Raw genomic sequence first — 57,671 nt, 5'->3', positions numbered from 1 at the left:
AGAAAGTCGCCGTCATACATTAGAGAACATCCTGGAAACTAAACATTTCACCATCAACAGCATCGGTGCGGGCTTTGTTCAAAAAGCCCATCAAACTTCCGCTCGTTATCCTAAATCAATCTCAGAGTTTAACGCGGTCGGTCTCACGTCCTATTACGATGATGTGTTCCCTGCTCCGTTTGTCTTGGAAAGTCCTCTGAAAATAGGCTTGGCTTTCAAAGAACAAATCACAATTGAAAGTAACCAAACTCAAATGTTGATTGGTGAAGTTGTTACAATTCACGCGCCAAAACGTGCCGTGATGCCGGACGGCTACCTAGATTTAGAAGCGTTAGATTTAGTCACTATTTCTGGGCTAGACAGCTATCATGTCACGCAGAGGCTACATCGTTTAAGCTATGCCAAGCCAAATAAGCCGCTGTTTCCACTGACCCACGAAGGTAGCCCAACCTCATGGGAAGCTTTCGAACACAATCTAACTCATTTTGTTCGGTAATTTACTCACAAAGGTGCTAACTTTCGTTCATAAATACTATTCATAACGGTGTGGTTTAAAGAATAAAGTTCAATGGTCAGCATCCGATAAGAATGCTCCACTTAATTCTCATCTAACATCTTTATTTCCACCGAACACCTTTATTTCCACCTAACCTCTTTCTCCAAGGACCCCTTTGAAGTTAACCCACTTTAAATACAAAACGCGCAAAGGCCCAGACTACCGACATGGCGATCAGGTGTCATTCATGGACATCAAACAGACCTTCGGTATGGGCAGCATTCGTGTGGGCGCTTGGGTAACGAAAGAAGAGAAAGAGCTAGCCGCGAATCTGATATTCGACTCGTTAGCCGACTTGGCTTACATCCTGGCTTTGCCACCAGAAGCAATTGGCCTTCGCGGCACATTAGGCTTAGCTTTCGGAAGTGGCGGAAGAAAAGGCGTACAAGCACACTACGCACCAAATCAAAGAGAGTTAGCCCTTGCTAAGAATGCAGGAGCTGGTGCGCTCGCCCACGAGTTCTGGCATGCATTTGACCACTACATCGCAGAGAAAGCATTTGAGATTGGCGATACCTCCGGCCCTCGTAAGCAAATCTTGTTCGCCAGTGACTGTTGGTTACACGATAGAAAGGTGCGACCTCACCCATTAAACGAGAGTTTGATGTCTGTGTTCGATGCCACACTACTCAGCGACAACAACCTAGATAAACACGACTACGTTGCACGCAGTGTTATTGCCGACAAAGCGACGTCTACCCGCTACTTCTCACTACCCACAGAAATGATGGCGCGTGCCTTTGAAGCTACGATTGAGTCCTGCTCAGATATCGAGAATTCTTACTTAGTCGATGGCACGACCAAACCGGATATGTTCCCTCTCTATCCAGACCTCACGCATCGCAAAGAGATTTATCAAGCGCTGCAAGGTTACTTCGCGCCGTTGGGCCGATCTTTAAGTAAATAGCATTTTGAGTCAGTAACACTCTGCAGATTTACAATGAGTGACATGTACCATAAGTTGATCATGTATAATCTCTGAGATAACATGTACAACAAGCGGAACATGTACAATAGTTAATTCATGAATGATTAACTATTCTGTGTATATTGAAAGATTAAACATATCCAAAAACAACAGGGTAAATAAGTGATGAATATTGTTTCTTTTACTGAGGCAAGAAATAGCCTTAAGTCTGTGCTCGATAGAGTGGTAGACGATTCTGATGTTACGGTAATAACCAGACGAGATTCAGAAGATGCCGTGGTAATGTCTCTTGATCATTTTAATTCAATGCAAGAAACCTTGTACCTAATGAGCTCGCCTAAAAACGCTGAAAGATTGGCTGAATCTATTGCTCAACTCGAAGCCGGAAATACAACCGTTCGAGAATTGAATAATGACGAATGATCGAAAGATTGTATTTACAGATAATGCTTGGGAAGATTACCTATACTGGCAAACCCAAGACAAGAAAACGCTCAAGAAACTAAATAAGTTAATTGAAGCCGCCAAAAGAACGCCCTTTGAAGGGATTGGAAAGCCGGAGCCACTAGTCGGCAACCTGTCTAGCTTTTGGTCAAGACGAATCGATGACAAGAATCGATTAGTGTATAAAGCAGATGACGATAACTTTTATATAATTGCTTGTCGTCACCACTATTAAAAGCAGTAAGCAGCACATAGAAAGGGCAGTAATGATCAGTTGGCCATCTTTGGTAAAACTCGACGGTGATGATGAGCTTATTTACGTCGCATCCGAGAACGATTTTCAGGCAGAATGCTCAGACATGATCCTGGGTGAAGATGATTACCTCATTGATTCAGAGGGTAACAGCTACGCACTTCAATCGATATCAAATCAACTGTCTCTAGCGAAACGGCCTGAGCAATATTCAGTAGAAAGCGTGACCAAGCTGATTCGAAACCACGAGTTTCAAAAAGCTGAAGTGTGCCTGATGAAGATCCACTTCCTAACGATTGAAGAAGCAATTCAGTCGCTGGCTTTTGAGCCACGTTAATAGCTCTCCTGAAAGCTAATAAACGAAACCTGTTAAAACAAAACAGCGCCAATTTAGGCGCTGTTTTCTAGGATGCAATGAGTGGTAATAACCTCAACAACTAAGACGTCGCTTTGTGCGTAATTCCTGACTTATCAACAACCCCTTCAGCAAACTCACCACGCTCAAGTTTTTCGCGTAAAATTGCATGCTGGTCTTCAGTAAAGGTATAACGAGACATAATAAATATACGTACCAAAGCCCCTAAAGCCGGCAGTAAAGCAATACAAAAGAACATGCCATTCAATGCTGTTTCTGTTTGGTCCGCATTTGGAACATAACCAATAGTTGTCAGGATCAGACCTGTTAAACCACCGGCTACCGCAACGGATAATTTACCTGTAAATGTTTGGCCAGAGAAAGTTATCGCTGCTGTACGCTTACCACTATGGTAGTAAGAGTATTCAACGGTATCTGCAATCATCGCTGAAATAAGCGGGTTAGTCATCATAAAGAGCCCCGTTACTACTGCCAGCCACATCATCACCACCGTTGTGTTGTCATAACCTGTTAGATAAAAACCAACACGTGCGATAATTTCCAACACACATAGCGCAATAAAGATATCTCTCTTCTTGAAACGTTTAGTTAGGATTGGCGTCGCTAAACACGCGATAGCACTGACTAAAGTGATAGTACCAATCAATGAAACTAAACCTGCATCGCCCATGTTGTAGGTGAAAAAGAAAATGTATAAACCATTAACTAGATTGAAGAACACATTCATAAAGAATGCAGCCAAGATGAAGAATAATGGCTTGTTTTTACGTACCGCTTGAAAAGTATCTTTCAGTGTTACTTTTTCACAGCTCGCCGTCGAAATACGCTCTTTGGTATTGTAGAAACCGTTCAGCATAAACAGCAGACCTGCCACCATCAATACGATAACAGCAGGTAAGTAACCTTGATCAGCACGACCATCAGCAAAAAATGCGCTTAATTTAGGAAAAATAACTAGCGTTGCGCCAATACCAGCATTAACACCTAACATGGCACACGTTGCTGCTTTGGCACGCTCTTGAGGCTCATCAGTCATCACCGACGACATTGACCAAAATGGCACGTCAGAGATGGTGTAAAGGGTACCCCACAGAATATAAGTGATACCCGCATACATCACTTTAGTCGACATGTCCGCATCGATATTATAGAAGGCAGCGATGGTCACCAATACAATCAAAAACGGAGTAAACAACATGTAGGGACGGAACTTACCGAAGCGAGATTCTAACGTATCCATATAGCCAGCAATCAACGGATCATTAACAGCATCCCACACTCGTGCAATAAGAAATATGGTACTCGCAGCAATCGGCGAAATACCGAGAATATCGGTGTAGAAGTACAAGATGAACGAGCCAACCAAGCCAAAACTAAAGCATTGGCCCACGCCATAACCGAAATAAGAAATCAGCTCTCTATTGTTCAATCTATTTTTTATAGTAGTCATTGTTCACGTCTCGATTGATTTAATTCTAGTTTAGAAGCCGACCTTTTTCTCTAGGCCGGCTAAATGACAGTTATTCCACCTCTGCGAGTGTTTGAATCAACTGTACTTCGCTTGCATCATATGGCTGTCCTTGCTCATCAAGCAGATCGTGGAACCACTGACTGGCATAGTTAACGTCATTGCGTTTAATTTCAGGCCAAGGAAGGTGCGTTTGTGTTTTACCTTTCACTAATCCCCATTGATAGCAGCCAATATTCTTATCTTTAAAAATTGGCAGCTGTTCATGTAAGGAAGATTGTGCATGACGTGCTAACCACTCGGTACACATCATCGGGCGATTGTGCGCTTGCACAACTTTCAGCGCTTCATGGAACAAATCCAACGGAAGATAAGCATGGAAAGTGATAATGTCCGATAGCTCCATCGCTCGGCGATCGGTTGGATGCTCAAAAATAGGCAAACTACGGTCGAGAATACTAGGGCAATGCCATGCACCCACCGTTAGGGGCTGAGTCGGGTTCACATCGCGCGCCCACTCAAACGCTTTTTCCATCAACTCGTGGCTGAACGTCTCCATTTCTTCATCGTAAGCTAGCTCACCATTGGTGGTAAAAATCATACGGTTGGTAGGCTCGTTGTACAGATCCCAAATCGCAATACGCGGGTCGTTTTTATAAGTCGAGATAATGTCACGGATGTAAGTTTCAACGTCACCCCACTGTGACTTATCCATAACAACATTACGACCTGGGCTGGCCGCAGCTTGGCTATTATGCAGGTCAGGGACGGGGGCTTTTTGTTGACCTAGATACGGATGGTCACCGGAGAATCCACAATCATCCATTGGGGTCATCATTACCTTAATCTGGTTTCGTTCACAAATATCTAAGAAATGATCAATGCGCTCATGCAGTCCTTGGCGGTCGACTTGCCACACAATGAAAGGCAAATTGGTACGCAGCGTGTTGTAGCCAACCTCTCTCGCCCAAGCCAACTCTTGTTCCATTATTTCTGGTGAAAATGAGTCTGCTTGCCACATTTCGTTCCAGTTTACAGCCGTCCTTGGTAAGTAATTAAATCCACGTAACCATCCATGTTGTTGTTGCCATTGCCACGCTTTGTCTTCAGACCATCTTTTCATCTTACTCACCTTGAAACTAAATTATTAACTAATAATATTAGCTAATATAATGAGCTGCATTTTTATCGCTACTATCTAAGATTAAAAACGAGTGAGCAATCACAACTATCAAACTGCTCGGACAACTTTTTGTGATCCCCATCTTTAACAGGTGATCGAAAGCTGATAATTAGCTAATATCTTTAGCTAACTAAGTTGAGTTGAAATTTACGATGGCTAAAAAAATCACTATGAGTGACATTGCTGCAGCGGCAGGTGTGTCTCAATCAACGGTATCACTGGTACTTAATGGTTCAACGTCTGTAAAAATTGCAGACACCACAAAAAGTAAAGTGCTCGATACCGCCGAATCACTTGGCTACAAAAATAAGAAAGTCGCTCATGCGCTGGGTCGACCTAATAAAATAGCACTGGTTGTCAACGGGTTATCGAGTTATGACCCTTTTATTGATGCTATAAACTCAGCGCGTGAAGAGGCTTGGGCGAACGACTTTATTTTAGTGATCTTCAATTACAGCCACGATGAAGTGCTAGCGAGCAAAATTGAAGTGGAAATCAACAGCGGAGATTATGCAGGCTTGGTGTACGCATCGAGCATGACTCGTGAACTTGAACAACAACGGGTCAATACGCCTCTGCCAACCGTGCTCCTAAACTGCACAAACGAAAGCAATAGCGATGCACCAAGCATTTTACCTGCCGATATGATCGGTGCTTACAAAGCGGTCTCTCACCTTATCCAACAAGGCTATTGTCGTATTGCTATGCTCACAGGCGAAAACTGGATGCTTGCGAGCCAACAACGCAGTGAAGGCTACCGTCAGGCACTAATTGATGCCGATATTGTCCCGAACAGCAATTACTTAGCAGAGGCCAACTGGTCATTAAAAGAAGCACATCAGCAGACATTAGCTTTGTTTAAGTTAGCTCAACCACCAGAAGCTATCTTTTGTGGCAGTGATTACATGGCGATGGGGTGCTATCAAGCACTGGCTGAACTAGGGCTTAAGATCCCTCAAGATGTCGCGATCGTTGGCTACGATAACCAACAAATCGCATCGGAAAGTTTTCCTGCGTTAACATCCGTTGAATTACCTTACTCAGATATGGGCAAGCTAGCGATTGAGTCCTTAATGGCGCAAATTGAGGCTCAGCCTTTGTTATCCAGTAGACGAAAAGTGGAAGGAGAATTGATTATTCGTACATCCTCAACACCATCGGATAAGGTGGGCACATAGCCCACCAATAGTTAGGGCCTAAAACTTAAACTGATAAACCGTCTGATGTTGATAAAGCTCTCCAGACTTCAGGAGCCCGCGGTTAGGTCCCCATTCTGGCTTATTAGGACCATCTGGAAAATATTGGGTTTCTAAGCAAAGACCATCGTACAACTCATAATTTTTACTCTTACCAGGCGTCCCTGCTAGAAAGTTACCCGAATAAAACTGAATAGCAGGCTTCGTCGTTTTTACCTTCATCACGACTTCTTTTGCAGGTGCAACCAGAACCGCTGCAACCGACTCTCCATCGGTCACTTCAGGCTGAAACACAAAAGCATGATCATAACCACCAGCCATTTTCTGGTCCGACTCAGTCAGAAAATCCCGCCCAATGAGCTTTGCGTTTGAAAAATCAAAACTCGTATCCTCAACCGCCTTTATTTCTCCCGTTGGTATTAAGCCTTGATCTGTTGGTAAATAATGGCCTGAACTCAACTGCAATACATGATCCAAGCTTTTCGAACCAGAAGCCTCACCAGCCAAATTAAAGTAAGCATGATTGGTTAAGTTAACGGGGCAAGTCTTATCAGTATTGGCTTCATAAGAAATAGATACTTGGTTGTCATCCGTTAGAGAATAGGTAACTTTGACACCAAGATTACCCGGATACCCTTGATCACCATCTTTGATATGAAGAGTAAACACTACCTTTTGTGCACTTTGTTCAACAATGCTCCAACGCTTTTTATCAAAGCCCTCTACTCCACCATGTAATGAGTTTTCACCATTATTAACCCCGAGTTGGTAGCGCTTCCCTTCAAGTTCGAATTGGCCTTTAGCGATACGGTTTGCAAAACGTCCAACAATCGCACCAAAATAAGAGCTCTGCTCCATATGTTCAGCCATATTGGGTGAGCGAAGTAACACCTCTCGAGCTACTTCATTCACTGGCATAGAACAACTCAGCCAAGTAGCTCCAATATCCATGAAGGATACACTCATTCCATTGCTGTTCTTGAGGTGGACCAGTTTAGCTAACTGACCATCAAACGATGGAGTGGATGCCATATCTTGCTCTAATTGCTCAAAGTTAGTAATCATTAGTGCCTCTTCGTCTCACAAAAATAGCGTTATATCACCACTACCCCACTTGCAACTAATAATATTAGCTAATATTTTGATCTAAATTGCCTTTTACTTAATTCACATACCTTTTCAAGCGTAAGAAACAAAAACAGCGCCTCAATAGGCGCTGTTTCTCGTTTCTTATCTCGCTAGTCGATTAAGCGACAATTAAGCGATAAAAATCTGTGCCAGAGCGTAGCCTAAACAACATGCGCCCACGACACCGATTAAACCCACCGACATGAATGAGTGGTTGAAGTACCACTTACCAATCTTGGTGGTGCCAGAAACATCGAAGTTTACTGTTGCGATATCTGATGGGTAGTTCGGGATGAAGAAGTAGCCGTAAACCGCTGGCATCAAGCCGATAAGCAGTGCTGGATCTAATCCTAAGCCAAGGCCAACCGGTAGCATCATACGTGCAGTTGCTGCTTGAGAGTTCACCACAACCGATACGATGAATAGCGCTAGTGCGAACGTCCATGGGTAGTTAGTCACCATTTCCACGATGCCAGACTTGAACTGAGGCATTGCGTATTGGAAGTAGGTATCCGACATCCAAGCGATACCGAAGATCGCAATCGCCGCCACCATTCCCGATTTGAATACCACACCGTTTGGCACATCTCGCGGGTCAGTTTTAGTCGCCAGCAAAATGATACCGCCGAAGCAGAGCATCATCATTTGGATGATCACCGACATCTTGATTGGCTTGTCGCCGTCAACGATGGTTCTGATCTCAGGCACCATCGCCACGATAACAATCACGACAATTGAAAGTAGGAAAATCAATACCGCATTACGAGCCGAAGTTGGCAACACTTCATCCAAAGACGTCGCTGTGGTGCTTTCGATACGCTTTTTCCACTCTGGATCCTTTAGACGAGCTTGATATTCAGGATCGTCGTTCAGTTCTTTGCCGCGTTTCAAGCTGTACAAAGAAAGTAAAAACGTACCAAACAGCGTTGCAGGAACCGTCACCATCAAAATAGAAAGCAGAGTAATAGAGTGTTGGATATCAGAAAGTTGCGCGAGGTAATAGACCACAGCAGCAGAAATTGGTGATGCAGTGATAGCCAGTTGAGACGCAACAGACGCAGCCGCCATCGGGCGCTCAGGACGAATACCATTCTTCAACGCAACATCGCCGATGATTGGCATAATTGAGTAAACCGCGTGGCCAGTACCCAATAGGAAAGTCATCGAGTAAGTCACGAACGGTGCTATCAAGGTAACGCGTTTCGGGTTCTTTCTCAGTACCCTTTCCGCCACTTGCAGCATGTATTTCAAACCACCTGCCGCTTCGAGAATCGAAGCACAAGTAACAACGGCGAGGATGATCAGCATCACGGTGACAGGTGGAGACGTTGGTGGCATCTTGAAGACAAACACCTCGATAACCAAACCAATACCAGAAACAACACCTAAGCCAATACCGCCATACCGAGATCCGATATAAAGGACGACTAATAAAAATAGAAACTCAAAATACAACATAAGCAACCCTGCTAAAAATGTGGACTAATGTTATTTTCTCCCTAAGCTCAGCCATTTACTTATTGCTTGGTCACACTATGATTGCAGGCTCCCGGTAATTGTTTTTTATAAGATTATGGTCACGTAAACAGACCTGTAAGTTTATGAAATGTAATAATAAGCCAGACGCACAAGCTAGATTTGTTATGTATAACAGTCATAATTGTTTCTGTTAGATCTGGATGGCCTATAAAACACAAGGCTCATAACTGAACGATATTATTTCAACCACAACCAATCACATTTAAAGTCATGCAGAAGCATATTGCCGAGCCGATTGGATATATTCTTACTGAACGTTGACTCGCCTATCACTAGACACTATGTCAAAATACCCGCCCTCACGATGACAACACATTAAGAACCACGGATATGAATTTTCAAGCTGCTATTTTTGATATGGATGGGCTACTGCTCGACACCGAGCGACTTTGTATGCAGGTTTTTGAAGAAGCATGTCACGCGCAAGGTGTTCCGTTTTTGCAAGATGTCTACCTAGGCATCATTGGTTGTAACGCAAAAACCATCGAACAGATTTTTCGAAATGGTTACGGTGAAGGGTTAGATTACCCAGCGCTGAATAATGAATGGCGCACGCGCTACAGTGCAATTGTTAAAAACCAAGCAATCCCAGTAAAAGACGGCGTGATTGAGCTTCTTGAGTGGCTGAAATCAAACGACATTCCAATCGCGGTGGCGACCTCCACTCAGCTTGATATCGCAAAGAAGAAGCTTGAGCTGGCTGGCCTAGATTCGTACTTCACTTCATTAAGCACAGGCTGCGAAGTGACTCACGGCAAGCCTCACCCAGAGATTTACTTGCTGGCGGCTGAACGCCTAGGTGTTGCGCCTGAAACCTGCCTAGCGTTCGAAGATTCGAACAACGGAATTCGCGCTTCTATGGCAGCGAACATGATCAGCTTCCAAATTCCAGATTTGGTTGAGCCTTGCGAAGAAGTAAAAGCGCTTGGCCACACGATCAGCCCATCGCTGCATCATGTATTGGCGCAGCTGCAACAAGCCGCAGCTTAAAAGCCAATACAACAAATAAAGACCAATATTAAGCCGACTCACAGAGTCGGTTTTTTTGTTGATATACTTTTTATAAAAGATAAAAACTCGCGCTTGAAACTGTTACAGTCGATGTGAATAAATGCTAGATAATAAGCAACATCATTAACGGAGACAGAGACGCGTGAAGGAAAAGTTTGAAGACCAACTGCTTGAGTTTGCACAGCAAGAAATGACACAAGATGCAGCACACGACATCAGCCATATTAAGCGTGTCGTCAAAACCGCAAAAGCTTTGTGCGATCAAGAACAAGCTAAGCTTGAAGTCGTGTTACCTGCTGCTTATCTTCATGATTGCTTCACCTTTCCTAAGAACCACCCAGACAGGGCCCAAAGCTCAACAATGGCAGCAGATAAGGCGATCTCTTTCCTCAAATCTATCGAATACCCTGCGTCCTATCTTGATGAGATCCATCATGCGATTGTCACGCATAGTTACAGCGCTAACATCACACCAGAAACCTTGGAAGCTCAAATCGTCCAAGATGCTGATCGCCTAGATTCTCTCGGTGCAATTGGTATTGCTCGTTGCCTATACGTTGGTCAAAGCTTCGATGCCGAACTCTATAACCACGAAGACCCGTTCGCCAAGCAGCGTGATTTGGATGACAAGCATTACAGTGTCGACCATTTCTACGTGAAACTGTTCAAGCTCGCTGAAACCATGAATACAGAATCCGCCAAATTAGAAGCCAACAAGCGAACCGACTACATGCGCGGTTTTCTTGTTCAATTGGCGACAGAAGCTTAAGCTCCTTTTCATATAGAAATTAGTCCCCATATCATAAAGAATCGCTTTAGTTTGGAACCTTCAATGACCCAAGAAAAATTCGACACCATTTATCAACGTGCGGCTCACCGTAAAGGCGGAGCGGCCGAACTCGAAAAGATTGTCCGTGCGCCCCTTTCACAAGCCGAGTTATCACAAATCACTGATGACCGTTGGCTGGCCGCTTTTACCGAAAAGGTCTTCCAGTGTGGTATTTCGTGGAATGTGGTGAGAAAGAAGTGGCCACAATTTGAAGAAGTATTCTTTGAGTTCGATATTGAAAAGATGCTGATGCTGCCGAATGAGATGTGGGAACAGAAAGCGCAAGACCCGCGCATTATTCGCCACCTCACCAAGGTAATGACCATCCCTGCCAACGCCATGATGATCCACAATGCCAAGCGTGAAGCGGATTCCTTCTCGCAAATGGTTGCCGACTGGCCATCAGAACGTATCACCGAGCTGTGGGATTACCTGAAAAAACACGGCAAGCGATTAGGTGGTAATACTGGAGCCTACACTCTGCGCCAAATGGGTAAAGATACCTTCATCTTGTCATCAGATGTTGAAGCACACCTACGCAGCACAGACGTGGTTGATAGCGGTCGTAACACCAAGCGAGCACAACTGGCAGCGAGTAAAGCCTTCAACGAATGGCAGCAACAGTCAGGTCGTAGCCTGAGCGAAATCAGTCAGATCGTGGCATACAGTTGCGGCGATAATCGAGTATAGCTTTAAACAGAACGCGCATTTAGCTTTAATTACATACACACTTAGCTTCGACCAGATGCGCACTAAGCTTTAAACCAAAACTCACTTTTTAAAAAGTACATAGTTCAATATTGCACCGATTTGTACGAAGCTGAATGTTATAAGTCGTTAACAAATAAGCGTACATCGCACTTTCAGCCAGTGGCATTGTATAGATAAGTGTATACAATGTAAGGTAACACTCACGAATCATGCTCAACCCACCCTACTCGACTAAACAAGGGCCCTTATCTCTATGACAGCTCTCAAAAACTCTGTCTCCAAAGGTATAAATACAAAAGTATCAGGCCAGACTCAAGACGATGTTGTTTACTGCCATATCTTCGACGCGATACTAGAACAAAGGCTGCCACCAGCCACCAAATTAAGCGAAGAAGCCCTCGCAGAAATCTTTGGCGTTAGCCGTACTATTATCCGTCGTGCCTTACTACGACTCTCTTTGGAGCAAGTTGTGGTGATCCGCCCTAACCGAGGAGCTGTGATTGCGGCTCCAACAGTAGACGAAGCCAAACAGATATTTAAAGCACGTGAAGTAATGGAAATTGCTATCACCGAGCTAGCCGTTAAAAACGCGACCAAAGCTCAAATCGAAGAGTGCAGAAAATTGGTCGCGAAAGAGAACAGTGCTTTCGACCAAGGCGATTACGGCTCTGGCCTACGTTTGTCTGGTGAGTTCCACATCAAATTGGCTGAAATGGCAGAGAACGCGCCACTGCTGGCTTTCCAACGCAGCTTGGTATCGCAAACTTCACTGCTGATCGCTCAGTACGAAACGGGCAACCACTCGAACTGTTCTCTAGACGAACACTCAGGCTTACTGGATGCGATAGAGTCAGGCAATGAACAACAAGCCGTAGAGTTGATGCAAGAACACCTAAGCCATATTCGTTCGAAGCTCAACCTAGACAGCAGCACAGCTTCTAGTGATCTGCATGTCGTGTTCTCAGATCTGCTTAAGAGCAAATCATAGTTCTGCTAACTAGATAGCCCAACCTTTTGTTAACAACTTTTCGTTAACAAACAAGAGAGAAGTAAGCCTCAGCGTTTACTTCTCTTTTTTATGCGTAAAGCCCTCTTCCATCGTTAGAAAATCACCACGACTTCCCCTGTTCGCCTTGTTATTACTTGCCTGAATGAGGCTATAAAACTGAATAACACCGATGTACTCGCTTCCTTAAAATCCTACAATTTTTGTATACATCGTTAAAAACGCATTCACACCATTAAACTCATCAAAATTCCATCAACTCTTTATAAAACAAACAAATAGATAATCAAGTAAATTGTATACAATCAAACGCAGAACCTTATTGTTGCATTCTTGTAAATAAATAGTTGACCGCAGGGTCAAGATGAATAATTATTGACCTAGAAGTCAAAAAGAATACACATGGAAATATGTCGATTTACAAGGAGGTCTCTTGATTACTTTTTTGCTCAATCAGGAAATAAGACGTGAAGATAATCTGTCGCCAAATATGACAGTGCTCAACTACCTTCGTACCAAAGTTAATAAAACGGGTACAAAAGAAGGTTGTGGGTCGGGTGACTGTGGTGCATGTACGGTAGTTCTGGGTGAAGTGGTTAATGGACAGCTGCAATACCGCTCGGTGAACTCTTGCCTAACTTTCGTTTCAGCGCTGCATGGCAAGCAACTGATCACAGTAGAAGATCTACAAAACCGAGATCGCTCTTTGCACCCAGTACAGAAGGCGGTGGTAGATTTTCACGGTTCACAGTGTGGTTACTGCACACCGGGCTTCATCATGTCGATGTTTGCACTAGGCAAGAACAAACCCGATGCAAGTAAAGAAGACGTCATGGAATCACTGGCGGGTAACTTATGTCGCTGTACTGGCTACCGACCAATTGTTGATGCTGCGATGTCACTTTCAACAGACCAGCCTTTGATCGACCAATTTGCTGAGCTTGAACGCAACACCATCAAGAAGCTAGAAAGTATTCAAGACACCGAAGCCAACTTACGCCTTGGTCACCTCACCGCTTTTTCCCCGAAAAGCACCGATGAACTGGCCAAGCTTTTTCAAGCGCATCCGAACGCTAAGCTGGTTGCTGGCGGTACGGATTTAGCACTGGAAGTGACGCAATTCCATCGCGAGATTGAAACACTGATCAGCGTGAACCTTGTTGAAGACATGAAGGTATGTGAAGAGACCGACACCGATTTAATCATTGGTGCCAACCTGCCTATCAGTGATTCTTACTCACTACTGAAAAAGCACTACCCAGATTTTGGTGAACTGTTGCATCGCTTTGCTTCACTGCAAGTACGCAACCAAGGCACCATCGGCGGCAATGTAGCCAATGCTTCACCTATCGGTGACACCCCTCCTCTGCTGATTGCCCTGAACGCGAAGATCAAACTTCGTTGCGGTGACGAGTCTCGCACAATGCCGATTGAAGATTACTTCATCAGCTACAAAGTGACAGCGCAGAAAGAGAGTGAGTTCATTGAACAGATCATCATTCCTAAAACAAGCAACGACAGCTTTCGAGCTTACAAACTGTCTAAACGTTTAGACGATGACATCTCTGCGGTGTGTGGTGCGTTTGATATTCAAATCGAAGATGGCAAGGTTTCTTACGCTCGTATCGCCTTCGGTGGTATGGCTGCAACACCTAAGCGCGCGGCGCGTTGTGAAAATACGTTATTAGGTAAACCGTGGACAGACGCTAATATTAAGTTAGCGATGCAGGAACTGTATAACGACTTTGAGCCGCTATCTGATTTCCGTGCAAGCCAAGAATACCGTTCATTGTCGGCGGCCAACATGCTGCGTCGCTACTTCATTGAACGACAGAACAAAAACAACCAAATCGAAACAAGGGTAACGTCTTATGTCTAAATCAAATTCCTCTGGTCACAAGAGCAATGCGATGACCCACGAAGAGATGGTTACCATTGCAAAACAGGACCTAAAAACTGGCGTGGGTAAAAGCGTTAAACACGACAGTGCAGCCAAGCAAGTAACGGGCGAAGCGGTATACATTGATGACCGCCTAGAGTTCCCAAATCAGCTGCATGTATACGCACGCCTGAGCACGCAAGCGCACGCTAACATCACCAAAATAGACCTATCACCGTGTTACGAATTCGAAGGTGTGGCAATTGCTATTCAAGCGAAAGACGTACCGGGTGAACTGGATATTGGTGCAATTCTTCCGGGTGACCCACTGCTTGCTGATGGCAAAGTAGAATACTACGGCCAACCTGTGATTGCCGTGGCAGCTAACGATTTAGAAACGGCACGTAAAGCCGCACACGCTGCAATCATTGAATATGAAGAACTGCCTGCGATTCTTGATGTAAAAGAAGCGCTAGAGAAAGAACACTTCGTCACAGAAAGCCACACGCAACAACGTGGTGATTCAAAAGCGGCGCTGGCAAAAGCAAAACACGTGATCTCTGGTGACCTAGAGATCGGTGGACAAGAACACTTCTACCTAGAAACTCAAATCAGTAGCGTAATGCCAACCGAAGACGGCGGCATGATCGTTTACACCTCGACACAAAACCCGACCGAAGTTCAAAAATTGGTTGCGGAAGTGATTGGCGTACCGATGCACAAAGTCGTGATTGATATGCGTCGTATGGGCGGTGGTTTCGGTGGTAAAGAGACTCAAGCAGCCTCTCCAGCGTGTATGGCCGCGGTTATTGCCCACCTTACAGGCCGACCTACAAAAATGCGTTTGCTACGCAGTGAAGACATGCAGCAAACCGGTAAACGCCACCCATTCTACAATCAATATACGGTCGGTTTTGACGACAACGGTGTGATTCAAGGTGCCGACATTACCGTTGCAGGTAACTGTGGTTACTCACCAGACTTATCAAGTTCTATCGTCGATCGTGCGATGTTCCACTCAGACAACGCCTACTACCTAGGTGATGCAACTGTGGTTGGTCATCGATGCAAAACCAATACCGCATCGAACACCGCTTACCGTGGCTTTGGTGGCCCGCAAGGCATGATGACCATCGAGCACATCATGGACGAGATTGCGCGTTACCTGAAAAAAGATCCTTTGGAAGTACGTAAGGCGAACTACTACGGCGAAGAAGGCCGTAACGTGACCCATTACTACCAAACCGTTGAAGACAACTTTTTACCTGAGATAACCGAACAGCTTGAACGCAGCAGTGACTATCACGCACGTCGTAAAGAAATCGCTGAGTTCAACAAGCAGAGCCCTATCTTGAAGAAAGGCCTTGCTATCACACCGGTGAAATTCGGCATCTCGTTTACTGCGACTTTCTTGAACCAAGCAGGTGCGCTCATCCATATCTACACCGATGGCAGTATTCATTTGAATCACGGTGGTACGGAAATGGGGCAAGGCTTGAACATCAAAGTGGCACAAATCGTTGCACAGGAGTTCCAAGTCGATGTCGAACGTATCCAGATCACCGCTACAAACACAGACAAAGTTCCGAACACATCACCAACCGCAGCCTCATCGGGCGCCGACCTCAACGGTAAGGCCGCGCAAAACGCCGCAATAACCATTAAGCAGCGCCTGATCGACTTCGCTTCTTCGCACTTCAAAGTGTGGCCTGAAGAAGTGGTGTTTAAAAACGGCATGGTGCAGATCCGCGATGAGATCATGACCTTCAACTCATTTGTTGAACTGGCTTGGTTCAACCAAATCTCGCTATCAAGCACTGGCTTCTATCGCACTCCGAAGATCTATTACGATCACGAGAAGGCGCGTGGTCGTCCGTTCTACTACTACGCCTATGGTGCTTCTTGTTCAGAAGTCATCATCGATACCCTGACTGGCGAGAACAAGATTCTGCGTGTCGATATTCTGCATGACGTAGGCGCTTCATTGAACCCGGCGATTGATATCGGCCAAGTCGAAGGTGGCTTTGTACAAGGTGTCGGTTGGTTAACAACGGAAGAGTTGGTGTGGAACCAGCAAGGCCGCTTGATGACCAATGGCCCTGCAAGTTACAAGATCCCTGCGATTGCTGATATGCCAATTGATTTCAGAACGCACCTTTTAGAAAACCGTAACAACCCAGAAGACACCGTCTTCAACTCGAAAGCCGTGGGTGAACCGCCTTTCATGTTGGGTATGTCGGTATGGAGCGCACTGAAAGACGCCATTAGCTATGTCGCCGTCGATGGCGCGATTCCTAAGCTCAACACACCTGCAACGCCAGAGCGTATTTTGATGGCGATTCAGGAAGTCTCTGAAACAGCCCCGACTTCGGTCGATGCTCAATCAGAAACGGCTTAGAGCTGACAGATATGGCATAGGGCGTAATAAACAGCTTAGGAAGCACAGAAGGGATTTAGGAGGACATATGTTTAAGGATAATTGGATTCACGAACTGGCAAAGCTGGAAGAGAGCTACGAACCGTGTGTGATGGTGACGGTTCTTGAAGACAGAGGCTCAGTGCCACGTGATGCGGGCACCAAGATGCTTGTCACTCGTGACCGAATCATCGCTACGATTGGTGGTGGTCACCTTGAACATGTGGCCACTAAAATGGCTCGAGAGATGCTGATTGCCAGTGAAAAGTCGCTCAAAGTGGAACGTTTTAACCTAGGCGCTCGTTTGGGCCAGTGTTGTGGCGGAATGGCAACATTAAGCTTTGAACCGATTGGCACTCAGCAGAATCACCTTGTGCTGTTTGGCGCTGGGCACGTTGCCAAAGCGCTGCTGCACATTGTCGCGACTCTGCCCTTCCGTGTGACCTGGATTGATGAACGTGAAGAAGTGTTCCCTGAAACGCTGCCACACGGTGTTAAAAAGCTTGTCTCAGACGACCCAGTCGGTGAAGTGAAACACATGCAACCAAACAGTTATTACCTTGTGATGACCCACAACCACCAGCTCGATTTTGACCTAACCAAAGCCATTATTGACCGTGAAGACAGCCGTTACTTTGGCATGATCGGCTCGCTTACCAAGCGTAAGAAGTTCGACTTCCGCTTAGAGCAGCGCGGCTACAGCCAAGAACAAATCGAAACCATGCTTTGCCCGATTGGCATTAGCGCCGTGAATGGCAAACATCCTGCCGAAATTGCGGTATCGGTTGCGGGTGAACTGATCGCACACTATCAAGGCCAAGCGCTTGAACAAAAGCGCCCAACCAAACAATATCGAAATCAGGGTTTGACCGATCAACACAGTCAACCAAGCGACGTAGGCGAACCACCATTGGAAGAGAAGATCGCCTAACACAAGTCGCAAAGCTTCAGTGGCCATAACGTCGCTGAAGTCATTAAAAGGAAGTAAACATGACAACGCAACGCAAAGCTTATCGCGCCAGTATTTTACACAGCGTCGCCGACCCAAAAGATGTCGGTATCGATGAGTCTTACGACTATTTTGAAGACGGCGTTTTAGTGGTTGAGAACGGCCATGTCGTCGACTTAGGCCATGCCGATGAGGTATTGGCTCGCCAACCTAAAACACTCGAAGTAAAAGAATACAAAGACAAGCTGATCACCTCTGGCTTTATTGATACGCACATCCACTACCCTCAAACAGGGATGATCGCGTCTTACGGTGAGCAGCTACTAGATTGGTTAGAGAACTACACCTTCCCAGAAGAAAAACGCTTTAAAAACCCAGTCTATGCACACAAAGTAGCGAAGCTATTCCTAGACGAATTAGCAAGCAACGGTACCACCACTGCACTCGTGTTCGGTACCGTGCACAAAGAGTCGGTTAACGTGTTCTTTGAAGAAGCTGAGAAGCGCAACCTACGCATGATCGCAGGTAAGGTATTGATGGATCGCAATGCGCCTGATTACCTCACAGATACACCAGAATCTGGCTACGCAGACTCCAAGGAACTGATTGAGAAATGGCATAACCGCGGCCGACTACTTTATGCTGTGACGCCTCGTTTTGCGCCAACCAGCACACCAGAGCAACTTGCTACTGTCGGTAAACTGCTAGAAGAATATCCAGACGTGTACATGCACACTCACCTTTCTGAAAACGAGAAAGAGATCGAGTGGGTGAAATCGCTGTTCCCAGAGCGCGACAGTTACCTAGATGTCTATGACCATTACGGACTACTTCACAAACGTTCGGTATTTGCCCATGGTATTCACTTGTCTGACTGCGAATGTAAGCGCCTAGCGGATACTGAATCTGCCATCGCCTTCTGCCCAACTTCTAACCTTTTCTTAGGCTCGGGTTTGTTCCGATTACCAGAGATGGAAGAGCACGGCATTCGTGTCGGTGTCGGTACTGATGTAGGCGCAGGCACCAGCTTCTCAATTCTTCAAACCATGAGTGAAGCGTATAAGATCATGCAGTTACAGCATAAGAAGCTGCACCCGGCTAAATCGCTGTTCTTGGCAACACTAGGCGGTGCACGTTCACTGCATCTAGAAGACAAGATTGGTAACTTGGAAGTCGGAAAAGAAGCGGATTTCGTGGTGTTGGATCTACACGCAACTCAGCTGATGCGCTTTAGAATGGAACAAACCACCAAGCTTGAAGAAAAACTTTTTGTATTGATGAGCTTAGGTGACGACAGAACCGTTAGCGAGACTTACATCTACGGCGAAAAAGCTTATGACGTGAATTTCAAAGATTACAAAAAGCTCGTTAGTTAGGCTTAAAACCGAGTAACAATCGCTAGACAGCGACAAGCCGTCGTTAATTAAAAATCCGTCCAGATTTATCTAGCCTTTAAAGACCAGTTGCTGATGCCACTGGTCTTTTTTGTGCTTCATTCAAAGAAATATAAATTAACCGTTCACAAACAACGATCTTCGGTGACGCCAAGTCATTATATTGATAGGTTAATGTTTATACATATCGACTTCATACTTCACTTTAGCATCTCTCTAAAACATTCGTTTCTCAGCTAAATGGAAGCACTCAATCTAGAAAGGAATTCTATGTTCGAACAGGTCGTCAGCATTCTGTTTCCCGTTTTTGCTTTAGCCAGTGCTGGCTTTGCGGTCGGTCGTTGGCTCAAGCCCGATTTCAAACCGATCAATCGCATCAACATGGATGTGTGTATTCCTGCGCTAGTGTTTGCCTCGCTGACCACCATGCCTCTCGACACCGAACAACTGCCACTCATCACCGCCTCTTTGGTCGCGGTGTTGGTGCCCGCTTTATTGATGATACCAATCTGTAAGATCTTTAAGCTCAACTTCAAAGCTTGGGCGCCGCCACATATGTTCCGCAACAGTGGCAACCTGGCCATTCCCCTGTTCACCTATACCTTTGGTGAGAGTGCATTAGCCCCTGCGGTATTGCTGTTTGTGGTATCGGCATGCGTGCACATTAGTGTCGGTTTAGCGCTACTAAGCGAAGGTAATCCGATCAAACAGATCCTCAAGATGCCGATATTCTTAGCCGCAGCATTAGCGATGACGCTCAACCTGTCTGGAATTGCAGTCTGGAATCCAATCTATGAAGCCACATCGCTACTCGGCCAAGCAGCCGTGCCTATCATGCTGCTGTCGTTGGGCTCGCAAATGGTCAACTTGAAGCTAAGCGGACTCAAAGTAGGCTTGTTGTGCACGGCTCAATCACTATTTACTGGCGCCATCGCCTTTACCATCATCTACTTCTTTATCCCGCTGCCTACGCTGCACCTACAAATGATGGTGCTGTTCACCATGTTGCCACCTGCCGTGATGAACTACCTGTTTGCAGAACGCTTCAATGTCGAGCCGCCTAAAGTCGCATCTATGGTGTTGTTCGGCAACTTCCTGAGTGTTGTCACCTTACCTATATTGCTGTCGTTCGCGCTGTCTATGTCGAGCTAATTATTTGCGCACTTATCCAGTTTAAGCTCTGCCGTCACTTTAGTAAGGCGCAGAGCTATTGCGAAACAGACTAAGTAAGGGCTCACATACCAGAAGAGGCTTTCTAGTGGCTGCTTCACCTGTGCTTCTCTGGTTTTTATGTATTGGTTTTTCTGCTTCTCATACTGACTCAGCATACCATCCACCCACACTGCATCGCTTTCAACCAGCGACACGCTCGGCGCAGGAACCGTAAAATCCGATGCGTTCGGTAACAAGGTGAAATCGACATCTTTGAACGTGATTGCCGTATTCAAATACCACAAACACGCTTCGTGGTGCTGAGCGTGACTATCTAAAGATGGCTGACCGGTGCAGGTATCACTTCTTAATTTATCCAAAGAAAACTGCTGAACCGATTCTAAAATCGCAACTGCTCTGGTTTGTTCGGTTTCAACCCAATCACCCGCTACTTTCGCACGAATCTCAGACACTGCACCCAGCATCCCGATACCCGCCAAGAACGGCCATAGATAATCCATAAGCTTCCATTTGCGTCGGCTCAAGTTGAACCCACACCAAATCGGAAGATGAAAAAGGAGCGTTAGCCCAAGCGATAGCAAAACGAAATTCAAAGAGCTAGAGAGCATGAGTTGGCTATCAAAGAAGTTCTTCATAATGAGAGACTTGCCTGTATAACAAAGAGAAATTTGATACTAAATTCGATATTTGAAAGGAGTGTAAGGGGAAAGTAAAAACAGCACAAAAAGTAGTGTAATAAACAATAGAGCGATATTCCTCCCTATATATCTCAGATCAAACCATAAACCAAACACAATAAAACCGGAAGATTCATTAACCCAGTAAATATCAGATCACAAAACAATCAATCAAATCAAATATTTAACTAAATTCTTGACTAAAAATAAGATAGATATAGAGTGCGCGAATAACAACTAAATGCATAAGGAAGCATAATTATGAATGACGCAATTCAACAAGCTCGCATACAAAACAAAATGAAAAATCCTATGATAGCGCTACTGTTAGGTTTTGTAATACCAGGAGGCGCTCAGATGTATGCAGGGAGCGTCATGTGGGGAGTTGTTAACTTAATTCTCATCGTAGTTTGCGCGATCACCGTTATTGCTTCTCCAGTATCATTTATTTTATGGATAGTTTCGCTTTTCCTAGGTTACAAGGGCACCAAAGCTTATAACGATTCAGTTCTTGATAAAGCAGAATCTGCAGAATCATAATCAATAAATGTTGGTAGTCTAACTTCACTAGGCTATCAACATTTAAGTTCCACTCATAGTCAATAACACTGACCACTGCAAGGCCACATCATCAGCAGATGTGGATTACAACATACCAAGTTCAACACCTACGAAGATATCTAGATCGCCCTTAGACACGGCAGATGGAATCGAAGAGGCTCCTACATGCTCAACTCTCGCGTTAGGGATTAGCTTTTTGATGTCACGTTCGTATCGGACAAACAGCTCGTTGCAAGCTGCTTGGTATTGCTCCGCGGGGTAAATTTTCATATATCCTTACTCCGAATCACAAACTATTGAACACACCAATTGCTAACAGAAACAATACGATGCTAATAGCTCCAATATAAGAGATTCTGGTTCGCTCTTTTTCAGTTGGAATCAATGGGGGGAAGCGCCCTAATGTGAATACTTTACAGACTATCCAGCCAGCTCCGTAACCAATGAACTCAATCAATATCGACTGAAACATATACCTAAAGAATGAGCTCAATGCCCTAAAATACGCGACTATCAAGTCTTCCATTTTTTGTCCTAACTAAAGTCAATTTGGACTAAAAATGCCATGGGTAGAGATTCATATCAAGAACCTTATACAGGACTGCGCACGCAATGAATCAGTTTAAACGTAAGTACTTACTATCGACATGCAATGATTCACAGAGTCTTCTTTCTCACCAACAGGCGCAACATAGTGAATTGCAGCTTCGGCATGTTAGACAGCTAACATCGAAGTGTTAGCTGTCACGCATCTGAATACTAGGCTTCAGTCTCGCCTTTTAAGTCCTTTAGAGACTGCAGGTTTTCATTAATTTTGAAGATAACTATCATCAATTCACACCAAATTCTCGCACCTATAGCGCCGCCTAATATCGTAAACGCACCAAGAATAAACTTCTCAAATGTTACGCCTCCATATCCTCCAAACATGGTTGCTAGTCCTGAAACTACAGCGATTAGCAACAACAACCAATATAGGCCAGTAACTAACTTAGGAGTTAACATTGAGTCGAACGAAAAAACTGATTTCATTACTATATTTCCTTATTTTTTATGAAATTTATACTTGGGTATCTAACTAGTTCTTTGTGAATATTCGCAATCAAAAGCTTTGAATTTCAACAAGCTTTCCTTTCAGAACATACACATACCAAACATACAGCCTAAATTTCATGACCAACAACAATTTATATGCAACTAAATATGTCATGTAACGCAAATATCGAACTCACGTCGGTGGGTTCATAAAACTATTAAGGATGCATACTAATAAAGTTTCTAATATGCCTTTGTCCAAAAACAACAAAAAGCCCCGGTTATAGGAACCGGGGAAACAGGGTAGGATGAGTTTGGCGCGTGCCCGTAAACCAAACTCTCCCCAAGCCTCACCTAAGACTCATGCTCTTAGGTAAAGGATGCTGAGTACTTTTATTACAAAGTATGATTATTGAAGCGTAGCGCCTTGCTCTACCCAAGTACCGATGAGTGCGCGTTCTGCATCGGTCATTTGAGTCATGTTGCCAAGCGGCATCACCTTGGTTGTTACGGTTTGAGCAACAATTCTTGGTACGTTGGCTTTAATCTCTTCTGGGGTATCAAACATCACACCGGCTGGCGCAGCAGCAAAAGCGGCGTGGCTCGGGGTTGAGGAGTGACACACAGAACAGCGCTCTTGAATGACTTTGTTGATGGTTTCAAAGCTGACACCTGCGCTAGCCGTTTGCATTGCGTGGTCTGCAGGTACAGCTTGAGAACTAGTCGTCGTTGACGCTGTGTCGTTTCCAGCAAGCTCTTCTGTCGCTGATTCAGTCGCGCTGACTTGCACTTCTTGAACCACAGGTGCTTGCACAACCGGAGTCATCTGTTTTTTCGCGTAAGGTGAAGTCACAAACGCAAGCGTGATCATACCCAATGCCGCTACTGGTACTGTCCATGCAAACTTCTGGCTACCATGACGGGTATTGAAGTAGTGGCGCACCAAGATACTGAAAATCGCTAGCCCAGCAAGGATCAGCCAGTTGTATTCCGAGCCATAAGTGCTTGGGAAGTGGTTACTGATCATGATGAACAGCACTGGCAGGGTCATGTAGTTGTTGTGACGAGAACGCAGTAGACCTTTCGCTGGCAATGCCGGATCCGGTTCGCGCTTCTCTTCAATCGCTTTCACCAAGTTACGTTGTGCAGGCATGATAACGCGGAATACGTTACCCACCATGATGGTACCAATGATTGCACCCACATGAATGTAAGCACCACGGCCACTGAACACTTGAGTTAGGCCGTACGTCGCAGCGACGAGCAGCAAAAACAGCACAACGCCAAGCAACACGGGGGTTTTACCTAATGGTGAGTCACACAGTAAGTCATAGATAAACCAACCGGCAACGAATGAACCAATACCAATCGCGATTGCCGTTGTTGAATCAAGGCCAGAGCCCGGTGCAATCAGGTAAATCTCAGCGTTGAGGTAGTAAACCACACCCAGCAGACACACACCGGTGATCCACGTGAAGTAAGCTTCCCATTTAAACCAGTGCAGGTGCTCTGGCATCTCTGGTGGCGCAAGTTTGTACTTCTCTAGGTGATAAATACCACCGCCGTGAATTGCCCATAAGTCGCCTGAAAGGCCAGTTTTAGGGTTAACTCGGTTAAGGTTGTTCTCTAACCAAACAAAGTAAAATGATGCGCCTATCCACGCAACACCAACAATCATGTGAATCCAGCGAATCGCTAAATTCAACCACTCTGTAATATGCGGATCCATAATAAACTCCTGTATCACAACGCTTTAGCTAAGCGTTGCTCTTCCTTGTTGTCTTCCGTTGGCAAGTCTTCCAAATGCAATGCCACTCTATCGTTCTCGAAATAAACTTCGTCACAGTTATGTCCTTCTCCGCCTCTATCGACGATCAAGAACTGGTCTTGATCGGTGAGGGCGAGCACTGGGTGATGCCACACCCCTTTGTGATAGTTCACTCCTTGACGACCGTTGCTCAAGAAAGCTCGGCTATTGGCTAATGTTGGATCGTCGCCTTTTGGCGCAACAACAATTAAATAGGGTTGACCAAGTAATGGAATGAATGCCTGAGAGCCAAGTGGATGACGCTCTAACATTTTGATAGTCAGTGGGTAGCTCAACGGTGTGGCTTGGAAGATGCTGATGATCGCTTCTCCCTCTTGGTCTTGCACATCCGTTGTCGCTAGCTTGTGGTAGCGACGTGTTGATCCACTGTTGATCATGAAGAAATCACTATTATCGGACTCGATAACATCGCCAAACTCTGCAAAAGCCTGCTTGGTTAACGGTTCGATGGATAAACGACGTATTCCATTACTCATACTCATTTCCTTACCTATTTCGCTTTCGTACCAAACAGACGCAAACGGCTGATACCACCATCTGGGAATATGTTTGCACGTACGTGGGTAATCGCACCAAGGTCGTTTACCTCAGAAATGAATTCGTGAATCTCATGCGCTTGCAGCTTTTGTGCAGGCAACAGTTCACGCCAGAATAGGCTTTGTGTTTCTACTTGGTCGTCGGTACCGCCCTTCACGTAAGCCGCTTGAATTGAACAACTGTCTGGGTAATTACCTTTGAAGTGGGCTGTATCAACAACGATGCGTTCGATGTTACCTGGGTGGCCTAGTGCCACGATAACCCAGTCGTTACCCGGTGTACGACGACGTGCTGTTTCCCAGCCATCACCCATGTTTTCACCGCGGCCTGGGCCTAAGATGTTGGCTTTGTTGCCGTAGTGCTCGTCGCTACATGCGAGTGCTCGGCCACCGTGTTCAACGGCTGCTAGGTCAACTTGTTGCTGAGAATCAATTGCGTCCCAATCCACACTTGGTCGGCCATAAACACGTAAACGCGCGACACCGCCGTCTGGGTAGATGTTCAAACGTAGGTGCGTAAATACTTGGTCACTTTCGATGTCTTCAAGATGATGATGATCACCCTGTAGTGCCATTGAAGGCAGAATTTCTTGCCACTCTGTTGAATCTGTTGGCTCACCTTGTGGTGAATAACACGCGTCGATTGATGCCGAAGGTGGGAAGTTACCTGTGAAGAATGAGGTATCAATATCAACGCCAGCAATGGTGCCAGCTAGGCCAAGGCGAACGACACAGTAGTCGTAACCTTCGCCGCGTTTGCGTCTGCTTTCCCAGCCGTCCATCCACTTGCCGTTGTCGTCATATAAGTCGTCTTTCCACTCTGGCGCTGCGTGGCTGAGTAGACGGCTTTTATCTGCGAAAAAATCGTCGGTTGCGAAGATAGCTTCTGCGCCGAGTTTTTCGTCTGCAAGGTTTATGTACTGTTCAAATTTATGGGTCATGTCCGTGTAATCCTATGAAATTAATCAAGTAATAATAAAATGAGAACTTAGTGGCTTATGTTTTTACAAATCAAACCTTTAACGCACTAAGACTGGGCTGAGATAGCTGTTAACTCCGTTAACTTACATATCCCAGAGACGAAACATCGCGATCTTGTTGATCTCTTGAATCGCCGTAGCAAACTCAGTTTCACTATCATTTCCTAATCGCATCTCGAACGACTCAAGAATTTGGTAACGATTGGCTCCCTTCACCGCCATGATAAAAGGGAAATTGAAGCGACTTTTGTAGCTGTTGTTGTAAGAAGTGAATTTTTCAAATTCTTCGGCGCTGCACTGGTCGATGCCCGCCCCCGCTTGTTCTTTGGTCGACGACTCGGTGAGTTCGCCGTTTACTGCTGCTCTGCCCGCTAAATCTGGGTGAGCATTGATCAAAGCCAACTGTTTGCCTTGGTCGGCATTTAACAAGGTTGATGCCATTTTTAGATGAAGATTCTCGATATGATCATCTTCGGCATTCAAACCTTGGTCATAAACCGCTTCAGCAACCCATGGGCTGTGTTCGTACACATCAGCAAAGTGCGCGACAAAGGTATCGCGGTTCATGGTTGTTGGTTGGCAAGATCGAAATTCAGTCACGTTAAGCCTCCTTGCTGTTCGTTCTAATTTTGTTGTTCGTTGTATGGGTGATGTTGGTGCCAGTGGTTGGCGATATCGATTCGACGACATAGCCACACGCTGTCATGCTGTTTTACGTAATCTAAGAAACGTCTTAATGCAGCAATACGACCGGGACGACCAATAAGACGACAATGCAGCCCAACCGACATCATTTTCGGTGCGGTTTCGCCTTCCATATAAAGGGTGTCAAACGTGTCTTTCAGATATTGGAAGAACTGCTCACCAGAGTTAAAGCCTTGCGCCGTTGAAAAACGCATGTCGTTCACATCAAGTGTATAAGGGATCACCAATTGCGGATGACCAGTCTCGGTGTGCCAATAAGGCAGGTCATCATCATAGGCATCTGAGTCATAAAGAAAACCGCCCTCTTCTGCAACCAAGCGACGCGTATTTGGCCCAGTTCGACCTGTGTACCAACCTTTTGGGCGTTGACCCGTCACTTGTTGGATGATCTCGATCGCTTTAGTCATGTGGTCGCGCTCTTCTGACTCATCAATGTATTGATAGTCGATCCAGCGATAACCGTGGCTACAAATTTCGTGGCCCGCTTCGACCATAGCTTTGGCAACGTCTGGGTGACGCTCAATCGCCATTGCGACAGCAAATACGGTCAGTGGGATTTCATATTCATCGAACAAGCGAAGAACACGCCACACACCCGCACGGCTACCATATTCATAGATGGATTCCATGCTCATGTGACGTTCGCCTTTGATCGGCTGTGCTGACGGGATCTCTGAGAGAAAGGCTTCAGACTCGTCGTCTCCATGTAACAAACAACGCTCACCGCCCTCTTCATAGTTCAATACAAAAGAAACCGCGACGCGCGCATTACCTGGCCATTGAGGGTTGGGAGGGTTAGCTCCGTAACCGATCAAATTTCTTGAATAATCCTTATTCATCCAAGTACTCCTAACATAAGTGGTTGGCTTAGCCGCTCTTTAGCTGGTTCATCAATATGATTCTTCTATTGGTGATTCCGCTATTGGTTATTTCAAAACCGAGTAACCTTACCCCTGTACATTTATTGTATACAATTATTTATCTCAATGTAAAGATTTTGTTATTCAAGTTAAATTTTGTTACTTTTGTAATTTAAAAACAATAACTTAACAAATCACAACCTCACCAAAAAACGATAATCAGGATCTATAAAGCCAGAAAAAAAGACACAATAGTTTACATTTTTCCAACAATTCGCTTTACTAATTGTGTACAGTTCGTACATAGTTAGTGATAACAAAGTGACCAGTTGCACTCTTTTGCAAGGTCGAAACAGACAGATAAACCACGGAACAGAGGAGCGCCAAAAGCGCTATTAAAGGACTATGGGAAGATTAACAACACACGTATTAGACACCACACACGGCTTGCCTGGCGCAGAGATCAAGGTAGAGCTTTATAAGGTAAACGAAGACTCAACAGAAAAGCTGGCGACGGTAATCACTAACTCCGATGGCCGAACCGATGCGCCGATTCTGGCAGGGAATGATTTCCGACCGGGGAAATATCAATTGGTATTCTATGTAGCCGACTACTACAAAAACAAAGGTGTGGAATTGGATGGCGTGCCTTTCCTAGACGATGTGGTTATTCGCTTCGGCTTGGATGATCCCGATGCGCACTACCACGTTCCGCTTTTAGTCTCACCATACAGTTTCTCGACTTATCGGGGCAGTTAGTCCCGTGACCTAGAACTTCGAACTAGGCTCAATCACCAAATATTAAACAGATTCACGTGTACACCCCAAAGGTGTACACCCCAAAGGTGTGCACCCACTAAACACGCTCATATAAAAATACTAACAACGTTATTAGTTAGAAGTTGATGACTAAACAACAGATAACTAAAGAAATAACGGCTAGGAAAAAACCTTAAAACTTAATATTGAAATCTCGCTGTATTCAATAAATGGATCACAACATAAAAGGACTTGCTGACATGAGTGAGAGTAAAACAGAAATACTCAACCAAGATGCGAACAACGGAATTTTAGAGAAGTTTTTTAAAATTAAGGCCCACGGAAGTAGCGTAAAAAATGAGTTAGTCGGTGGTGTCACTACCTTCGCAACCATGGCTTACATCATCTTCGTGAACCCACAAATCATGGCCGCTTCAGGCATGGATTCAGGCGCGGTATTCGTCGCGACCTGTATTGGTGCTGCGATCGGTTGTTTGTTAATGGGGCTATTTGCGAATTGGCCTGTCGGACTTGCGCCGGGCATGGGCTTGAACGCCTTCTTCTCGTTCACAGTAGTAAGCGAAATGGGCTACAGCTGGGAAGTGGCACTGGGTGCGGTGTTTATCTCCGGTATCTTGTTCGTCGGGATGAGCTTTTACAAAGTCCGCCAATGGATCATTGAAAGTATCCCTGTGAGTTTACGTTACTCCATGACTGCGGGCGTTGGTTTGTTCTTAGGTCTAATTGGTCTTAAAACAGCAGGTATCGTCGTCGAAAACCCAGCAACACTGGTATCACTAGGTGACTTCACTAAACCTGAAGCGCTACTGGCCGCTATCGCTTTCCTTATCATCGCTGTTCTTAGTGAGCGTAAAGTATTTGGTGCGGTGTTAATCGGTATTTTGAGTGTAACGCTCGTCGGTATGATGCTTGGCTTAGTGCATTACAACGGCTTCTTCGCGGCTCCACCAAGCTTAGCGCCTACGTTCCTAAAAATGGACATTATGGGCGCTCTCGATGTTTCAATGATCAGCGTTATCTTGGCTTTCCTTTTTGTAAACATGTTCGATACCGCGGGTACTTTGATGGGCGTGGCTGAGCGTGCAAACCTAACTAACCCTGAAACAGGAAAAATTGAAGGCCTAAGCAAAGCGCTTAAAGCCGACAGTATTTCAAGTGTGGCAGGTGCGTGTGTGGGTTGTCCGCCAGTAACCAGTTATGTAGAAAGTGCAGCAGGCGTTGCAGCAGGCGCACGAACAGGCCTATCAGCGATTGTGGTTGGCGTGTTGTTCTTAGCAGCGATTTTCCTATCGCCACTTGCAGGCATGATCCCCGCTTACGCTACCTCTGGCGCGTTAATTTACGTAGCGTTCGTGATGATGAGCAGCATGCAGCACGTGGATTGGAAAGACTTCACCAACGGTGCTCCCGCAGCCATTACAGCGTTAATGATGCCTCTGACCTTCTCTATCGCGAATGGTATCGCATTGGGTTTCATTACCTACACAGTGCTTAAGTTGGCGACAGGTAAAACCAAAGATGTGTCTATCTCGATGTACTTCCTAGCGGCTATCTTCATCGCCAAGCTAGTGTTCATCGGTTAACCCTAAAGCTCCTGAGCAGTCATTTCTTGATTGCTCACAACGTTGCTTGGCTGGTTCGCAAGCCAAGCAACAACATGATTTTTAAGAAAGCTAATTGCATTGATGACGAGAGAGCAGAAACCCTACCGATTCAGTGCACTTTTTTATGACCCTACGCAGTTTGTAGAAGTCATTATTTGACCGCCAATCGCCTGTAAACGGAAACGCAGGCAGAGGAATATCAAATGAAACTTCTGTACACCCTTAATGAAAGACCGCCCCATGGGCTAACCCTTCTACTTGCTTTACAACACATGCTCGCCTCGATTGGTGGCATCGTCGCTGTCCCGCTTATTGTCGGTGCTTCTATCGGCCTACCTAACACAGAGATCGTTTCACTGATCAATGCGGCGCTATTGGCTTCTGGTATTGTGACCGTCGCTCAATGTCTTGGTTTCGGCCCTGTCGGTATTCGATTGCCCGTGGTGATGGGTTCGAGCTTTGCCTTTTTGGGCGTCGCCATTTCAATCGGCAACGAAGGCGGTGTCGCCGCAATCATGGGCTCAGCGCTTATCGGCTCGTTCGTGGTGATTGGTGCCAGCTTCTATATGGACAAGGTTCGGAAACTATTCCCAACCGTGGTAAGTGGTGTAGTGGTTACCTTAATCGGCTTAACCATTTTACCGGTTGCCATGAACTGGGTCGGAGACTCTCCTGCCAACACAGAACAATTCGCCACACTACCTAAACTGTTTCTAGCCCTTGTATCGCTAGGCATCGTGGTCGGCGTATCGGTTTACTGTAAAGGCGCGGTTGCCGCTTCGGCCATCGTGATTGGTTTAGCGGGCGGCTACATTGTGGCGCTGTCACTCGGCATGGTCGACCTTGAGCAAATCAGCTCTGCCGCTTGGGTTGGCGGACCTGAGCCCTTCAAATATGGCTTTACCTTTTCTGCGAGTGCCATCATCAGTATGAGCTTGGTGTACATAGTGGTTATCGCCGAAGCTACGGGTGATTTCATGGCATTAGGCAACAACTGCCAAACCCAAGTCAGCGGTAAAGACTTAAAACGTGGGCTGCTAGGCGATGGACTTGGTAGTACCTTATCTTCGATTTTAACGGCAATGCCACTGGCATCGTTCAGTCAAAACGTCGGCATTGTAGGTATCACAGGTGTAGCAAGTCGCTATGTAGTGGCTGCAACAGGTGGCTTGCTGATTTTAGGTGGATTATTCCCGAAATTGGCCGCTATTGCCGTCACGATTCCGAAACCCGTATTAGGCGGCGTCGGCTTTGTGATGTTCGGAATGATTGCTTACGCGGGTATCCGCATGTTGATCAAGGCCGCAGACACCAAGCGAAATGCCTTGGTAATCTGTGTGGGTTTGGCGTCTGGCTTGGCCGTAACTTTCGAGCCAAGATTGCTGCAACACTTGCCGCATGATCTAGCGAACTTTCTTCATTCTGGCATTACAACAGGCACCATCATGACGGTTGTTCTAAACCTTGTGTTGCCGAAATCTTCACGAGCAGAAGAGCAAGAAGCACTGGCCGAAAGCCAAGCGCAAGTTGAGCTAGAAATGAAAGAGCAAGCTGAAGAAGAACGACACTCAGACGAGCAATTAGAGATTCAACAAGCAAGTACAGAAGCAGACGTTCAAGCGGCATCAGATAACCCTGAGCCCAAAGTGAACTAACTGATTCACTGATTCACTGATTCACTGATTCACTGATTAGCGTAAAACCGATTTCCGTAGGATCAGGGCTGATTAGAGCATTAAACGTTTTAACGCCCTGATTCGAATTTATCTTTCACTACAAATACCAATAAAGACCCTCTTCCCTGAAAAGGCTGAGATGGCTAAGGACTACTATGAATGGAAACCATCTGGATTAAGAATCCTCTCGCAATCTACACCGGCTCACTGGCTGATGCAGAAGGCGGAATTGTCATTAAAGGTAATACAATCATTGAGCTGGTTGGCAAACACAAAGAACCGACCTTACCCGTAGATTACAGCGTCGACGCCTCTCGTCATGTTGTGACTCCTGGGCTTATCAATGCGCACCACCACTTCTATCAAACCTTAACTCGTGCCTACCCCGGCGCACTCAATAAAGAACTCTTCCATTGGCTACAAAGCCTCTACCCAGTTTGGGCCAACCTCGATTCGGAGATGATGAGCCTCGCAACAGAGCTTGCTCTGGTTGAGCTGATGATGTCGGGCTGTACCACTGCTTCCGATCACCATTACTTGCTACCAGACGGGCTTGAGCACGCTATTGATTTGCAAGTCGAGGCCGCAGAGAAACTGGGCGTTAGAGCGATATTTACCCGAGGTTCCATGAGCCTAGGGGAAGATGAGGGTGGATTGCCACCAAGACACACCATTCAAACCGAACAAACCATCATTGATGACAGCCAGCGCTTGATTCGTGATTACCACCAGCGTGATGAAGGGGCGATGATTCAAATCGCGCTCGCGCCTTGTTCGCCGTTCTCAGTCACTACCGACCTGATGAAAGAGACCGCCAAGATCAGTGAGCGTGAAAACGTCATGATGCACACGCACCTATGCGAAACGCTCGATGAAGAAGACTTCTGTATAGAGAAGTTTGGCTTGCGCCCAGTTGATTACCTAGAAGATGTGGGTTGGCTGAACGAGCGCACTTGGCTCGCTCATGGTATTCACTTCAATCCAGAAGAGATCAAACGTTTGGGTAAAGCAGGCATTGGTATCAGTCACTGCCCAACTTCCAATATGATGTTGGCTTCCGGTATTTGTAAAAACAACGATCTAGAAGCAGCAGGCGTAAAAGTCGGGCTAGGTGTGGATGGTTCGGCCTCAAACGACGGCTCTAATATGATTGCCGAAGTGCGCATGGCGATGTATCTACAACGCCTGCAATATGGTTCCGCCAACGTTTCACACTTTGATGCATTGCGCTGGGCGACATCCGGTTCTGCCGCGGCAATGGGCAGAACCGACATTGGTACACTAGAGGTTGGCAAACAAGCCGATATCGCGATGTTCAAGCTCGATGATATTCGTTTTTCTGGCAGCCACGACCCACTGGCCGCATTACTACTTTGTGGTGCTCAACAAGCGGATAAAGTGATGGTTGCAGGTAAGTGGCGAGTGAACGATGGCGCTGTGATTGGCGTAGACATGGAACAACTAATGCACCGCCACCATGCAGCTGCAATGAAGCTAGGTAAACTGGCGATGAATAATTAAATACTCTCTAACTAGAAAAGCGAAAAAAGGCCGACGTGATGTCGGCCTTGTTCATTCAGTTCGATTTTTAGAAACCGATTTACATCTTAATCCATCAAGCTCTTCGACTTAATCGCCTTCTTAGAAAGCTCTTTGGCAAAGGCTTTGATATCTGTTTCAAACTCATCGACGCTTTGGCGGATTTCATCCAGTTGAACGGTTTGCATTACACGGTTTTCCATTACGATTTGGCCGTTCACAATCGTCGTGTCGATGTTGCTTGGGTTCGCTTGGTAAACCAAGGTCGCGTAAGGGTCGTAATTTGGCATCATGTTCGCTGATGTTGTCTCTACAATCACGATGTCTGCCTTCTTACCCGCTTCAAGAGAACCGATTTGATCTTCCATGTGTAGGGCTTTCGCGCCACCTAATGTCGCCATCTCGATAACTTGCTCAGGAATCATGATAGTGCGGTCAGAATGCTTTAAACGTTGCATGTTCGCTGCGTAGCTTAATGTGCGCATGATATCGACTTGGTTAGAGCTCATTGGGCCATCTGTTCCTAAGCCTACTCGCATGTCAGCACGGTACATATCCCATGCTGGTGCGATGCCAGTTGCACCTTTAGCGTTCGCCATTGGGTTGTATGAGATCCCTGCGTCAGCTTGCTTTAGAAGCTTTTGATCGTTCTCCGAAAGATGGATACCGTGAGCAATGACTACGCGCTCGTCCAGCACACCAATTTCATCCATGTATTCGACTGGCGATGTTGCCTTAGTTTCATCTTTGATGCGTTTCTCTTCATTTGGGAATTCAGCAACGTGAATCAGCACCGGCACATCGTATTGAGCAGACAGCTTGTTGATTTCTTGCAGCTTATCTTTGCTCACGGTGTACACCGCGTGTGGTGCATAAGCGGGAGTGATTAACTCATCGTTTTTGTACTGCTCGATAAAACCTTTGGCATATTCAATTCCACCATAAGGTTCTTTGGCATCGACCACTGGGAACTTAATCACGGTTTCGCCCAGCACAGCACGCAAACCAACTTCTTTGGTTGCCTTGGCCATTTCGTCCATGTGGTAATACATATCGGCATAAGTGGTTACACCGCTTTGAGCCAATTCGATAGAGCCTAGCTTGGTCGCGTTGTAAATCAATTCACGGCTTAGTTTTTCTGCTTCAAGTGGGAAGAAGTAAGCGAACAGACGATTCGAGATGCCCTCTTCCCCTAAGCCACGAAACGCTATCATAGGTAAATGGTTGTGTGCGTTCACCATGCCCGGCATAACGATTCCATCTTGGGCATCAATCACTTTTTCTGCGCGATATTGAGTCATTAAATCCTCGGTACCGACTGCGATGATCTGGTCGTTTTTCACTACAACAACACCATCTTCAATCACATCCATTTCTGAATTGATGGTGAGAACCTGTCCGTTGGTGATGATCAGATCAGCGTTGTATGTTTGCGTCGCGACCGTTGAACCGCAACCTGCAAGCAGAACTGCGCTGATGGTGCATGCCAAGCTTTTAAGCGTCATTGCTAAACCTTAATGTTGTGCGTGTAATATTGTTAGCGGCTTCATCTATAAGTTTCCAGCTTTTCGCTTTTCGCTTTTCGCTTTTCGCTTTTCAGAAGAGTAAGTGCCGCCAATTTTCGCGATACTATAACCTGTCATTTAAATAAAATGGCATACCTAATCGAACCGAATTCAAGATAAATGAGTTATTGCACAACAGGTCACAAAAGAGGTTCTGTGCTTATAGTCACTCACACACCTAGATAAACGTTCAAACAACATTAGCTTTTCACACCACAGCCTTTAATCACTAACTGTGTGATGAACTGAGCGGCATCGGCATAGTCTTTATCATCGAGTTGGTCCTTCTGCATCACGCTGCAAATCTGCCAGCCAAAATCGGCGTAGGTTTGAGTTGCCGCCCAGATGGTAAACATCAGGTGATGAGCGGGAACATCGTCCATTAGGCCCTGCGCCGACCATGTCGAGAACTTATCAAGAATCATCTGGGATTGCTTATACAGCTCGTCACCAATCTCTTTCGGCAATACTTTAGCGCCAGACATCACTTCATTGGCAAATACCTTAGAGGCATGTGGATGATCGCGAGAAATGATCAGCTTGGTTTGAATATATTGAGACAAGGCTTCAACAGGATCGCTGAGCTCTTCAATCGGACGAGACGCTTCTAGTAAAGGCTGAGTGACGGTTTCAAGCACAGCGTTGTAGAGCTTATCTTTTGAGCTGAAATAATAGAATACGTTAGGCTTGGGAATGTCGGCCGCTTTCGCGATATCGGCCATTTTTGTTGCAGCATAACCATGAGTGGCGAATTGTTCACACGCGACTTCGATGATTAAATCTTGATTCTTTTGTCTGATCCTAGACATATTGCATCCTTTACAGCTCGTTACTAAAATCATAGTAATCAACGTGCTTCATTAGTCCAGAAGATAATTTCAGAACTCAAGGTCACCGCATTGATAACAATAAAATGGCCGCTCTATTTGTTAAGAAGCGACCATTCCATACTGTGTTTTTGAACTGTTCAAATTAAAGAATCAATATCGCGCGGAAGTCATTCACATTGGTCAGCGTCGGCCCCGTGGTAAGAAGCACATCGACTTGTTCGAAGAAATCGTAACTGTTATTCGCATCGAGGTAATCTTGCGCTTTAAGCGACAGGCTCGAACCTTGTTGCCATGTTTGAGGTGTGATCCACGCGCCCGCATTGTCTTCCACGCCATCAATCCCGTCGGTATCAGCAGCCAATGCAAATATGTTGTCTTGGCCTTTGAGCTCGTTATATAGGCTCAACAAGAACTCACAATTACGCCCACCGCGACCCTTGCCTTTAACGGTTACTGTGGTTTCGCCACCGGAAAGTATCACGCAAGGCGTCTCAAATGGGTGCTTATGATTGGCGACTTGCTTAGCCAGCGCAGCGTGAACTTTCGCGACATCTCGCGCTTCTCCCTCTATACAATCACTCAACACATAAGCAGGAATACCCAATCCTTCAGCCTCTGCCGCAGCAGATTCCAATGCCGACATCGGGGTGGCGATAATATGGTGCTCGGCGTTTTTCCAACATACGTCATCTGGCTTTACGGTTTCTGACTCTGGATTATTTAACCATTCAAATGCCGTGCGTGGTGTTTCTATTTGGTAACGCTCTAAAATTGCCATCGCATCAAAACGCGTGGTGGTGTCGGGTACGGTTGGGCCAGAGGCAATCACACTAATGCCATCGCCCGGCACATCTGAAATCGCCAAAGATACGACTCTTGCTGGGTAAGCAGCCTTTGCTAGTCGCCCACCTTTAATCGAAGATAAATGCTTGCGAACACAGTTCATCTCATCAATGGCAGCGCCTGACTTGAGCAACGCCTTATTGATTTGTTGCTTCTCTGCTAGGCTGATGTCACCACCGGGCAAACTTAGCAAAGCAGAGCCACCGCCTGACAGTAGGCAAATAACCGTGTCGTCAGCACTCAAACCACTCACCAATTGCAGCATACGTTGGCTTACCTCTAAGCCCATCGCATCTGGTACTGGATGCGCCGCTTCAATCACCTCAATGTGTTCGCAAGGTGCGGTGTGCTCATAACGAGTCACCACTAAGCCTTCAAGATCACGCAGTGCGAGATCTTGCTGTTTCTTTGCCTGCCAAACCGCTTCAAGCTCTGCGGCCATCGACGCGGCTGCTTTTCCTGCTCCTATCACCACAGTACGCCCGGCTTGATTAGCAGAGCGATAAAAAATGTCTTGAGGAAGAAAAGGTTCGATGTGATTTTTAGGTAGCGCCTGATTAACAGCACTTGAGAAAAGGGTTTGTAGAAACTGCTTAGCATCAATGTCCATCAGCCACTCCTTAGTTGACGGAGAAAAAAAGAACCCCGATACAAGGCCAAAGGGTGCCTGCTAAGATCAAGTTGGAAAGGAACAACTTCAACCTCTGCCTCGTATCAGGAACGCGTATAAAAGGAGACGAAACTACGCGATTTATAAACAAACTGTTGGGCTACGAATCGATAGCAGCCTTAATTAATTAGCGAATCGAGTGGTCAGAACGTTTCTCAATCGCTTGGATAAGCGCAGAGTGGTCCCAACCTTCACCGCCCATTTCGGCACACTCGCCAAACAGCTCTTGTGCATTTGCCGTGTTCGGTAGCGCAACCCCTAGCTCTTGTGCGCCCGTTAGCGCTAAGTTGAGGTCTTTTTGGTGAAGCGAGATTCTAAAGCCTGGATCAAAGGTACCTTCAACCATACGCTCGCCATGCACTTCCAATATCTTAGAGTTAGCAAAGCCACCTAATAGCGCCTGACGTACGCGTGCTGGATCGGCACCGGCTTTCGAAGCAAATACGAGCGCCTCAGACACGGCTTCGATATTCAGAGCAACGATGATTTGATTTGCGACCTTACAGGTTTGACCTGCACCGTTATCACCCACCAGCGTGATGTTCTTACCCATGATTTCAAATAGAGGTCGCGCTTTATCGAAGGCATCTTGCTCGCCGCCCACCATGATAGTCAGCGCTGCATTGATCGCGCCCACTTCACCACCTGATACCGGTGCATCAAGGTATGAAGCACCACCTTCATTGATTCGCGCTGCAATTGCTTTGGTCGCGATTGGCGAGATCGAACTCATGTCGATAACCAGTTTCCCCGTTGCGCCACCCGCCGTTAGGCCTTTCTCGACGCCGTTGTCACCAAACAGGACATCTTCAACTTGTGGTGTATTCGGCACCATTAAGATAACGATATCTGCTGCTTCAGCCGCTTCCGCTGGTGAATGACAGACCGTTGCGCCCGCTGCCACAAGGTCGGCAGGTGCTGCATTAAAGTGATCCGACAGAATCAAATCGTGACCTGCTTTTTGAAGGTTACTCGCCATAGGTTTACCCATGATGCCAGTTCCGATAAATGCAATTTTAGACATGTTGTTCTCCTTAACGTTTGAGGGTTACCAGACTCAATTAACGATACTGGTGCAGCCAACCAAGGCCTTCTGTCGTTGTTGTTTTTGGCTTGTATTCGCAGCCAACCCAGCCTTGATAGGCAAGCTCATCAAGATAATTGAGCACGAATGGGTAGTTGATTTCGCCAGTACCCGGTTCGTGTCGGCCTGGATTATCCGCCAGTTGCACGTGTGCGATTTGGCCAATATTTTGTTGCATGGTCGGCGTAAGATCGCCTTCCATAATTTGCATGTGATAAATATCGTATTGGATAGAAAGGTTATCGCTCCCTACCTCTTTAATGATCGCTTTGGCTTGCTCAGTCGTGTTCAAGAAGAAGCCCGGAATATCGCGTGTATTGATCGCTTCTATCACTAAGCTGATGCCTTCTGCTGCTAGCGCGTTTGCCGCGTAATGCAGGTTAATCACAAACGCCGATTGCGCATCTTGCTGGGTCACACCTTGCGGAACAATCCCGGCTAAGCAATTCACTTGAGTACAGCCGAGCGCTTTTGCGTAAGCGATGGCTTTAGGTACACCCGCTTGAAACTCTTCAACTCGTGCTGGGTCTACCGCGATACCACGATCACCAGCATCCCAATCACCCGCAGGCAAGTTAAATAGCACTTGCTCTAGGTTATTAGCGTCGAGCTTTGCTTTGATTGCCTGAGCATCAAAAGCGTAAGGGAAAAGATATTCTACGCCCTGAAAGCCCGCTTCTGCGGCAGCTTCAAAGCGGTCCATAAAATCAACTTCCGTGAATAACATTGACAAGTTTGCTGCAAATTTTGCCATGACTCTGTCCTTATTCTTTATTTGGTGAAACTATGACTGTTTAGTGAAGCAACGGTTATTTGGTGGAGCTACGGTTGCTTAGTAAGCCTCGCTCTATTGGAGACTTTCTGTAGATCTAAACCTCAACTCTACGGATACACATTACTTAATGATTACTTGTACGCTAACGCTGTTGGGGCATCGCCGCGGCTTTCGGCAAGTGGCTCAAATTCGTTGATGGCATTGATCTCTACGCCCATCGCAATGTTGGTTACTCGCTCAAGAATCAGCTCAACGACCACTGGCACCTTGTGCTTGTTCATCAGCTCTTTGGCTTGCTCAAACGCTGCCGCAATTTGCTCTGGTTCACGAACTCGAATTGCCTTACAACCTAGGCCTTCAACAACGGCAACATGGTCAACACCGTAGCCTTCAAGCTCTGGTGCATTCTGGTTATCGAACGCCAGTTGTACACAATAGTCGATATCAAATTGGCGCTGTGCTTGGCGAATCAAACCTAGATACGAGTTGTTCACCAACACATGAATGTATGGCAGATTGAATTGCGCGCCGACGGCCAGTTCTTCAATCATGAATTGGAAATCATAGTCACCAGAGATAGCGACAATGTCGCGATTTGGATCGGCCGCTCGTACACCCAATGCGGCTGGTGTTGTCCAACCCAATGGGCCAGCTTGACCACAGTTGATCCAATTACGCGGCTTATAAACATGTAGGAACTGAGCGGCAGCAATTTGCGACAAACCAATGGTGCTCACATAACAAGTGTCACGACCAAATGCCTTGTTCATCTCTTCATAAACACGCATCGGTTTCATTGGCGCTTCATCGAAATTGGTTTTACGCAGCATGGTCGACTTGCGTTCCTGACACTCACTTGCCCATGCATTTCGGTTCAGCAGTTTGCCAGCGTCACGCCACTCTTGTGCCACTTCAACCATTAGCTCTAGCGCTGCCTTGGCATCAGAGACTATGCCTAAATCTGGGCAGAACACGCGGCCGATTTGGGTTGGTTCAATATCAACGTGAACAAACTTTCGGCCTTCAGTGTAAACATCGACAGAGCCGGTATGACGGTTTGCCCATCGGTTACCGACACCAAACACAAAGTCAGAGTTGAGCATGGTTTCGTTGCCGTAACGGTGAGACGTTTGTAGCCCTACCATGCCTGCCATTAATTCATGATCATCTGGGATCGAGCCCCAACCCATCAAGGTTGGAATCACAGGAACTCCAGTGATCTCGGCAAACTGTTGCAACAATTCAGACGCACCAGCATTAATCACGCCACCGCCCGATACAATCAGCGGTTTCTCCGATTGAGACATCATGGTTAATGCTTTCTCAACCTGCGCGCGAGTTGCTTGCGGTTTGTAAGGTTCTAGCGGTTCATAGGTATCGATATCAAACTCAATCTCAGCCAGCTGAACATCAATCGGTAGATCTATCAGGATTGGCCCCGGGCGACCCGAACGCATCAAATGAAAGGCTTTTTGAAATGCGCGTGGCACTTGTGCAGGTTCCAGCACCGTGGTTGCCCATTTAGTGACTGGTTTAGCGATAGATTCAATGTCGACCGCTTGGAAATCTTCTTTATGAAGACGAGCACGGGGCGCTTGGCCTGTGATACATAGAATTGGAATCGAATCAGCAGACGCAGAATAAAGACCCGTGATCATGTCCGTTCCCGCAGGACCAGAAGTACCAATACACACACCTATATTGCCTTGATTGGTACGTGTGTACCCTTCAGCCATATGGGATGCACCCTCTACGTGACGAGCTAAGACGTGGTCGATTCCTCCGAGCTTTTTCATAGCCGCATACATAGGGTTTATTGCTGCGCCGGGAACACCAAATGCGATGTCTACACCTTCACGTTTAAGCACTTCTACCGCTGCATCAATCGCTTTCATAATTGCCATTCGAACCTCCAGTTCAGATTGTATACAATTAAACTAACTTTTGTGTACTATGAACCATCCTCGCTATTTATCAACCCCAGAATGAAACAATTTTGTTACATCAACCCATCACATTAAGTACGCACTCATCCTGAAAAGCTTACAATTCATTGCTTTACATAAAATATCTTTACGTAAAAATAAATTACAAAAAGACCAAATGATAAATAAATGTTAAATACCGTTTGCTTGTTTACAATTTCTACAATATAAATATCCTTAAAAAGAGCATTTTGTATACAAAGTTACATCGTATTGTTCAAAGGAGACAACAATGATGAATGACGTAAAAGAGAGAGAAGAAGTACAGTGTATGCAGGTACTCGGGAATATGGACAACTCCGAGTACAAAGAGATCTTGTCTAAAGATGCATTAAAGTTCTTAGAAGCCCTTGTTAATAAGTTTGGAGATCGCCGTCATACCCTGCTAAATGACCGCGACATAAAACAAGCTCAATATGACAACGGCGAGTTACCCAATTTCAGAAAGGACACCATCTCCATTCGTCAGAATAAAGAGTGGAAGGTAGCAACACCGCCACCAGAGCTACTGGATCGCCGCGTAGAGATCACCGGCCCTATCGAAAGAAAAATGGTGATCAACGCGCTAAACTCAGGCGCGAAAGTCTTCATGTGTTGTTTTGAAGATGCGTCTTCCCCGACTTGGGCCAATATGGTCGAAGGGCAAATCAACCTAAGAGACGCCAACCTTGGCACCATTAGCTACTTCGATGAGAAGAAGCAGAAGCGTTACCAATTAAACGACGATCCTGCACTGCTGATCGCACGCCCACGAGGGATCCACCTTCCTGAGCAATCCATCCAATTCAACAATCAGCCTATCGGCGGTTGCTTGATGGACTTCGCCTTGTACTTTTTCCATAACTATCAATCACGAGCACAACAAGGTTTAGGGGTTTACTACTACATTCCCAAGCTTGAGAGCATGGAAGAAGCACAGTGGTGGGACGATATTTTCAGCTTCACCGAAAACTATTTCCACGTACCCAAAGGCACCATTCGTGCGACGGTTTTGATTGAGACGCTTCCAGCCGTATTCCAAATGGAAGAGATCTTGTACGCAATGCGTGATCATATCGTGGCAATGAACTGTGGCCGTTGGGATTACATCTTCAGCTACATCAAAACGCTGAAAAACCATAAAGACCGCATCCTGCCTGACCGCCACGGGATCGGCATGGATCAAGAGTTTCTAAATGCCTATAGCCAACTGTTGGTGCGTACTTGTCATGCTCGCGGCGCACTGGCGATGGGTGGTATGTCGGCCTTTATTCCAGCGAAAGATCCGCAAGAAATGGCGCGTGTAACCGCCAAGGTTATCGAAGATAAGCAAAGAGAATCTCAGAACGGACACGACGGCACATGGGTCGCGCACCCTGCACTGGTTGATTTGGCAATGTCGATCTTTGATAAGCACTTAGATGGCAAAGTAAACCAAATGGATTTTCAAAGCCCGGAGCATGTGATCAATGCAGACTCGTTGCTAAAGCCTTGTGAGGGCAGTCGCGACGAAGTAGGAGTACGTAAGAATATACGCATCGCGCTGTATTACATCGAAGCTTGGATTCGAGGCTACGGTTGTGTGCCTATCTACGGGCTAATGGAAGATGCCGCCACCGCAGAGATCTCAAGAGCCAATATTTGGCAATGGATCCACCACGGCGTCACGCTTGATGACGGCCAAACCTTTACCAAGCAACTATTCCACTCTTGGCTTTACCAGGAGTTAGACACGATAAAACATGAAGTCGGAGACTCGCGCTATTCAGCTGGTCGATTTGAAGAGACAGCTGATCTTTTCTATCAACTTTCTACAGCCGAAGAGTTCGCCGCCTTCCTAACTTTACCCAGCTATGGGCTATTACAAGAGTCCAGTTAGGACTCTTGTACCGAGCTGAATCAGTCGATGATATTCACAACAAGCGTAATGATTGGCTGACTTAGCTTGGTACACGGCCCCTTGAAAAACTAGGAGATAACATGGGAAGTTTGACTCTACAACAAGCGTTAACCATCATTGATGGCACCTTAAAAGCAGGAAACAAGATCCACACAGAACCTTTGACGGTCGCCGTCTTAGACAGCGGTGGCAAGCTGATTTCTCTGCAACGTCAAGACGGCTCTAGCATGATGCGACCAGACATCGCGATTGCTAAAGCGTGGGGAGCACTCGCACTGGGTTGTTCCTCTAGAAAACTCGCCCAAGATGCTGATAATCGACCAGCATTTATCTCCGCCGTAAACGTGCTCGCACACGGAAACATGGTACCAGTACCAGGGGGGCTACTGATTCGAGATAAGGACAAAACGGTACTTGGCGCGATTGGGGTCAGCGGTGACATTTCAGACATTGATGAAAGCTGCGCCATTAATGGTATTGGCTGCGCAGAACTGTTCAGTGATGAGATGCTGCAAGCTTAACTCGCTAACTCTCTGTACTTGAAATTCTTAGACAGGAACAAAAAAACCGAAGCGATTAGGCTTCGGTTTTTTATTGAATCTAAAGGAAGATCAGAAAAACTACTCGTACGCACTCAACCATGTTTTCAGCAGCTGGTTAGTATTTTTCTTCTGGCTCGCAGACAGAGATTTCACAAGCTTCTTCTGCGTTTCAACATGCTCAGTCATCATTTGGTCAATCAGAATAAGACCATCTTTAGTTAACTGGACACTCACGCTGCGTCTGTCTTCTTTGCTGTGTTCACGACTGATCAGCCCTTTGGCTTCTAGCTTATCAAGGCGATTGGTCATCGCGCCAGATGTCAGCATCATGGATCCAATCAGTTCAGATGGCGTCAGTCGGTAAGGCTTCCCAGAACGTCGCAACGTCGCCAGCACATCAAACTCACCCAGCTTCATGTCGTATTTTTTATGAAGCTCGGCAACTTGCGTCTCCATATACTTGGCAATACGCATAATCCGACCCATCATTGCCATAGGCTCAGTATCTAGTTCGGGCTTTTCCTTTGCCCATTGCTCTACTACGCGGTCGATAGCATCCATTTGCAATCTCGCTCCGTTGTTAGTCTGATTACTTCAAACTAGTTTAACATAAAGATACTTTACAACCACTAGTTCTCAGTATACAGTTCACACAATAGTTATCTTAACGTAAAGATATTTTAAATGAACATATTATTAGCAATGATCCCCGCGTTCTTTTGGGGAACAACCTATGCAGTGACGCAATTTACGCTACAGGAGTGGCCACCATTATTATTGGGTGCTTTGCGTGCGTTACCTGCTGGTTTGTTATTGCTAGCAGTAAAACCAACACTGCCTAAAAAAGGCGAGTGGCAAATCATTTTCACACTGGGCCTTATCAATATCGCGACCTTCTTTGGCTTGATCTTCGTGATGGCGCTAACGCTGCCTTCGGCAATCTCTGGCGTGGGTATGATCTCTGTGCCAGTGTTCGCGATGATCTTCCACTGGGTAGTGAAAAAACAGCGCCCGCATCTGATTCAGGCCCTTTCGGGTATTGGCTTGATCACCTTAGCGTGGATACTGTTTAACCCAAGCCAAATTGCTCTGAACCCAATCGGTTTAGGCGCAATGTTCGCCGCAATAATGTGTATTGTCATCGGCAGCAGCATTACCAAGTCACTGGGTAACCGCATGCACTGGTGGAAGGTATTAACGTGGCAGTTGATTCTGGGTGGTACGATTTTGTCTGTCGCGTCTGGCGTTCATGCATTCATCGACCCGCAGCCTTATGTTAATGCCGTGACTCATTTCGATACTCGTAATGCTATGGGACTCGTGTGGGTGATTGGCCTAAACACAGCGCTGGGTTACGGCATGTATGTGTGGTTGCTACAACGTATGTCGGTGGTTGATTTCACCTTCGGTGGAATCGCAAACCCAGTGGCTGGCATCGTGACAGGCATGGTGTTAATGGGTGAATCATTCACTGCAGTACAATACTCACTAATGACCGGCATGATAGTGATGTCACTGCTACCACAACTTATCCTTGCGGTAAGACAACCCAAACAAGTTAAGCCTGTTACGCAGTAGACGCAGCCTCTTAAACGTATTGCTCAAAAACGCGCCTCATTAAGGGCGCGTTTTTTGTTGCTACGCTAACAGCAATAACCCAACAGCCATACTCGTTGAGTTGACCATTCCTTAAGTTAAATTAAACCTCACAAAGAACAATGACTTTACTTTAACTATCTAAAGCGAATTTATTTTCTATAAAATAATCATACTAGAGATTTAATTTCCACAAAAACTCAAATTAGAGATAAAAAGACAAAACTTTTCTCCGACTACCTTTCTATACTGTGCCACGTCATTAAGGCGCGACAAGCCTATGATTTAAAATAATTATTAATGAGTAGTCACCATGAATTCGAAGTCGCTAACTATTTTGCTTTTTGTCTCTGTTTGCTTAATTTGGGGAACCACTTGGTTCGCGATGGAAGTAGCATTGCATTCTATCCCACCTATTTTTGCTACTGCGTTGCGCTTTTTACTTGCAGCACCTCTGCTTGCAGTATTGGCGAAAGTCTTCAACCAACCACTGCTGTTCCCTAAAGGTAAGCGCCAATGGCTGCTTATTGTTGCGTTGATGTATTTCGCGATTCCGTTTACGTTGATGATCTATGGCGAGCAATACATCTCTTCAGGTTTAGCGTCGATCATCTTCGCCAACATGCCTGTGGCTGTGATGTTGATGTCTGGCTTATTCTTAGGTCTACGACTAGCGAAGCACCAGATATTCGGGTTGATCGCTGCTGTTGTGAGCCTATGTCTAATCCTTGGTAATGAAATGCAGATGGGTGGCGATGACTACCTAATTGGCACGGTTTGCTTAGGCCTTGCTGTTGCGATTCACGCAGTGATGTATGTGCTGGTTCAAAAGCACTGCAAAGGCATTGAAGTACTAACCTACAACGCCGTACCGAGCCTAATTGCAGCTCTATTCTTGTTCGCTGTTTCAGCTATAGGTGAAAACGTGAATATTGAATCTTTCACTTGGGATTCAATCTCTGCTGTGGTTTACCTAGGCTTTGTGGCGAGTGTTGGCGGCATTGTTGCTTACTTTAAATTAGGTCAGGTTTCGACACCTTTCCAAGCATCTATCGGCTTCCTAATTTTCCCTGTGGTTGCACTACTGATCTCTTGTTACATCAATGGTGAGGTTCTATCTGAACAGTCACTTGTAATGATGATTCCTCTACTTTGCGGCATCCTGCTAACCAAAGCACCAAAGGGAATCTTCAAGCTGCGTACCGAATTAAAAACCGTAAGAAACTGATCCGCGTGAAACCTATTTTGCGGATTAGATATACATATCCCACATAAACAAAAAGCTCCAATATCACTATTGGAGCTTTTTGCTTATTTCATAATATCGAGACCAACATTAGCGCCAGCTAAACATTCGCACTTCGTTGCCCTCTTCAGGTTTCTTCGGAATGTTTAAAGATAGCGCTAGAGAAACCACGGCCATCACTGCACCAATATAGAAAACCGTTGCAGGAGAAGACAACCAAATCACACCAAACACCACTGGAATAACGACCGCTGCAATATGATTGATGGTGAAAGAGACACCAGCGGTTGATGCCATGTCAGCCGGATCTGCAATTTTCTGAAAGTAAGTTTTGATCGCTAGTGCCAATGCAAAGAACAAATGATCGACCACGTAAAGTGCTGCCGCCCACTCTGCGTTTTGCACTAAGCCATAACCGACAAATACACCAATCAAACCGACATACTCGAAAATCAGCGCCTTACGCTCACCCACCACACCAATAAATCGACCAATACGTTTTGCGAACAAGAAGTTAAATAGGTAGTTGATTAAGAACAATAGCGTTATGTCAGCTGCCGAGTAACCGAATTTCTCTACCATCAGAAAGCCTGCAAACACGGTGAAGATTTGTCTTCTCGCACCGCTCATAAACGTTAGCGCGTAGTAGAGCCAGTAACGCTTCCGCAGTACCAACTTCTTATTCTGTGGCGTCTTGGTTTGAAACTCAGGGAAGCCAAAGGTCATCACCAAAACTAAAACAAAACCAATTCCGCCAGTGATGCCATACACCCAAGCAAAGTCGAGTTTGAGTTGCTCTAACATCACCCAAATAGAGCCATAAGTGATTAAAGATGCCAACGCGCCAACGGAGATCATCTTACCTAACATCTCTGGTGCTTCTTCTTTACTCAACCATTGTAGTGACAAAGACTGCTTCAGCGTTTCAAAATAGTGGAAGCCCGTCGACATCAAAATCGTAGTCAGCAACAGACCAGTGAGTGAAGGGAACAGACCCGTAATCGCGGTGCCTACAGTGAGCATCGCTAGCGATATCAACATAAAGCGTTGTTCACGTATGAAGGCCAGCACAAACACTACGGTAAACGCTAAGAAACCAGGTATTTCACGAACACTTTGCAGTAAACCAATATCCGCACCATCAAAGTTCGCTTTTTCAATCACGAAGTTATTAAGCAGTGCCATCCAGCTCGAAAACGCGATAGGGACAACAATCGAAATCAGTAATAAAAAGTTTTGCGGCGTTTTCCAGCTCGCAGTTCTATCGAACATTGACGGACTCCTGTTCGTCTAATTGAGTAAGCACTCGTAAGGTCAACTGCTCAGTATACGGGTTAATCTTCCAATGCTCTGGGCTCCAGCCTTTTACGAAACGTTGGAAATCGGCCCACGCCACGTAAAACATTGGTCGCCATGCTGCTTCTACCTCATCAAATGAAAGGTGTGGCTGATAGTACGCCAATGCCTCTTTCAAGTAGTGGAAGTAAGCATCTAGTACTTCTGATTCAAGCTCTGCGCAATCTTGTGGCCTAATCGCGCTGCTCATGAACAAGGCGACGTCTTTCATCGCACAGCCGTAACCCACATATTGGAAATCGACCGCAGCTGCTCGCTCGCTTTCAGAATCAAAACAAAAATTGGCGAGCTTGGCATCGCCATGGACTAAGGTTTGATATGGACACTCTTTGAGTAAACGGTCGATGTGCTTGGCTTGATTCTTCAATGGTAAATCAGCCAAGGCATTGAGCTCATCAGGACGTGTATCTAGATGCCAATAAGTACCGACTTGCCACAATGATGACAACTGCTCTTGATTGATATTGATATGCTTTGCGTGAAAGTTAGCGAGCCATTTAAGGCAAGCATCGCGTTGTTTTTGCTCTTCTCGTGTGTAACTAGGTGCCTGATAGTCAGAAGCAGCAAGAACATCAAAATGAGAGGTTAACGGAAAACCTATATCCGCTAAGTCTTGCATCACAATCAGCCACTCATTCTCTTCTAGTTCACATTGCAGCCCAACAGGTACAGGGCAGCGCTCATCCCATTGTTGGGTGAATGACTGATACCAAGCTGTTTCCACTTGGTAAGAGTGTACCTTTCGTTGGTGAGAGAGTTTGGTATTCCAACCCTTTGGGTGTTCAGCTTTATCTGGCAACGCGACATGTTTAACAATCACACTCTTGAGTTCCGCACTGCTTTCTTGAGAAAAGACTAAGCGAACTAACTCGCCATATCCACCCCATAGGCGTTGAATCACTTGGACATCAAACCCTTCATGACAACCCAGCGAGGTCGCTATTTTTTGATAAAGCTCATTTTGATAAAACTCTTGTTGATAAAGCTCTGGCTGATTTTGACTTGAACCCGCTTCAGGTTGAGCTCGATTATTCGACGATATTGATTGAGACATATTACTCGTTGTTATGCTTTATCGGATAGAAGGTGTGACCACTGTGGCTGCCTATTCATGTAGTGAACCACATAGCTACAAACCGGCACAATTTTGAAGCCCGCTTGTTCAATTTCAGGCAATACCGACTCCATCATCACCTTCCCAAAGCCCTTGCCTTGCAGTTCATCAGGAATGCGTGTCGACGTGATATGTAGTACATCTCCGTCCTTTTGATACTTAACGACCGCGAACTGGTTGGGTTCTAACTCTACCGTGATCTGGTTCACTTCTTGATCCCATTTTACTGCCTGCATTCTCAACTCCTGCAAATAATTGATACGACAAACAATAAAAGTTTGAAGTATGAGTTCCTTGTAATAGACTAGCGCAAGTGCATATAAATAAAACTAAGTACTTACAAACACAGCAAATAATTCAGTGCAATCGGCTTAATATAAAATCAGCAATGATAAAAGGCACTCTATAAATCTATGTGAGTACGTCCACTAAATCTAGCACGTAATAACCCCTTGTTAGCAAGTTACCAATATAACTAACAGACGCATGTTGGCGCATGGAGAACATATAATGAACGCACCCCTGAAGAAGCCTTTGGAGCATAATCAGGCACTTCAAGACCCTCGTAATCGCACCGTTTCCACTATCAATAGCACTGATGCACTGGCCATGATTGAGCACGGCAGTGAGCTGACATTAAATGTCTCGACTCCCGTTGGCACGAAGTTTCTCGCCACCACCAGGTTTATCGGAACGCACAGTGATAACTGTATTGTGGTTGAGGTTCCCGAGGTATCCAATGAAGATCTGAACTTTTTCTTTCAAGAAGGTTTTTGGATGACCGCTCGTGCGTATTCTCTACGAGGTGAAGGCGCGCTTATCCACTTTAGAAGCCAAATTCACCATAAGATTGGTGAACCCTTCCCTATTCTTGTACTTTCAACACCAAGCACGATGCAAGTGACTCAGCTGCGTAAAGAAACACGCTATGAAGTGAATCTGGCTTCAAGAATCATCTTCAACGACCAGCGAGCAAACTGTGAGATAAGAGACTTATCGAAAAGTGGTTGTCGTTTCGTTACCTCACCAACCTCTCGTGCGATTCAGATTGCCGATCGCGTGTCTATTGAGATAACCCCTGAGAACTACAACGGCCCACTGATTCCGCCATTGCGAGGCATCGTCTGCAATCTACAGAAATCGACACACTACGCTCGATACGGTGTCGAATTTGATGATATTGGCCGAGCTAACGCCAAACACTTGTTGGCAAAACTGAAGTTCGATGGCACCAAGCTTTGCTTACGAAATGGGTAACGCCTTTTAACACGCGACTTTCACCGAATACAGCAAGCTGACCAAATACAAATAGCTCACTGGCAAACTAAACCTCAACCAACAAAAAAGCCATCGACTCTAGAATCGATGGCTTTTGCGTTTTAGCTGTTTGTTTATTTGTTTAGCTATCTAGATATTCAAACTATTTGCGCAGTGCGTTCAGTTTAGCTTGGGCGATACCAAAGATAGTATCAATTGGATAGCTACCCTCATCACTTGCTTCACCAGCGGCTTTGCCTGTGAACAGCTCAATCGCCTCTGTTACATGGTCAATCGCCCAGATATTAAACTCGCCCTTTTCAACCGCTTTCACGATATCGCTACGCAGCATCAGGTTGTGAACATTTGAACGCGGGATGATCACCCCTTGTTCGTTTGAACGCCCTTTGATTTCACACACATCAAAGAAACCTTCAATTTTCTCGTTCACACCACCAATAGGCTGAGACTCACCAAACTGGTTCATCGAGCCTGTAATCGCGATGTCTTGACGGTTTGGCTGCTTAGAAAACGCTGACACCACCGCACAGAACTCAGCCATACTCGCACTGTCACCATCGACGCCACCATACGATTGTTCGAAGGTGATGTTAGTGGTGAGCGGGACTTTGGCTGTCTTGCCAAATACGGAAGAAAGGTAAGCCGACAAGATCATCACGCCTTTTGAGTGAATGCTGCCACCTAAGTCTACGTTTCTTTCGATATCAATCACTTCACCATCGCCGTAAGCCGTGGTGGCAGTAATTCGGTTTGGCGCACCGAACATGTGATCGGTGGTGCTTAATACAGACAGAGCATTCACTTGCCCAACCGCCTGACCATCAACATGGATCAGTGTTGTGCCGTTGGTAAACGTCTCCATTACGCTGTCTTGCAATCGTCCTACACGCATCTGTTGGTTCGACAGTGCTTGGTCGACGTGGGTAGAACGAATCAGGTTCGATTTCGCCCCTCTCGCGACGTAGTTAGACTCACGAAGCAGGTTCGCAATATGTGCCGAATGCAGCGATAGCTTGCCTTGGTCACCGGCCTGACGTGAGCTGTGCTCAATGATGCGAGCAATCGCTTTGCGATCACAATGCAGCATATTGTTGTCGTGCACGATACTCGAAATAAAGCGCGCGTAGTGCATTTCAGAATCGGGAGTACGCTTCATCTCATCTTCAAAATCGGCCGTCACACGGAACAATTCACCAAACTCTGCATCGTAGTGTTGCAGCAGTTGGTAAGTTCGGTAGTCGCCAAACAGGATGATCTTGACGTCCAATGGAATCGGCTCTGGATCAAGCGATACCGCGCCCGTTAAGGTCACCTCTTTCTCTAATGAAGTGAAGCTCAATTGACGTGAACGCAGCGCTCGTTTCAAGCCTTCCCAAACGTACGGCTGCTCAAGTACCTTCACCGCATCCATCAGCAATACGCCACCGTTAGCTCTGTGTAAGCTACCTGCACGAATCAATGAGAAGTCTGTAAAGACAGTGCCCTTGAACGTTGCCGTTTCTACATAGCCAAACAGAGAGTGATAATTTGGATTCTCTTCCACCACGATCGGCAGAGTCTCCTCCTTTTGGCTCACAATCACGTTAACCTTGTAGCGACGCGGCATTTTCTTATCCAAAGAAGCGGTTGCAACTTCGGCTTGCTCAGTGCTCTCTTCTAAGAAGATGTCAGCGTTGTCGACAATGTCTTTACGCAGTGCCGTTAGGTACTTTTTAATGTCTGGATATTGGCTGTAATCCTTCTTCAATTGCTTGATGAAGTGCGTGATCACGTCTCGCGCCGTATCATCATTCAGTTTTTGAATTTTCTCAGTGTACGTTTCTTCAAGTTCCGTCAACTCACGAGAAATGGTTCGCAGACCGACTTCCAATCCATCAATGGTTTTATCGAACTGGTCTTGCTCTTCTGGCGAAAGCAGATCGAAGCTCTCTTCGGTATGAAGATCATCCCCATTCATGGCCACAAACTGGTAATCACCCTGAGTGGTGATCGTCAGGTTAATGCCCTTGTCTTTCGCTTCTTGGCTAATGCTTTCTAACGCGGCTTGTTGCTTAGCTGCTAATTGGTTTTTAAGCCTATCAGCACGGCTAAAGTACATCTCGTTATCAAACGCTAGAGGCATACCTTTCAGCAATTTACGCATTAGCTTTTCAATATCTTGCTTTAAGCTGCTGCCAACGCCACGAGGTAATTTCAGTACCTTAGGTGTACGAATATCTTCAAAGTTCGCGATATAACACCAATCAAAAAGCTCCTGCACTTCTTGAGGGTGACGGTTCAGATAGCGCAAGATCATGGTGCGTTTACCCAGACCATTTCGCCCTATCGCATAAATGTTGTAACCCTTTTCCTTGATTGACATCGCGAACTCAACGGCTTTTTGTGCCCGTTCCTGCCCGACGATTTCGTCAATTGGAGCCAGTTCTTTGGTCGACTTACATGGTAGCTTATCTAAATCCGCTACCTGATACAGCTGTTCTGTATTGAGTCTTTGCATCGCCATCGCCGCCTCCTTAGTCCTTCATTACTTGGGTGTAGATAAAATCAGTGTAGATGTAATTTCCTACAAATTTAGTGACTTACGCTACACAGCTGTTCAACTGAACAAATAACACACAATTTAAGCCATTTTTAGGAATAGCTCGTCATTTAATTCACCAACTTAACATGTGAATGATTTTAATTTGCAATTGATAATAAATATCATTAACATTTTCTGATATTATAAATTGAGGATGTGGATATGGAAATTGAACGATGCTGGATGCACTACCTAAAAGCTGAACAGTTAATGGAACAAGGTCACTGGCCAGAAGCACAACGCCTTTATGGTGATGTTCTAACCTCACTTCCTCATCACATCCAAGATGCAGCATACCAAAGCGATATCAAGCCTTGCCAATTTGCTTGCTTGCCGGGTTAAGAGACGCGAGCGTCGCTCAATCAGAGATACTCAACCGATTAGGTCAGCACCAACAAGCCTTCGATACCTTGAATCAATCTTACGCTCTGATGCAATTTATCTCTCTGGAGAACACTGAGCTGATTCAACGTACCTTTGGATTATTGGAAAAGCAGAGCGAAGGTTTGCTCAATCACCTGATCGCTTTTTGCAGCGCTCAGCGCAGTTCGCATTGGATGCTCGAACTAGAACAAATTCAACGTGCTCATCACCATTTTGGGCAACTTAAAACAACGTCAGAAGTTCAATCTTCACCTAATGTCTTAAATTGATAAGGATATATCATGTCGGACCGGGCTCTTCTTAAAGTCAATAACCTCTCCGTTAGCTTCAAAACCAACGATGGAATCGTTGATGCGGTGAAAAAGGTTAACTTTACCCTTAAATCCAGCGAAACCTTGGCCATTGTTGGTGAATCAGGTTCAGGTAAATCAGTCTCTTCTAACGCACTCATGCGTTTGCTCCCTGATAACGCCATCATTGATGCTCAATCTGAAATAGAATTTGAGGGGCAATCAATACTTGGCAAGACTGAACGAGAAATGCAGTCGATTCGTGGCGACAGAATCGGCATGATCTTTCAAGAGCCGATGACATCTTTGAACCCATACCTGCGCGTCGGCATTCAAGTGGCAGAAGCTATTATGTGGCATCGTAAAGTGTCAAAGTCTCAAGCCAAACAGCGAGTGATTGAGCTGTTTAATCTTGTGCACTTGCCAATGCCAGAAAAGTCGTACACCAAGTACCCTCACGAATTTTCGGGTGGTCAGCTGCAACGCATCATGATCGCAATGGCGCTGATTAATGAACCGGATATCCTGATTGCTGACGAGCCTACAACTGCATTAGATGTAACGGTTCAAGCTGAAGTGCTTGCTCTTATCAAAGAGATCCAAGGTAAGATGGGAATGGCAATTTTGTTCATCACCCATGACTTAGGTGTGGTGAAACACTTTGCAGACCGCGTGCTAGTGATGTGTAAAGGTGAGCTCGTAGAAGAAGGGATGACTCAATCTTTGTTCGATAGTCCTAAACATGATTACACAAGAATGCTCATTAACTCGATTCCGAAAGGCGCTAAGGTTCCTGTTGAGGCGACAGCCCCAGAACTATTGTGTGCTGACGACATCCGAGTTCAGTTCTTGGTGAAATCACACTTTATCAAGAGTAAAAGCCAGTACTTCGAAGCCGTAAAAGGCATTTCGTTGAATCTTAAGCAAGGCGAAACGCTAGGCATTGTTGGTGAATCTGGTTCAGGTAAATCAACCCTTGGACGTGCATTAATCGGCTTGCTGCCGAGTACCGGACGTATTGTTTACAAAGGCCAAGACGTTAGCTTATTAAATGATAAAGAGCGTCACAAGCTCAAGAAAGATGTCCAAATGGTGTTCCAAGATCCTTATGGTTCTTTATCACCACGCATGACAGTTGGGGAAATCATCACCGAAGGCTTAACGGTGCATCAACCTCATCTATCCAAGCAAGAACGTTTAGAAAGAGCGCGCAAAGCATTGATTGAAGTTCGCTTAGAGCCGAATTCAATAAACCGTTATCCACATGAGTTCTCTGGCGGGCAAAGACAACGTATCGCGATTGCTCGCGCACTGATTCTAGAGCCCTCTTTCATTTTGCTGGATGAACCGACTTCAGCACTCGATCGCTCAGTACAACTGACCGTGATTGACCTGCTGAAAGACATTCAAGCCAAGCACAATATCGGCTTCCTGTTCATCAGCCACGATCTCTCGGTAGTGAAAGCACTGTCGGATCGCGTACTGGTGATGCAGAAGGGCGAAGTAATGGAAGAAGGGTCTGCAGAAGAGATTTTCAATGCGCCGAAAAACAACTACACCAAGAAATTAATCGCTGCGTCATTCGACTTAGAAGATAAATCGAAAAAAAATGCCGCATAAAGGGAACTAATCAACATTAACAGCGTCTTATAATTACATTCTGAATAATCTCCTAATGGATTGAAATCTAGAATGGATATAGCAAAACTGGTTTGGCCGCCAAAAGAGAAATGTCGCATGGATGCGACATTTTTCGTTTCTGGCGTATATGAAAAATCAACTCAGTGATTCGCGCCAGTGATTATGAAGGTTTGCTAAAATTAACGGACTTTAAACAGAGTTCGCTGGTAGTAGTCGAAGAGCGGCTTAGTTCAACTCGTTTTTGGACAAAAGTGTTTTAGTAACATTGTTAACCTAGCAATCAATAAGTTAGCTAAAAAGCCACAAAGATGACTAAGTTCATCAATTGAATTCCTCTACTCTGGAGCACCTATCATTGTGTTGTTAAGTTGACGTTCTATTTTTCTGCACCTACGACGTCTTTTTACTTAACTCATCATCTACCGGGTTATAGAGTTCACCGGCCAACACTTTCTCACGTTCAGTCTTTTTTTATTCTTTGCTTTTATGAAAGCGCTCGAAGTCATAATATTAATGATTTTACTTTTTGGTCAAAAACGAGCTATTGACATTTTTTGCAATAGCTCGCTTGATTTTAAGCGGGGTATTTAAGGCTTTCCCCTCGACTCGCTATAATGTCCTTATACCAATGGAAAGAAGCTTTTTTCTTTCTGTCTAGGTTGTTTTGATGGTCTACATAAATGAAGCCATATTGCTTTTTATAGCCATTCAGCCAACTGAGTAAGTCAATTGCAGACCATGCATAATAACCTTGAATGTTCACACCTTCATCAATGGCTTTTTTTACAGCCACTAAATGGTCATTAATGAAGTTAATTCGAGGAATGTCGCATATCTCTCCCTCAATGATTGGGTCTTCATCACCGAGGCCATTTTCAGTGATGTACATAGTGACATCACCATAATAGTCTTTGAGTAGTCTCAAACCATCAACAAAGCCTTCCGGTGAAATCTCCCAACCCCACTTGGTGTAACGCTTATCTTTCATTGATACGCTGCGGTATTCACCATCAAAGCTTGGGTTGCCAGGAGCACCTGTGGCATTTTCTCGTGAATGCTCAACGTGTTCTGCTTGGCCTAGAATTCTTTCTACTCGTACGGGTTGATAGTAGTTCAAACCAATAAAATCGTTGAGTGGAGCAGCTTGGGTTAATGCGAGTCTTTCTTCCTCAAGTATTTCAGGCATCCAGCCACGCTCTTCAAGAATCTTCAAAACATAGTCAGGGTAGTGACCTTTCAAGATAGGGTCATAGTACCAGTTGATGCCGAATTGATTTGCGTGACGCTCTGCCCATTTGTTGTCGATGCTATCGTCCACTGAAAAAGCAGGAGAGAATACGTGGCTTAAGCCGATATCACCATATTGATTTAGCTCTTTGTATGCGAGTACTGCTTTCGCATGTGCTGAAAATACATTATGAGTGGCTTGAAAGTAGAGCTTAGGCTCATCCTTAATACCTGGTGGATGGGCGCCAGCAAGGTAACCATGACCACAGAAAACAACGGTTTCATTGAAGGTTATGAAGTGTTTAACACGGTCCCCAAATGCTTCAAAACAAACTTTGGCATAGTTAACAAACGCATCAATGGTTGCTTTATTCGTCCAGCCGCCTTGTTTCTCTAGCTCCAATGGTAAATCCCAATGGTATAAAGTCACAAATGGTACAATGCCGTAATGTAAGCATTCATCAATAATGTTGTTGTAGAAATCGATGCCTTTTTGATTCACCTCACCAGTACCGTTAGGAATAATTCGAGGCCAAGCGATAGAAAAACGGTATGACTCTAGCCCCATTTCTGCCATGAGTCTAATGTCTTCTTTATAACGGTGGTAGTGATCTACAGCTAATTCACCCGTTGTATTTTCAAAGGTTTTGCCTGAGATTTTAACGAATTCATCCCAGTTACTCGGGCCCTTACCGTCTTTATCGATTGCGCCTTCTATTTGATAAGCGGCAGTGGCTGCGCCAAACAGAAAACTGTTGGAGAATTTCATAGTCTTTTCCTAGTTTAATTGAATGCTTGGAGCGTAGGCTCCAAGCATTCAGACTGGTTATGCAGTGTGTTTAGAGATAAGAGCGTTGTACCAATGGAAGCTTGCCTTTTTAGAACGTTTCATCTCTTTTAGGTCAAACTCTTCACGGTCAACATGAATAAAACCATAACGTTTAGCACAACCTTGGTGAGTACTGACTAGGTCAATTGCAGACCAAGGACTGTAACCGAAGACCTCAACACCATCAGTGATAGCAAGCTGAACTTGGTCAATATGTTGCTGTAGATATTCGATGCGGTAGCTATCATCAATTGAACCGTCAGCTTCGACGGTATCAAAAGCACCTAGACCGTTCTCAGTCACAATAAGAGGTAGAGCATAACGCTCGTAAATTTCACGCATTGTGGTACGGAAACCAACAGGGTCAATCTCCCAACCAAACTCGTTTTTCACTAGGTTCGGGTTCTCAGTACCACGGTAAGCACCGACTTCACCAATCGTGATTTGTTGGTCGCCAGTTGAGTTGATGTCGCTCTCATCACCAGTACTTTCAGCAACGGTTTGCGAGTTGTAGTAGTTAAAGGCGATAAAGTCAGGCTTAGCTTGAGCCATAATGTCCATATCGCCGTCTGCAATCTCTGGTGTTGCATCACGTTCTTTTAAGAATCGCATCGCTGTTGGGTTGTAGCGACCATAAACTGCCATATCTAGGTATAGCCAGTTACGAATTGCCGAGAACGTGTTCGCTGCAAGAACATCTTCTGGTTTTGAAGATGCAGGGTAAATCGTTGAAATA

At 45.6% G+C, this 57,671-nt stretch carries 51 protein-coding genes and 3 pseudogenes (2 of these 54 running past the window's edge); 27 read left to right on the top strand and 27 right to left on the bottom strand.

All coding sequences use genetic code 11. The features are described from left to right. The 5 genes from AB6E51_RS02610 to AB6E51_RS02590 form a co-directional block, all read left to right on the top strand. A protein-coding gene (locus AB6E51_RS02610; protein ID WP_372057754.1) for a flavin reductase family protein crosses the window boundary here: on the top strand, positions 1-496 show its 3' portion. Its footprint begins 206 nt before the window's first position; only the last 496 of its 702 coding nucleotides appear in the window; its start codon lies off the left edge, out of view; its stop codon occupies positions 494-496. Between the two features lie 175 nt (positions 497-671). After that, positions 672-1,463, top strand: coding sequence for a CLCA_X family protein (locus AB6E51_RS02605; protein ID WP_102445681.1), 792 nt, complete (start codon positions 672-674; stop codon positions 1,461-1,463). A gap of 186 nt (positions 1,464-1,649) precedes the next feature. Further along, complete coding sequence (locus tag AB6E51_RS02600) at positions 1,650-1,907, top strand: type II toxin-antitoxin system Phd/YefM family antitoxin (protein ID WP_017061616.1); 258 nt, start codon at positions 1,650-1,652, stop codon at positions 1,905-1,907. Further along, positions 1,897-2,163, top strand: coding sequence for a Txe/YoeB family addiction module toxin (locus tag AB6E51_RS02595; RefSeq protein WP_017061615.1), 267 nt, complete (start codon positions 1,897-1,899; stop codon positions 2,161-2,163). The genes AB6E51_RS02600 and AB6E51_RS02595 overlap by 11 nt, the downstream gene beginning before the upstream one ends. Before the next feature lie 31 nt (positions 2,164-2,194). Then, positions 2,195-2,518 carry a DUF4144 domain-containing protein gene (locus tag AB6E51_RS02590; protein ID WP_017067464.1) on the top strand — a complete coding sequence of 108 codons (324 nt, stop codon included), beginning with the start codon at positions 2,195-2,197 and terminating at the stop codon, positions 2,516-2,518. Positions 2,519-2,618: 100 nt separating this feature from the next. Here AB6E51_RS02590 and AB6E51_RS02585 read toward each other — a convergent pair whose 3' ends face one another. Together AB6E51_RS02585 and AB6E51_RS02580 are read right to left on the bottom strand one after the other, a co-directional pair. Beyond that, a complete protein-coding gene (locus AB6E51_RS02585; RefSeq protein WP_017069083.1) occupies positions 2,619-4,007 on the bottom strand; it encodes an MFS transporter in 1,389 nt (462 codons plus the stop codon). Between the two features lie 70 nt (positions 4,008-4,077). Beyond that, positions 4,078-5,148 (bottom strand): cellulase family glycosylhydrolase, encoded by a 1,071-nt coding sequence (locus tag AB6E51_RS02580; RefSeq protein ID WP_017064984.1) that lies wholly within the window; start codon positions 5,146-5,148, stop codon positions 4,078-4,080. 212 nt (positions 5,149-5,360) lie between these two features. Here AB6E51_RS02580 and AB6E51_RS02575 point away from each other — a divergent pair, with 212 nt between their 5' ends. Further along, complete coding sequence (locus AB6E51_RS02575; protein ID WP_017064985.1) at positions 5,361-6,386, top strand: LacI family DNA-binding transcriptional regulator; 1,026 nt, start codon at positions 5,361-5,363, stop codon at positions 6,384-6,386. Between the two features lie 18 nt (positions 6,387-6,404). Here AB6E51_RS02575 and galM read toward each other — a convergent pair whose 3' ends face one another. Continuing rightward, the gene (galM, locus tag AB6E51_RS02570) at positions 6,405-7,469 is read right to left on the bottom strand and encodes a galactose-1-epimerase (protein ID WP_017064986.1); all 1,065 of its coding nucleotides are present in this window, start codon (positions 7,467-7,469) and stop codon (positions 6,405-6,407) included. A 192-nt stretch (positions 7,470-7,661) separates the two neighbouring features. Beyond that, positions 7,662-8,990, bottom strand: a complete 1,329-nt coding sequence (locus tag AB6E51_RS02565) for an anaerobic C4-dicarboxylate transporter (RefSeq protein WP_010432780.1) — start codon at positions 8,988-8,990, stop codon at positions 7,662-7,664. A 411-nt stretch (positions 8,991-9,401) separates the two neighbouring features. Between AB6E51_RS02565 and AB6E51_RS02560 the strand changes: the two genes are divergently transcribed. From AB6E51_RS02560 to AB6E51_RS02520, 9 genes are all read left to right on the top strand, one after another. Next, the gene (locus tag AB6E51_RS02560; protein WP_010432777.1) at positions 9,402-10,061 is read left to right on the top strand and encodes an HAD family phosphatase; all 660 of its coding nucleotides are present in this window, start codon (positions 9,402-9,404) and stop codon (positions 10,059-10,061) included. A gap of 163 nt (positions 10,062-10,224) precedes the next feature. Continuing rightward, positions 10,225-10,851 (top strand): HD domain-containing protein, encoded by a 627-nt coding sequence (locus AB6E51_RS02555; protein WP_372057753.1) that lies wholly within the window; start codon positions 10,225-10,227, stop codon positions 10,849-10,851. A gap of 63 nt (positions 10,852-10,914) precedes the next feature. Further along, on the top strand, positions 10,915-11,601 hold the full coding sequence (locus tag AB6E51_RS02550) for a DNA-3-methyladenine glycosylase I (RefSeq protein ID WP_016766965.1): 687 nt from the start codon (positions 10,915-10,917) through the stop codon (positions 11,599-11,601). A gap of 274 nt (positions 11,602-11,875) precedes the next feature. Beyond that, positions 11,876-12,610: a GntR family transcriptional regulator gene (locus AB6E51_RS02545; RefSeq protein ID WP_372057752.1), complete on the top strand. Its 735-nt coding sequence runs from the start codon at positions 11,876-11,878 to the stop codon at positions 12,608-12,610. Between the two features lie 451 nt (positions 12,611-13,061). Then, the gene (gene xdhA / locus AB6E51_RS02540; protein WP_032544988.1) at positions 13,062-14,507 is read left to right on the top strand and encodes a xanthine dehydrogenase small subunit; all 1,446 of its coding nucleotides are present in this window, start codon (positions 13,062-13,064) and stop codon (positions 14,505-14,507) included. Then, complete coding sequence (gene xdhB / locus AB6E51_RS02535) at positions 14,500-16,905, top strand: xanthine dehydrogenase molybdopterin binding subunit (RefSeq protein WP_372057750.1); 2,406 nt, start codon at positions 14,500-14,502, stop codon at positions 16,903-16,905. Before xdhA ends, xdhB begins: the two co-directional genes overlap by 8 nt. Before the next feature lie 67 nt (positions 16,906-16,972). Next, the gene (xdhC, locus tag AB6E51_RS02530) at positions 16,973-17,854 is read left to right on the top strand and encodes a xanthine dehydrogenase accessory protein XdhC (RefSeq protein ID WP_102428171.1); all 882 of its coding nucleotides are present in this window, start codon (positions 16,973-16,975) and stop codon (positions 17,852-17,854) included. Positions 17,855-17,913: 59 nt separating this feature from the next. Continuing rightward, positions 17,914-19,248, top strand: a complete 1,335-nt coding sequence (gene guaD / locus AB6E51_RS02525) for a guanine deaminase (RefSeq protein WP_372057749.1) — start codon at positions 17,914-17,916, stop codon at positions 19,246-19,248. Positions 19,249-19,536: 288 nt separating this feature from the next. Next, complete coding sequence (locus AB6E51_RS02520) at positions 19,537-20,418, top strand: AEC family transporter (RefSeq protein WP_017089707.1); 882 nt, start codon at positions 19,537-19,539, stop codon at positions 20,416-20,418. Here AB6E51_RS02520 and AB6E51_RS02515 read toward each other — a convergent pair. Then, complete coding sequence (locus tag AB6E51_RS02515) at positions 20,415-20,939, bottom strand: hypothetical protein (protein WP_050632517.1); 525 nt, start codon at positions 20,937-20,939, stop codon at positions 20,415-20,417. The two genes, AB6E51_RS02520 and AB6E51_RS02515, sit on opposite strands and share 4 nt — an antisense overlap. 438 nt (positions 20,940-21,377) lie before the next feature. On the opposite strand from AB6E51_RS02515, the gene AB6E51_RS02510 reads away from it, so the two are divergent. Next, positions 21,378-21,656 (top strand): hypothetical protein, encoded by a 279-nt coding sequence (locus AB6E51_RS02510; protein ID WP_102351827.1) that lies wholly within the window; start codon positions 21,378-21,380, stop codon positions 21,654-21,656. 108 nt (positions 21,657-21,764) lie between these two features. On the opposite strand, the pseudogene AB6E51_RS02505 reads toward AB6E51_RS02510, so the two are convergent. The 9 genes and pseudogenes from AB6E51_RS02505 to puuE form a co-directional block, all read right to left on the bottom strand. Further along, positions 21,765-21,947 (bottom strand): annotated as a pseudogene (locus AB6E51_RS02505) (GrpB family protein); the annotation flags it as partial. Between the two features lie 16 nt (positions 21,948-21,963). Then, positions 21,964-22,203, bottom strand: a complete 240-nt coding sequence (locus tag AB6E51_RS02500) for a hypothetical protein (RefSeq protein WP_017069070.1) — start codon at positions 22,201-22,203, stop codon at positions 21,964-21,966. A 96-nt stretch (positions 22,204-22,299) separates the two neighbouring features. Next, positions 22,300-22,389 (bottom strand): annotated as a pseudogene (locus AB6E51_RS02495) (AraC family transcriptional regulator); the annotation flags it as partial. A 47-nt stretch (positions 22,390-22,436) separates the two neighbouring features. Then, a complete protein-coding gene (locus AB6E51_RS02490) occupies positions 22,437-22,709 on the bottom strand; it encodes a DUF4282 domain-containing protein (protein WP_017064999.1) in 273 nt (90 codons plus the stop codon). Positions 22,710-23,121: 412 nt separating this feature from the next. Further along, positions 23,122-24,441, bottom strand: coding sequence for a urate hydroxylase PuuD (locus AB6E51_RS02485; protein ID WP_372057748.1), 1,320 nt, complete (start codon positions 24,439-24,441; stop codon positions 23,122-23,124). Between the two features lie 14 nt (positions 24,442-24,455). Then, entirely contained in the window at positions 24,456-25,016 is a 561-nt protein-coding gene (locus AB6E51_RS02480; protein ID WP_372057747.1) for an ureidoglycolate lyase, read from the bottom strand. A 14-nt stretch (positions 25,017-25,030) separates the two neighbouring features. Then, positions 25,031-26,017 (bottom strand): allantoicase, encoded by a 987-nt coding sequence (gene alc / locus AB6E51_RS02475; RefSeq protein WP_017069066.1) that lies wholly within the window; start codon positions 26,015-26,017, stop codon positions 25,031-25,033. Positions 26,018-26,140: 123 nt separating this feature from the next. Further along, positions 26,141-26,656, bottom strand: coding sequence for a 2-oxo-4-hydroxy-4-carboxy-5-ureidoimidazoline decarboxylase (gene uraD, locus AB6E51_RS02470; RefSeq protein WP_017061596.1), 516 nt, complete (start codon positions 26,654-26,656; stop codon positions 26,141-26,143). Between the two features lie 23 nt (positions 26,657-26,679). Further along, positions 26,680-27,600, bottom strand: coding sequence for an allantoinase PuuE (gene puuE, locus AB6E51_RS02465; protein ID WP_372057746.1), 921 nt, complete (start codon positions 27,598-27,600; stop codon positions 26,680-26,682). A gap of 426 nt (positions 27,601-28,026) precedes the next feature. Between puuE and uraH the strand changes: the two genes are divergently transcribed. The 4 genes from uraH (at position 28,027) to AB6E51_RS02445 (ending at position 33,202) form a co-directional block, all read left to right on the top strand. Further along, the gene (gene uraH / locus AB6E51_RS02460) at positions 28,027-28,380 is read left to right on the top strand and encodes a hydroxyisourate hydrolase (RefSeq protein WP_372057744.1); all 354 of its coding nucleotides are present in this window, start codon (positions 28,027-28,029) and stop codon (positions 28,378-28,380) included. 260 nt (positions 28,381-28,640) lie between these two features. Beyond that, complete coding sequence (locus AB6E51_RS02455; protein WP_048611821.1) at positions 28,641-29,984, top strand: NCS2 family permease; 1,344 nt, start codon at positions 28,641-28,643, stop codon at positions 29,982-29,984. 224 nt (positions 29,985-30,208) lie between these two features. Beyond that, positions 30,209-31,660 (top strand): nucleobase:cation symporter-2 family protein, encoded by a 1,452-nt coding sequence (locus AB6E51_RS02450; protein ID WP_372057743.1) that lies wholly within the window; start codon positions 30,209-30,211, stop codon positions 31,658-31,660. A gap of 180 nt (positions 31,661-31,840) precedes the next feature. Further along, positions 31,841-33,202 carry an 8-oxoguanine deaminase gene (locus AB6E51_RS02445; RefSeq protein WP_372057742.1) on the top strand — a complete coding sequence of 454 codons (1,362 nt, stop codon included), beginning with the start codon at positions 31,841-31,843 and terminating at the stop codon, positions 33,200-33,202. 86 nt (positions 33,203-33,288) lie between these two features. Here AB6E51_RS02445 and AB6E51_RS02440 read toward each other — a convergent pair whose 3' ends face one another. From AB6E51_RS02440 to gcl, 6 genes are all read right to left on the bottom strand, one after another. Next, on the bottom strand, positions 33,289-34,725 hold the full coding sequence (locus AB6E51_RS02440; RefSeq protein WP_136982323.1) for an amidohydrolase: 1,437 nt from the start codon (positions 34,723-34,725) through the stop codon (positions 33,289-33,291). Positions 34,726-34,985: 260 nt separating this feature from the next. Next, a complete protein-coding gene (locus AB6E51_RS02435) occupies positions 34,986-35,594 on the bottom strand; it encodes a TetR/AcrR family transcriptional regulator (protein ID WP_102332259.1) in 609 nt (202 codons plus the stop codon). Positions 35,595-35,757: 163 nt separating this feature from the next. Further along, positions 35,758-37,068, bottom strand: coding sequence for a glycerate kinase (locus tag AB6E51_RS02430; RefSeq protein ID WP_372057741.1), 1,311 nt, complete (start codon positions 37,066-37,068; stop codon positions 35,758-35,760). Positions 37,069-37,255: 187 nt separating this feature from the next. Continuing rightward, positions 37,256-38,152 (bottom strand): 2-hydroxy-3-oxopropionate reductase, encoded by an 897-nt coding sequence (locus AB6E51_RS02425; protein ID WP_102556181.1) that lies wholly within the window; start codon positions 38,150-38,152, stop codon positions 37,256-37,258. A gap of 37 nt (positions 38,153-38,189) precedes the next feature. Beyond that, positions 38,190-38,966, bottom strand: a complete 777-nt coding sequence (gene hyi / locus AB6E51_RS02420) for a hydroxypyruvate isomerase (RefSeq protein WP_243579989.1) — start codon at positions 38,964-38,966, stop codon at positions 38,190-38,192. 152 nt (positions 38,967-39,118) lie between these two features. Next, complete coding sequence (gcl, locus tag AB6E51_RS02415; protein ID WP_372057740.1) at positions 39,119-40,891, bottom strand: glyoxylate carboligase; 1,773 nt, start codon at positions 40,889-40,891, stop codon at positions 39,119-39,121. A gap of 313 nt (positions 40,892-41,204) precedes the next feature. On the opposite strand from gcl, the gene aceB reads away from it, so the two are divergent. After that, positions 41,205-42,830, top strand: a complete 1,626-nt coding sequence (aceB, locus tag AB6E51_RS02410) for a malate synthase A (RefSeq protein ID WP_372057739.1) — start codon at positions 41,205-41,207, stop codon at positions 42,828-42,830. 101 nt (positions 42,831-42,931) lie between these two features. Next, positions 42,932-43,372, top strand: a complete 441-nt coding sequence (locus AB6E51_RS02405; protein WP_008220964.1) for a heme-binding protein — start codon at positions 42,932-42,934, stop codon at positions 43,370-43,372. 99 nt (positions 43,373-43,471) lie between these two features. On the opposite strand, the gene AB6E51_RS02400 is transcribed toward AB6E51_RS02405, so the two are convergent. Then, a complete protein-coding gene (locus tag AB6E51_RS02400; protein WP_136982344.1) occupies positions 43,472-43,954 on the bottom strand; it encodes a MarR family winged helix-turn-helix transcriptional regulator in 483 nt (160 codons plus the stop codon). 123 nt (positions 43,955-44,077) lie between these two features. Between AB6E51_RS02400 and AB6E51_RS02395 the strand changes: the two genes are divergently transcribed. Further along, a complete protein-coding gene (locus AB6E51_RS02395; RefSeq protein WP_017065021.1) occupies positions 44,078-44,971 on the top strand; it encodes a DMT family transporter in 894 nt (297 codons plus the stop codon). A gap of 331 nt (positions 44,972-45,302) precedes the next feature. Then, entirely contained in the window at positions 45,303-46,217 is a 915-nt protein-coding gene (locus AB6E51_RS02390) for a DMT family transporter (protein WP_372057738.1), read from the top strand. A gap of 108 nt (positions 46,218-46,325) precedes the next feature. Here the strand turns inward: AB6E51_RS02390 and AB6E51_RS02385 are convergent, their stop codons facing one another. The 3 genes from AB6E51_RS02385 to AB6E51_RS02375 are packed head-to-tail and all read right to left on the bottom strand — an operon-like array spanning position 46,326 to position 48,941. Next, on the bottom strand, positions 46,326-47,507 hold the full coding sequence (locus AB6E51_RS02385; protein ID WP_065584807.1) for an MFS transporter: 1,182 nt from the start codon (positions 47,505-47,507) through the stop codon (positions 46,326-46,328). Next, positions 47,497-48,645: a phosphotransferase gene (locus tag AB6E51_RS02380; protein WP_017061579.1), complete on the bottom strand. Its 1,149-nt coding sequence runs from the start codon at positions 48,643-48,645 to the stop codon at positions 47,497-47,499. The genes AB6E51_RS02385 and AB6E51_RS02380 overlap by 11 nt, the downstream gene beginning before the upstream one ends. 11 nt (positions 48,646-48,656) lie before the next feature. Further along, positions 48,657-48,941, bottom strand: a complete 285-nt coding sequence (locus AB6E51_RS02375) for a GNAT family N-acetyltransferase (RefSeq protein WP_004732803.1) — start codon at positions 48,939-48,941, stop codon at positions 48,657-48,659. 274 nt (positions 48,942-49,215) lie between these two features. Here AB6E51_RS02375 and AB6E51_RS02370 point away from each other — a divergent pair, with 274 nt between their 5' ends. Then, positions 49,216-49,962, top strand: coding sequence for a flagellar brake protein (locus AB6E51_RS02370; RefSeq protein WP_017067648.1), 747 nt, complete (start codon positions 49,216-49,218; stop codon positions 49,960-49,962). 163 nt (positions 49,963-50,125) lie between these two features. Here AB6E51_RS02370 and AB6E51_RS02365 read toward each other — a convergent pair whose 3' ends face one another. Next, on the bottom strand, positions 50,126-52,486 hold the full coding sequence (locus AB6E51_RS02365) for a Lon protease family protein (protein WP_137001363.1): 2,361 nt from the start codon (positions 52,484-52,486) through the stop codon (positions 50,126-50,128). A 240-nt stretch (positions 52,487-52,726) separates the two neighbouring features. Here AB6E51_RS02365 and AB6E51_RS02360 point away from each other — a divergent pair. Further along, positions 52,727-53,217 (top strand): annotated as a pseudogene (locus AB6E51_RS02360) (hypothetical protein). Between the two features lie 12 nt (positions 53,218-53,229). Beyond that, positions 53,230-54,858: an ABC transporter ATP-binding protein gene (locus tag AB6E51_RS02355; protein ID WP_372057737.1), complete on the top strand. Its 1,629-nt coding sequence runs from the start codon at positions 53,230-53,232 to the stop codon at positions 54,856-54,858. 595 nt (positions 54,859-55,453) lie between these two features. Here AB6E51_RS02355 and AB6E51_RS02350 read toward each other — a convergent pair. After that, positions 55,454-56,875: a glycoside hydrolase family 1 protein gene (locus tag AB6E51_RS02350; RefSeq protein ID WP_102332271.1), complete on the bottom strand. Its 1,422-nt coding sequence runs from the start codon at positions 56,873-56,875 to the stop codon at positions 55,454-55,456. Positions 56,876-56,932: 57 nt separating this feature from the next. Further along, positions 56,933-57,671, bottom strand: the 3' portion of a protein-coding gene (locus tag AB6E51_RS02345; protein WP_102332272.1) for a glycoside hydrolase family 1 protein. Its footprint extends 665 nt past the window's final position; only the last 739 of its 1,404 coding nucleotides appear in the window; its start codon lies off the right edge, out of view; it ends in the stop codon at positions 56,933-56,935.

Source organism: Vibrio sp. 10N.247.311.47, assembly GCF_041467535.1.
In the GTDB taxonomy this organism is placed as follows: Bacteria; Pseudomonadota; Gammaproteobacteria; order Enterobacterales; family Vibrionaceae; genus Vibrio; species Vibrio crassostreae_C.
The sequence above is the reverse complement of the archived record's forward strand: the minus strand, read 5'-3'. Positions and strand labels throughout refer to the sequence as shown.

Coding starts and splice junctions, on each gene's coding strand:
- AB6E51_RS02600 (WP_017061616.1), top strand. CDS start 1,650: ATGAATATTGTTTCTTTTACTGAGGCAAGAAATAGCCTTAAGTCTGTG.
- AB6E51_RS02595 (WP_017061615.1), top strand. CDS start 1,897: ATGACGAATGATCGAAAGATTGTATTTACAGATAATGCTTGGGAAGAT.
- AB6E51_RS02590 (WP_017067464.1), top strand. CDS start 2,195: ATGATCAGTTGGCCATCTTTGGTAAAACTCGACGGTGATGATGAGCTT.
- AB6E51_RS02585 (WP_017069083.1), bottom strand. CDS start 4,007: ATGACTACTATAAAAAATAGATTGAACAATAGAGAGCTGATTTCTTAT.
- AB6E51_RS02580 (WP_017064984.1), bottom strand. CDS start 5,148: ATGAAAAGATGGTCTGAAGACAAAGCGTGGCAATGGCAACAACAACAT.
- AB6E51_RS02575 (WP_017064985.1), top strand. CDS start 5,361: ATGGCTAAAAAAATCACTATGAGTGACATTGCTGCAGCGGCAGGTGTG.
- galM (WP_017064986.1), bottom strand. CDS start 7,469: ATGATTACTAACTTTGAGCAATTAGAGCAAGATATGGCATCCACTCCA.
- AB6E51_RS02565 (WP_010432780.1), bottom strand. CDS start 8,990: ATGTTGTATTTTGAGTTTCTATTTTTATTAGTCGTCCTTTATATCGGA.
- AB6E51_RS02560 (WP_010432777.1), top strand. CDS start 9,402: ATGAATTTTCAAGCTGCTATTTTTGATATGGATGGGCTACTGCTCGAC.
- AB6E51_RS02550 (WP_016766965.1), top strand. CDS start 10,915: ATGACCCAAGAAAAATTCGACACCATTTATCAACGTGCGGCTCACCGT.
- AB6E51_RS02545 (WP_372057752.1), top strand. CDS start 11,876: ATGACAGCTCTCAAAAACTCTGTCTCCAAAGGTATAAATACAAAAGTA.
- xdhB (WP_372057750.1), top strand. CDS start 14,500: ATGTCTAAATCAAATTCCTCTGGTCACAAGAGCAATGCGATGACCCAC.
- xdhC (WP_102428171.1), top strand. CDS start 16,973: ATGTTTAAGGATAATTGGATTCACGAACTGGCAAAGCTGGAAGAGAGC.
- guaD (WP_372057749.1), top strand. CDS start 17,914: ATGACAACGCAACGCAAAGCTTATCGCGCCAGTATTTTACACAGCGTC.
- AB6E51_RS02520 (WP_017089707.1), top strand. CDS start 19,537: ATGTTCGAACAGGTCGTCAGCATTCTGTTTCCCGTTTTTGCTTTAGCC.
- AB6E51_RS02515 (WP_050632517.1), bottom strand. CDS start 20,939: ATGGATTATCTATGGCCGTTCTTGGCGGGTATCGGGATGCTGGGTGCA.
- AB6E51_RS02510 (WP_102351827.1), top strand. CDS start 21,378: ATGAATGACGCAATTCAACAAGCTCGCATACAAAACAAAATGAAAAAT.
- AB6E51_RS02500 (WP_017069070.1), bottom strand. CDS start 22,203: ATGGAAGACTTGATAGTCGCGTATTTTAGGGCATTGAGCTCATTCTTT.
- AB6E51_RS02490 (WP_017064999.1), bottom strand. CDS start 22,709: ATGAAATCAGTTTTTTCGTTCGACTCAATGTTAACTCCTAAGTTAGTT.
- AB6E51_RS02485 (WP_372057748.1), bottom strand. CDS start 24,441: ATGGATCCGCATATTACAGAGTGGTTGAATTTAGCGATTCGCTGGATT.
- AB6E51_RS02480 (WP_372057747.1), bottom strand. CDS start 25,016: ATGAGTAATGGAATACGTCGTTTATCCATCGAACCGTTAACCAAGCAG.
- alc (WP_017069066.1), bottom strand. CDS start 26,017: ATGACCCATAAATTTGAACAGTACATAAACCTTGCAGACGAAAAACTC.
- puuE (WP_372057746.1), bottom strand. CDS start 27,600: ATGAATAAGGATTATTCAAGAAATTTGATCGGTTACGGAGCTAACCCT.
- uraH (WP_372057744.1), top strand. CDS start 28,027: ATGGGAAGATTAACAACACACGTATTAGACACCACACACGGCTTGCCT.
- AB6E51_RS02455 (WP_048611821.1), top strand. CDS start 28,641: ATGAGTGAGAGTAAAACAGAAATACTCAACCAAGATGCGAACAACGGA.
- AB6E51_RS02450 (WP_372057743.1), top strand. CDS start 30,209: ATGAAACTTCTGTACACCCTTAATGAAAGACCGCCCCATGGGCTAACC.
- AB6E51_RS02445 (WP_372057742.1), top strand. CDS start 31,841: ATGGAAACCATCTGGATTAAGAATCCTCTCGCAATCTACACCGGCTCA.
- AB6E51_RS02440 (WP_136982323.1), bottom strand. CDS start 34,725: ATGACGCTTAAAAGCTTGGCATGCACCATCAGCGCAGTTCTGCTTGCA.
- AB6E51_RS02435 (WP_102332259.1), bottom strand. CDS start 35,594: ATGTCTAGGATCAGACAAAAGAATCAAGATTTAATCATCGAAGTCGCG.
- AB6E51_RS02430 (WP_372057741.1), bottom strand. CDS start 37,068: ATGGACATTGATGCTAAGCAGTTTCTACAAACCCTTTTCTCAAGTGCT.
- AB6E51_RS02425 (WP_102556181.1), bottom strand. CDS start 38,152: ATGTCTAAAATTGCATTTATCGGAACTGGCATCATGGGTAAACCTATG.
- hyi (WP_243579989.1), bottom strand. CDS start 38,966: ATGGCAAAATTTGCAGCAAACTTGTCAATGTTATTCACGGAAGTTGAT.
- gcl (WP_372057740.1), bottom strand. CDS start 40,891: ATGGCAATTATGAAAGCGATTGATGCAGCGGTAGAAGTGCTTAAACGT.
- aceB (WP_372057739.1), top strand. CDS start 41,205: ATGATGAATGACGTAAAAGAGAGAGAAGAAGTACAGTGTATGCAGGTA.
- AB6E51_RS02405 (WP_008220964.1), top strand. CDS start 42,932: ATGGGAAGTTTGACTCTACAACAAGCGTTAACCATCATTGATGGCACC.
- AB6E51_RS02400 (WP_136982344.1), bottom strand. CDS start 43,954: ATGGATGCTATCGACCGCGTAGTAGAGCAATGGGCAAAGGAAAAGCCC.
- AB6E51_RS02395 (WP_017065021.1), top strand. CDS start 44,078: ATGAACATATTATTAGCAATGATCCCCGCGTTCTTTTGGGGAACAACC.
- AB6E51_RS02390 (WP_372057738.1), top strand. CDS start 45,303: ATGAATTCGAAGTCGCTAACTATTTTGCTTTTTGTCTCTGTTTGCTTA.
- AB6E51_RS02385 (WP_065584807.1), bottom strand. CDS start 47,507: ATGTTCGATAGAACTGCGAGCTGGAAAACGCCGCAAAACTTTTTATTA.
- AB6E51_RS02380 (WP_017061579.1), bottom strand. CDS start 48,645: ATGTCTCAATCAATATCGTCGAATAATCGAGCTCAACCTGAAGCGGGT.
- AB6E51_RS02375 (WP_004732803.1), bottom strand. CDS start 48,941: ATGCAGGCAGTAAAATGGGATCAAGAAGTGAACCAGATCACGGTAGAG.
- AB6E51_RS02370 (WP_017067648.1), top strand. CDS start 49,216: ATGAACGCACCCCTGAAGAAGCCTTTGGAGCATAATCAGGCACTTCAA.
- AB6E51_RS02365 (WP_137001363.1), bottom strand. CDS start 52,486: ATGGCGATGCAAAGACTCAATACAGAACAGCTGTATCAGGTAGCGGAT.
- AB6E51_RS02355 (WP_372057737.1), top strand. CDS start 53,230: ATGTCGGACCGGGCTCTTCTTAAAGTCAATAACCTCTCCGTTAGCTTC.
- AB6E51_RS02350 (WP_102332271.1), bottom strand. CDS start 56,875: ATGAAATTCTCCAACAGTTTTCTGTTTGGCGCAGCCACTGCCGCTTAT.